We start from the raw sequence: 57,671 nt of genomic DNA, 5'->3' as shown, positions 1-57,671 counted from the left end.
GAACAGGTGCATCATTTAATTGTTGTGGATTATTTAAAGCTGTTTGAGCTAATTGATCTTGATTTACATTGTTATCTTCGGCTGCATGTGCGTTTGCGCCTACTCCTACTGCGAATAATGCTGCTGATGCTGATGAAGCTACTAATAATTTTTTCATTTCTGAAATTCCTCCTATAAGGTAATTGTTTTTTCGCGTGATTAATATCATCAATTTGCAGTTATAACTATATCATCTGAAATAGCAGTGTAGGTTACAGGCAAATAAAAAAAACCTTCTGTCTTTTACGCTTAAATTACGCTAATTCAATTTAATTAGGTGGCTAACGGTCTAATTATAAACCTTCATAATAGTCTCTATCGCAAGAAACAAGTTTGTAACTATGTAATATTCATGTAATTATTCAGATAATTTAATTGTGTTTTAGTTTATTTTTACACCAAAATTCACACTGAATTTCTTTGAAATTTAGTTGTTTTTCTAAAATCAATACCTAAAAAAGACCCCACATAATTAATATGCAGAGTCTGGATGAGTATTTTCATATAAATTGAGAATTAGAATGAATGAAATAATGTGAATTTACATCTTTGATTGAGATAAGTTAAGAATAGCTATGAATATGTGAATAATATTTAGAGTTTATGCTTTAAGAATTTGGGATGATTCATTTAGATAGGATATTATCTACTGATTTTGAGGATCAGTTGTAACTGAGAGCAACTGATGGTCTTGTAAGGCAGGGCTACCTTCAAAGTCATCAGTTATAGTAGGTTGATTTGAAGAGGAACTTTCATTAGAGTTTGGATTTGAAATAAATTTGATTGTTTCAACAACTAATTCAGTCATAAAATGTGTTTGTTTATCTTTTTCATACTTATAAGAACGCATGTGACCCGTAATACCCACAAGAGATCCTTTTTTAGTGTATTTAGCAATATTGATTGCTATCTTTCCATACGCTTTACAAAAAATATAATCAACAGCTTGCTGTGTTTGACCTTGATAATTATAATTTCTTTCTGTGGCTACACTAAAACTGGCAATTTCACTCCCCTCCTTTTCTGCTAACTGAGGGTTACGAGTTAATCGTCCTACAATTACGATTTTATTTAACAATTTTTCACCTCCTATGTATATATCATATTCACTTCATTATTTTTAGTCAAAACGTAAAAATGAACTTATTAAAGTACTTTTCTGGTCATTTTTTACTTATCAACTGAATTTTTTTCAGTTTTTGAGCTATACTAGTATTAGTATTTTAATATTTTGCAGAATTTCAAAAAGATTGGAGTGACTTCCTATTGAAAACATTTAAAGCAGTCAGATTCCAAATTGTCACTAAAAATGGCGGGGTTATTGAATACGAGCTATATGATGGTGTAATTATTAATAAGGAACAAAGTGGTACAGGTTGGTTATTAGAAATCGTTATTTCCAACAACCACTATGACATTATGAAAGAATATATGGACGATGAAGCTTTACTTGATATTCGTGTAGTCATCACTCGACCATCTAATGATCCTGCACTATTTGACGCCACGATTAAAAACATCTCATTATATGGAAATGAAAATATGTCTGTTATCTTTGATTGTCATGTCTATACACTTAGACAGGTCTATGCCGAAAATTTATTAGCTCAACTTGTAGATGAAGGTCTAGAAGGGGAAGAATTAAAAAAATCATTTAATAGAATGATGCAATCAAAACCACGACTAAAAGACGAACGACGAGAAGAATAAAAAAACGCGTTATACTTTATCATGTAGCCATGAAAGTATAACGCATTTTTTTATACATCTTGTATTGCAAAAGTCAGTTCGCAACTGCAAGCAAGTTGTCCATCAACTGTTGCTTTAGCTATACCTTTACCAATCGGTCCTCGCATTTTAGTGATTTCAACTTCTAAAGTTAATGTATCACCAGGTGTCACTTGTCTTTTAAAACGACACTTATCGATCCCCGCAAACAAAGCAATTTTACCTTTATTCTGTTCGCTATTCAGCAAAGCAACTGCACCTGTCTGTGCTAATGCTTCAGTAATTAATACGCCAGGCATTACTGCGTAATCAGGAAAATGTCCTTGGAAAAATGGTTCGTTTCCTGAAACTTGTTTAATTGCTACGCAACGTTGACCTTCTTCATACTCAACAACTCTATCAATCAATAAAAATGGTTGTCTGTGCGGGATAATTTCTTTTATTTGATTATAGTCAAAAACTGTTTCCATATGCTAACCTCCGAAAAGCTGTTTGAAATGTCGCCATGTCTGGTAATCAAAAAACGATATGGGATTCTCATGATTAAGCAGATAACCGATAATGATTCCGACAAAGAACATCAATATTATCAATGTAACGATAATTATTATACCAAATCCTATCGGAAGATGTGTCAGTTTTCTATATTTATACTTAATCATCAAGAATCTCCTATTCACTTACACGTTCGATATCTGCACCGAGTGATTTTAATTTACCATTGAAATTCACATAGCCTCTATCTAAATGTTTCAATTCAGAAACTTCTGTTGTACCTTCAGCCACTAAGCCAGCTAAAATCAATGCAGCACCTGCACGTAAATCTGTAGCTTTTACTTGAGCTCCTTGTAAATTACTCTTACCAGTAATTTTAGCATTTCTGCCTTCAACAGTAATTTGTGCATTCATACGTTTAAATTCACCAACATGCATAAAGCGATTTTCAAATACGGTTTCAGTTATTACTTTATGCCCTTCTGCAGTTAGTAATAAAGCCATAATTTGAGACTGCATATCGGTTGGGAAACCAGGATGCGGTAGTGTTTTAACGTCAACTGGTTGTAATTCACCTTCTGCTGAAACGCGAATACCATCTTCTTGATAATCCAAAGCAACTCCCATTTCTTCTAATTTATACAGAAGACTTGTCATATGTTCTCTAATTGCACCACGCACAAAAACATCTCCACGCGTAATAGCACCTGCAATAATAAGCGTTCCTGCTTCAATGCGATCAGGTATAATTGCATGTTCTACACCATGAAGTTCTTTAACACCGTTGATTGTAATCGTATCTGTTCCTGCTCCAGAAACATTACCGCCCATTTCATTAATATAATTAGCTAAATCTACAATTTCAGGTTCACGTGCTACATTTTCAATCACTGTTTTGCCATCAGCTAATGCTGCTGCCATAATAATATTTTGAGTAGCCCCTACACTTGGGAAATCCAAATGGATGTCTGTTCCTTTTAAGCCATCTTCAGTCTCTGCAAAAATAAAACCATTTTCTAAATGAATTTTTGCACCCAGTGCTTCAAAACCTTTTAAGTGTTGTTCAATCGGTCTGCTTCCAATCGCACATCCACCTGGTAAAGCTACTTTAGCATGACCAAGTCTTGCTAATAAAGGGCCCATTACTAATATACTAGCACGCATTTTACTAACATATTCATAAGGCGCTTCAAAATTAAGTTTTTTCGTTGCATCTACAGTAACACTATTATTTTTTTTATTGTACGTAATATCCGCATTTAATGTTGATAATACATTATTTATTGTTTCGACATCACTTAATTCCGGAACATTATGTAATGTACTAGCTCCTTTTGAAGCTAGCAATGATGCCGTTAAAACTGGCAATACTGCATTTTTTGCGCCTTCAACTTGAACTTCTCCTTCAAGACGATTACCGCCTTTGATTACAATTCTATCTCTAGTCATTATTACTCCTCCACTTTTTAACTCCTCTGAACATCTTCAATTCAGACATTCCTTCACTTCTACTATAACTTTATTATATATGGAATTACTATTGAATTACACTTTATCGCTTATTTCCCTAAGTATTTCAATTGAGTTGAGAATTGAAGCAAATCTATTATAAAATTGCTAACTCCTGTACCTATTACAATAGAAATAAAAATAAGTAAGACTTGTACTTGCACAGGATATCCTTTTTTAAAAAATTGATCTAATCTCAAAGCATTGAGTGCCCAAAAAGCAACACATATACAAACCACGTGTAATATTAAATGTGCAATTGCAAATTGACCTAAATAATCCATAAATGATGTCTTCTCCTCAAATGTTTACTGACTAACATTGTACATTATATTGACTAAAAATCATACAATCTTGTATATAATAACAAAAAATCCACAACTATTTTACAAACTGAAATTTAGATAAATCAAAAAAATAGGATATATCTCAAAATGAGATATATCCTATAATTTATGGTGCATTATTTTAGTAATTCCGAAACTTTAAGACGATTTTCAGCACGTTCTAAAGCTCGTTTTGCTCTGTTAATGTCAGTATCTTCGTCATTGTTATTCAAATGTGATTCTGCTCGTTCTTTAGCCGATTCAGCACGTCTGACATCAATATCTTCAGCTTTTTCTGCTGTTTGTACAATTATTGACGTTTTTTCTTGTCTGATTTCTACGAATCCATCACTAACAGCGATGTAATCAATTCCATCTGTATAATGTACTTTAACATAACCAGTTTGAATTGCTGTTACAGTCGGAATATGACCATACATCACACCCATGTCACCGCCAACTGTTTGTAAAACAGTAATTTCAACATTATCTTGGTTATAAACAGAACCATTAGGAGTAACAATATTAACGTTCATTGTGTTCATTAAACTTTACCTCCTAATTTTTAAACTTCAACACCCATGTCTTTAGCTTTCTCTAATACATCATCCATGCTGCCGACTAAACGGAATGCATCTTCAGGAATATGATCATATTTACCTTCTAAGATATCTTTGAAGTCTTCAACTGTACGTTTTACAGAAACATAAGAACCTTTTTGACCAGTAAATTGTTCTGCTACGTGGAAGTTTTGAGATAAGAAGAATTGAATACGTCTTGCACGTTCAACCGTACTCTTATCTTCATCAGATAATTCATCCATACCTAAGATAGCAATAATATCTTGTAATTCTCTGTATTTTTGTAATGTTGCTTGTACACGACGAGCAACATCATAGTGTTCTTGTCCAACAATTGTTGGTTCAAGTGCTCTTGAAGTAGATGCCAATGGATCCACAGCTGGGTAAATACCCATTTCTGTCAATTTACGTTCCAAGTTAGTTGTTGCATCTAAGTGAGCAAATGCTGTTGCTGGTGCAGGGTCAGTATAGTCATCGGCAGGTACGAATACTGCTTGGATAGACGTGATTGAACCTTTCATTGTTGATGTGATACGTTCTTGTAATTGACCCATTTCAGTAGCAAGTGTTGGTTGGTAACCAACGGCTGATGGCATACGACCAAGCAATGCAGATACTTCTGAACCTGCTTGAGTGAAACGGAAAATGTTATCGATGAATAAAAGAACGTCTTGTCCTTTAACATCACGGAAATATTCAGCCATTGTTAAACCTGATAATGCTACACGCATACGCGCACCAGGTGGCTCGTTCATTTGTCCGAATACCATTGCTGTTTTTTTGATAACACCACTATCGCTCATTTCAAAGTACAAGTCATTACCTTCACGTGTACGTTCACCGACACCAGCGAATACAGAAATACCGCCGTGTTCTTGAGCGATGTTATTAATCAATTCTTGGATTAATACTGTTTTACCAACTCCGGCACCACCGAATAGTCCAACTTTACCACCTTTAATATACGGTGCTAATAAGTCTACAACTTTGATACCAGTTTCTAAAATTTCAACTTTAGTTGATAATTCATCAAATGGTGGTGGTTGTCTATGAATTGGTTCACGTGGTACTGATTCAGGAACTGGACCTGCATTATCAATAGGATCACCCAATACATTAAATACTCTTCCTAATGTGTCTTCTCCGACAGGAACACTGATTGGACGACCTGTATCTTTAACATCGTCACCACGTTTGATTCCGTCAGTTGAGTCCATTGCGATAGTTCTAACAACATCATCGCCTAATTCAAGTGCTACTTCTAATGTAAGAGATTCTGTAGTGCCATCTTTTTTAGGTACATCTAGCACTAAAGCGTTATTAATCTTAGGAAGTTCGTCATGATTAAATCTTACATCGATTACTGGACCCATGATTTGTGTTACGCGGCCTACACCCATTCTTTTTTTCCTCCTTTAAATACTATTCAAGAGCAGTTGCGCCGCCGACAATCTCAGTAATTTGTTGAGTGATTGCAGCTTGACGTGCTCGGTTATATTGTAATGATAAATCGTCAATAAGGTCGCTCGCATTATCAGAAGCATTTTTCATAGCAGTCATACGCATTGCATGTTCACTTGCTTTTGCATTTAGAATCGTGCCATAAATTAAACCTTCTACATATTGCGGCAAAATAATATTCAAGATTGATTCTTTATCAGGTTCAAATTCATATGAAGACATTTGTCCATGACCTGAACTTGCATCTTCTTTACTTAATGGTAATACTCTTTTAGCAGTCGGTTTGCTTTCAAGAACATTGACGAATTTATTATAGTAAATATTTAATTCATCGATATCGCCGTTTTCATATAAATCAATTGCTTTCTTAGTGACAGGTTCGATTGATTTGAATGTTGGCTGATCTGGTACATCAGGCAACGCATATTCAACCTCAATACTTCTATTTTTGAAGAAGTCTATCCCTACTTTACCAAGAACTAACAATTTATAATCACCTGGATTTTCTCCACGTTCTTGAATATCATGTAAAACTTTACGTAAGATATTAGCGTTATACGCACCTGCTAATCCACGGTCACTTGAGATAACTAAGTATCCACGCTTTTTCACTGGACGTTCGACAAGCATTGGATGATTAGATGTTGTTTGACCCGCTACAGCAGTAATTGCATTTTGCAATTTATCCATATAAGGTTTGAACTGATTTGTATTTCGTTGTGCTCTGTTTAATTTAGAACTCGCAACCATGTTCATTGCCTTAGTGATTTGATTCATTTTCTTCGTCGATTTAATTCTTGAATCAATATCCTTTAGAGATCCCATTATTTCACCACCTTATTTAATACTTCGCTTCTGTATTACTCAGATACGCTGAAACTGCGTTTGAAATTTTCAATTGCGCTGTTCATTGCTTCTTTATCTGGTAATGTACCTTTGTCTTTGATTTCATCTAATAAATCTGTTGCATTATTTTTAGCCCAGTTAATTAATTCGTTTTCAAAACGAATAATATCTTCAACCGGAATATCATCTAAGAAACCATTTACTAATGCATAGATAATCAATACTTCATTTTGAACTGGAAGTGGTGCACCTTGAGGTTGTTTCAAGACTTCAACCGTACGTTTACCACGTTCTAATTTTTTAGCTGTGAATTCATCTAAATCAGAACCAAATTGAGCAAATGATTCTAATTCACGGTAAGAAGCTAAGTCTAAACGTAATGTACCTGCAACTTTTTTCATTGCTTTAATTTGAGCTGAACCACCAACACGTGATACAGAGAAACCGGCATTGATCGCTGGACGTACACCAGAGAAGAACAAGTCAGATTCTAAGAAAATTTGTCCGTCAGTGATTGAAATAACGTTTGTTGGTACATAAGCTGAAATGTCACCAGCTTGTGTTTCAATGATAGGCAATGCAGTGATTGAACCGCCGCCTAGTTCATCATTTAATTTTGCAGCACGTTCTAATAATCTACTATGTAGATAGAAAACGTCACCAGGATAAGCTTCACGACCTGGAGGTCTACGAAGTAATAATGAAAGTTCACGGTAAGCCGCAGCTTGTTTAGTTAAATCATCATAAACGATTAAAACTTGTTTACCATTGAACATAAATTCTTCACCCATTGTCACACCTGAGTATGGTGCAATATATAATAATGGAGCCGGGTCAGCTGCTGATGCTGTTACTACGATTGTATAGTCTAAAGCACCGCTTTGTCTTAATTTTTCAACAGTTGAACGAACTGTAGATTCTTTTTGTCCAATTGCAACATAGATACAAATCATATCTTGATCCGCTTGGTTCAAGATTGTATCAATAGCAATTGTAGTTTTACCTGTTTGACGGTCACCAATGATTAACTCACGTTGACCGCGTCCGATTGGAACTAAAGCATCGATTGCTTTAATACCAGTTTGTAATGGTTCATCTACTGATTTTCTCGCCATAACACCAGTTGCTTTTTCTTCAACTGGACGAGTTTTATCAGTTTTAATTGGACCTTGTCCGTCTAATGGTTGACCTAATGGGTTAACCACACGTCCGATAAGTTCTTCGCCTACAGGTACTTCCATGATACGTCCTGTACGTTTAACTTCATCGCCCTCTTTAATATCTGTATATGGTCCTAAAATAACGATACCAACGTTTGATTCTTCTAGGTTTTGAGCTAATCCAAGAACACCATTGTGGAACTCTACTAACTCACCAGCCATAACGTCGTTTAATCCGTGAACTAATGCGATACCGTCACCAATCTGAATTACAGTACCGACATCAGTAACAGACATCTCTGACTCATAATTTTCGATTTGTGAGCGAAGTAATGCACTAATTTCTTCAGCTTTTATGGCCATCTATGTCACTCCTCTTTAATAAATTATTTCGTTCTGATAAATTTTCTTTCAATTTGAGCAAGATCATTTTGAATGCTTCCATCAAAGACTTTTGTACCCACTTTGGCTCTTACACCGCCAATAAGTGATTTATTAATTACATTTGTAATAATTAGTTTTGACAACCCTGTACGTTGAATCAACGCTTCACCGACTTTATCTAACTCATCTTGAGATAGTTCGTGAACTGATTCAACAGTTGCAAAGTCTTGATTGTAATATTGATTGTATAGACCTTCAAATGCTTTGAATACTTCAGGTAAAATAGATAAATGACGATTTTCAGCCATAACAAACAACATATTTTTCAAGTATTCATTAACACCTTTAAATGCTGATTCTACGATATGTTTACGATCTTTAGCGATATTTTTAGGGTCTGAATCAAAAGCTTTCAATTTGTCTTGATTAGGAATTACTGCTTCATCAACTGCAGCAAATTCATCGTACATTAATTCTAAAACATCTTTGTCGAGTGACGTTTCATACAGCGCTTGGGCATATTTTTTAGCAATAATTGCCATTATTTATCCCCTACCTCTTTAATGTACTTTTCGATCAAATCTTTTTGATCTTTCTCTGAAATGTCTTTTTGTAAAATTTTAGACGCAATCAGAACTGACAACTTAGAAACTTCATCATTGATTTCAGAGATTGCACGTTCTTTTTGGCTATTGATTTCACTTTGAGCAGTTTCAATCATGCCATTTGCACGTTGATTAGCTTCATGGATGATTTGTTCGTGTTGATCACGTGCTTGCACTTTTGCTTCTTCTAAGATTTTTTGAACCTCGTTTTGAGTTTCTCTTAGAGTTTGTCTGTTTTCTTCTTCAAGTTTTTGAGCATTTATCTTAGCTTGTTCTGCATCATCAATATCTTTATTGATATCTTGTTCACGTTTATCCATCACTTGTTTCAATGGACCCCATGCGAACTTTTTAAGCAATGCTAACAGGATTAAGAAAGTAATTAATGTTACTAATATTGAACCCCATTCTACACCGCCGCCTGCAGCACCAAGAACTAAATTATTTGTAGTCGCAGTCACAGTACTTGGACACTCCTTTCATTCAAAGTCCTCTATTGGCATATAGTGTTAATCTATTACGAAAGAAATGGCGAAAGCCGATTTTTGACTTCGCCGCTTGCCTCGATTGTATTTATTACTGGAATAAAACAATGAATGAAATTACAAGACCAAGGATAGGTAATGCCTCAACCAAACCGATACCGATGAACATAATTGACATTAATTGTCCACGTGCTTCTGGTTGACGTGCTACACCTTCAACTGTTCTAGATACAATAAGACCGTTACCAATACCTGCACCAAGTGCTGATAAACCAATTGCGATTGCCGCTGCGATTAAATTCATATTAAAAAATCCTCCTAAATGTGTTTAAAATATTTAATTAAAACTAGTGATCGTCCGCAATTTTATGGGACATGTATACCATGGATAACATGATAAAGATATACGCTTGGATAGTACCAATGAAAATCGAGAATGCTTGCCAAGCTATTAAGCCTGGAACACCGATAATCCAACCCCAAGCCGCATGACCGATTATCAAGGATGATAATAAGCCGATTAAAATCTCACCTGCGTAAATGTTACCATACAAACGTAAGCCGAGTGTCAATGTATTTGTAAATTCTTCAAATATATTGACAGGTGTTAATGCAAGGAATGGCTGACCATAATTTTTAAAGTAGTTTTTCGCTCCTCGCATTTTAATACCATAGTAATGTGTTAATAAAATTACCATAGTTGCTAATGTTAGAGTAACAGTAGCGTCAGCAGTTGGAGATTTCCACCATAATGTATGGTCGATTACAATTGCAAAAGGTAATCCGAGCATATTTCCGACAAATATGAACAAAATCAACGTAACAGCTAAGAAATGGAATTGTCCTCCTTTTTTCCAAGCTAAGTTACTCTCGATAATGCCTCTTACAAAGTCAAAGACCCACTCGATAAAGTTTTGTTTGCCGGTTGGACGTTTTTGCAAGTTTCGAGTACAAGCTATAGCTATCACTAAAACAATAAGCGAAGTAATGATTACCATTAAAATACTTGCTAAGTTGAACTTAATATCCAAACCGAACAAATCCCAAGTAACTACAGGGCTTTTATGTTGCATATAATACTCACCTCTTTCATCCATTGATTTGTATTACATTTTGTGAAGAAATGGTCGCAAGATGATTAAAATATATGAAATCATCAAACCAATCATTACACCAATAATATTCACTTGGTTTTTAAAGAAAAGCCAGGTGCAGCAGGCAAGAAATGCAACGAGATACCGCCAAAAACCGCCTGTTGATACCTGAGACGTCTCCTCTTTCTGCGCCTTAGATAAATATAATTCAAAGATGTATGTATTGATCAAAGAACCAAATGAACCGATTATAAGGCCATAAATGAAAGGTTTTGGTATTATTAATGCAATAATCACCAACACTGACAACCAATAAATGTAATATTGAAGATACTTCTTGAAAATTATGTTGAATTGCTTCATTTATTGTGCCTCATTTCACATGGAAATACGAATCATCTGAAAACCATTTCATCCATACATTTTTAATGATAATATAGCACTCTTGCGCGTGTCAATTACATTCAAAATAAGCTATTCTTATGTTTAACAATTGTCACATTTTAGACACAAATTTTGATATTTATTCAAAATTGTCTTTATTTTCGCCAAAATCATATGGTTTTTCACAAGTTAGCCCAAAATAGTACTTTATATTGTCACAAATACGCTCAGCTGCATGACCATCGCCATATGGGTTATCCGTTTCACTCATTGCTTTATAAATTGATGCGTTTGTTAATAGCTCATCTGCAGCTTGATAGACACTTTTCTCATTTGTACCAACTAGTTTAAGCGTTCCTGCTTCTACGCCTTCAGGTCGTTCTGTTGTATCTCTTAAAACAAGTACTGGCTTACCAAGCGATGGTGCCTCTTCTTGTATACCACCTGAATCAGTCAAAATCAGATAAGATTGATGCGCAAAATTATGGAAATCAATGACCTCAAGCGGTTCTATTAATTCTATACGTTCATGATTATCCAAATATTTTTCAGCAATCTCTCTCACTTTCGGATTCTTATGCATCGGGTATACCGCTACAACATCATCATGTTGATCTACAATCTCTCTTACTGCTTTAAAAATATGTTCCATAGGTTTCCCTATATTTTCACGTCGATGTGCTGTCAATAAAATTATACGCTTATCTTGATGTTTGCCGATAATCTCAGACTGATAGTCATCTTTAATAGTAGTAGACATCGCGTCGATAGCTGTATTTCCTGTAATAACTATTGAGTCGGCCGAGTGATTTTCTTTCAATAAGTTTTCTGCAGCTTGTGCTGTTGGTGCGAAATGAATATCTGCAAGATTACTTACCATCTGTCTGTTCATTTCTTCAGGATATGGAGAATACTTATTCCAAGTTCGTAATCCAGCTTCTACATGACCAATTGCAACTTGGTTATAAAATGCAGCCAATGCACTTGCGAAAGTTGTCATCGTATCTCCATGAACTAATATCATATCTGGCTTTTCGGCTTTAATGACTGCTTCTAGTCCTTTCAACACCCTTGATGTAATATCAGAAAGTGTTTGTCCTGCCTGCATTACATTCAAATCATAATCGGGATGAATATCGAATGTTTCTAATACAGAGTCAAGCATTTCGCGATGTTGAGCCGTTACCGCTACGACAGCTTCCAATGAGGATTCTTTTTTTAGTTGCGCAACAAGAGGCGCCATTTTAATTGCTTCTGGTCTTGTTCCGAATACAGTCATAATTTTCTTCATAAAAAAATCTCCTTAAATACAAAAGAAAGTATGCATGGCTACTTAACATTTAAATGGGGCCGTTTTTAATGGTCACAATGCTAATCACCTGCATACTCTGTTACGTATTCAACATTTTATATTCAATAGACACTAGTTACACCGTTAATGATGATAAAAACGGAAGCGTCTTGCTGTGTCCAATTATTTTGTTCCGAATAAACGGTCTCCAGCATCACCTAATCCTGGTGTAATATACGCTTTATCATTCAGCTTTTCATCAAGTGCTGCAATAAAGATATCTACATCTGGATGAGCTTCTTGAAGTTTTTCGACACCTTCAGGCGCTGCAATCAAACACATGAAACGAATGTTTTTAGCACCACGGTTTTTTAATGAATTAATTGCTTCAATTGCTGAAGCCCCTGTTGCTAACATCGGATCTACAACTACAATTTCACGTTCTTCAATATCTTGCGGTAATTTCACAAAATATTCAACCGCTTCTAATGTTTCGGGATCACGATATAAACCAACATGTCCTACACGAGCTGCTGGTATCAAACTTAAAATACCTTGTGTCATTCCTAAACCTGCTCTTAAAATAGGTACGAATGCCAGTTTTTTTCCTGACAATCGTTTTGCCGTTGTTTTCGTTACTGGTGTTTCAATTTCAACATCTTGGAGCTCCAAATCTCTTGTTACTTCATAAGCCATCAACATGCCGACTTCATCAACAAGTTCTCTGAATTCTTTTGTTCCTGTGTTAGCATCACGGATATAGCTCATTTTATGTTGAATGAGTGGATGATCAAATACATGTACTTTACCCATAACGGTGTTGCCTCCTAGTTTATCTTATTTATATAATGGATGTTTTGAAGTCAATGCTGCTACACGTTCACTTGCTTCTTTCAACTTAGCTTCATCTTTAGGATTTTGAACAACCAAGCTAATGATTTTAGCCACTTCTTCAAAATCTTCCTCTTTGAAACCGCGTGTTGTAGCTGCTGGTGTACCTAAACGCAAACCGCTTGTTACAAATGGTTTTTCTTGATCAAATGGAATTGTATTTTTATTACAAGTAATTCCGACTTCATCTAATGCTTCTTCCGCTTCTTTACCTGTAATACCAAATGAACCTTTAACATCAACTGCTACTAAGTGGTTGTCAGTTCCACCAGACACTACTCTGAAACCTTCTTTGACTAATGTATCAGCTAATACTTTTGCATTTTTTATAACTTGCTCTTGATAATCCTTGAAGTCAGGATTTAAAGCCTCTCCAAATGCTACTGCCTTAGCAGCAATAACATGCTCTAACGGTCCGCCTTGAATACCAGGGAAGATTGTTTTATCAATTTGTTTTGCATACTCTTCCTTAGTAAGAATCATACCACCACGCGGTCCTCTTAAAGTTTTATGCGTTGTTGTTGTAACAAAATCAGCATAATCTACAGGATTTTGATGTAAACCTGCAGCTATAAGGCCAGCGATGTGTGCCATATCCACCATTAATTTAGCACCGACTTCATCAGCAATTTCTTTAAATTTCTTAAAGTCGATTTCACGAGGGTAAGCAGATGCGCCTGCAACAATTAACTTTGGTTTGTTTTCTTTTGCAAGACGACGTACTTCTTCATAGTCGATACGTTCAGTTTCTTTATCTACACCATATTCAACAAAGTTGTAAAATTTACCGCTAAAATTGACTGGAGCGCCGTGTGTTAAGTGACCTCCATGACTCAAATTCATACCTAATACAGTATCTCCATGATCTAAAGCTACTAAATAAACTGCCATATTTGCTTGTGAGCCTGAATGCGGCTGAACATTCACATGTTCTGCACCGAACAATTCCTTAGCACGTTCAATTGCTAATGTTTCAGTAACGTCTACATACTGACAGCCACCATAATAACGGCGACCTGGATAACCTTCGGCATACTTATTCGTTAATACCGAACCTTGTGCCTCCATAACTGCTTCAGATACAAAGTTTTCAGATGCGATTAATTCAATGTTGTTGTTCTGGCGGTTGTATTCATTTTGAATAGCTTCAAATACTGCTTTGTCTTCCTTTTCGATAAATGACATGACATCATTCCCCCAATTCGATTAGTTATAAAGTATAGTGAGCACGTTCGCCGCCAATCAATTTCGGTCTAGAAGAAGCAATCGTGACAATTGCATCTCCAACTGTTTTAACTGAAGTGCGAACCGGTATAGCAACATGTTTAATGTGCATACCAATCATAGTTTGTCCAATATCGATACCACGTGAAGCTGTAATCTCTTCAACTACCATCGGATCTTTCATATGACGATAAGCATATGTGGACATACTGCCACCAGCGTGAACAGCAGGTACAACTGTTACTTCTTCCATTGTAAGTGGATTGAAATGTTCACGTTCGATTGTAATTGCCCTATTAATGTGCTCACATCCTTGGAATGCGAAAATAACGCCAGTCTCATTACTTACTTTCATTAAAGCGTCAAAGATTTCTTGTGCAACATCAATTGAACCTACAGAACCGATTCTTTCTCCAATTACTTCAGATGTTGAGCAGCCGATTACGCAAATTTCATCAGCTTTAAAGAAATCTTGTTCTTTCAATTCTTCTAGCAATAACTCCAAATTTTCCATTTAATTCCACCCCTTTGTTTTTGATGACAAAGAAATAAGTTCTTAGAAAAATCAACTTTCCTCAATAACTTATTCCAAACATAAGCAAACGATGCTTTATGGAAATATTATAACGCATTTGAACCTTAACTTATACTAATTATTCACATAAACTCGATACGATGTTTCAATTCTGTGATTAAATAATACAATTCTTTATAAACATTTTGATAATCTGAGTAACTGCCGCCTATAGGATCTGATACCTCACCATTTTGTTTTGCATATTCATATAATGTATAAATAGGTAATGATTGCGGATACATCATTTCAAGCTGCTGTTTATGACTTGCAGTCATTGTTAAGATTAAATCTGCATTTGTATCTGAATCACGCCATTGCTCAGCCATAGTCGGGGCATCAAAATTTTCTTTTGCTAAAATTTCTTTTGTATACATAGAAGGTGCTTGTCCATCCATTGCAAATAAACCGCGCGATTCAATTGTATGCTCTGGTAAAAGTTTTTTTGCAATACTTTCTGCCATTGGACTGCGGCATGTATTGCCTGTACAGACAAAAATTATTTTCATAACTGTTCTGCTCCTACTATTTGATTTCCAGTTGCTTTTTCTAAACGATTAAGAAAAGCATTACTTTCATCAGTTTTATCAAATTTAAAAATATAACCTTGCTCGATATCTGTATCTGTATCTAATTCATGCAGTATTTGATACAAGTTATGATTCGCATTTTTTAAATCCGTTTCATCTACACTCAATTCACGATACAATGCTTTTTTGGGAAGATATTTTTTAAGTGTAGCCGGCACTGCAAACAAAGTGTTTTCCCAATTTTTCTGAGATGTGATAGCTGCATTTAAATCCGTCAGCATCGCTACTGGCGTGTCTGGAGAATAGTGCTTATATTTCATACCAGGCGCGATAGGTTTGTCTGTATTCAATACCGATGTCGTATCTATACTACCAGGTATCACCTGTTCTATCATTTCTACAGTGATGGCGCCTGGACGCGCTATTCTAAATGGATACTGTGTACAATCCAACACTGTACTTTCCAATCCTTCTTCACTCTGATCTCCATTAACAATTCCAGCTACTTTACCATTTAAATCATGATTGACATGTTCAAAAGTTGTAGGTGATGGACGGCCGCTTAAATTTGCACTCGGTGCTGCAATTGGTAATCTAACTGCTTTTAAAATAGCACGCCCTACTGGATGACTTGGCATTCTGACAGCAATAGAAGATAATCCTCCTGACACCCTTTTACATAAATAACCTTCTTTTAATGGCAAAATAAATGAAATAGGACCTGGCCAGAACACATCCATCAATTGTTGTGCCTTTTCTGGAATTTCAGTAATAAAGTCATTCATTTGTGTTTGGTCGTATATATGTACAATTAATGGATTATCAGATGGGCGGCCTTTGGCTTCATAGATTTTTTTTACGGCTGTATCATCTTTTGCATTAGCACCTAATCCATATACTGTTTCAGTTGGGATTGCGACTAACTCGCCTTTTCGGTATATTTCAGCAATTTCTTCTATTGCCGCTTTGGCTTTTGACGAATCAATCTCTTCACTTAAGTCCCATATTTTTGTCTGCATTATATGACACGTCCTTTCATTATTATTTTAAAACAAAAGAAAAAGTTATGCGAGAATCAGGAATTTAACGTCATTTCCCATTCTCCATAACTTTTTAAACAGAGTTCCATTGAAATGATACAATGCGATCATTACTATTAATATCTGCAATTACCTCAACCTCAATATGAGGATATTTTCTTTCTATCATTCTTTTTAATACTGCTCCTTGTTCAAAACCGATTTCAAATACCACTATGGCATTATCATTCATTACATATGGTAACTGTTCAATGATAGCAGCATAAATTGCTAAACCATGATTTTCTGCAAACAACGCTTGATGCGGCTCAAAATCCAAAACAGTTTCCGCCATTTCTGAAGCATCAGCAAAATCTATATATGGCGGATTTGAAATCAATCCATCTAAACGGATATTATTGTCAACTAATGGTTCTAATGCATTTCCTTTTAAGAAAGTGATTTCTGCATGATGTACATGTGCATTTTGTTTTGCAACTTCTAAAGGGCCATCATACAAATCTGTCGCATATACTTTTAAATCAGGGCGTAATTGTTTCAACATCACAGCAATAATACCGCTTCCTGTCCCAATATCGGCTACAACAGCACCTTGTTGACATCGTTCTTTAAAATGTAATAGTACCTCTTCTGTTTCAGGACGTGGAATCAAACAACGGTTATCTACTTTAAATTTCTCGCCTAAAAAAGTTTGAAATCCTGTAATGTATTGAATCGGTTCACCTGAAAGCATGCGTTCAGCAGCATCATTAAATCGTTCCAATTCATCATCTGAAATATTTTCTTCGCGCCGCATGACGTAATCTGTAAATGACCAATCAAATAAATCCATCATTAGCCATTCTGCTCGTTTAGGTTCGAAACCTTTTGCAATTGCTTGTTTTGAAGCTTTACTTACAGCTTCTTTATAAGTCAACGTTATTCAGTTCTTTCAGTTTCTCTGTCTGTTCTGACATTGTTAAAGCATCAATAATTTCATCTAATTTACCTTCAACAATTTGATCAAGTTTTTGAATTGTTAAACCAATACGATGATCCGTCACACGATTTTGAGGATAGTTATACGTACGAATACGTTCTGAACGATCTCCTGTACCTACTGCAGATTTACGTTCTGAATCATATTTTTCTTGTTCCTCTTGTAATTTCATATCATAAACACGTGCTTTCAATACTTTTAAAGCTTTTTCACGGTTTTGAATTTGGGATTTTTCAGAAGAAGTCGCAATAATACCAGTCGGCAAGTGAGTAATACGCACTGCTGAGTCAGTTGTATTAACGTGCTGTCCACCTGCACCGCTTGAACGGTATGTTTCAATTTTTAAATCTGCATCTTTAATATCCACTTCTACATCTTCTGCTTCAGGCAATACTGCAACGGTCGCAGTAGAAGTATGAATACGACCACCTGATTCAGTTTCTGGAACACGCTGCACACGGTGAGCTCCGTTTTCATATTTCAATTTAGAATAAGCACCTTGACCATTAATTGTGAAACTGATTTCTTTAAAACCGCCATGATCGCTATCATTCATTTCAATCACTTCTGTTTTATAACCAAGCCCTTCACTAAAGCGTGTGTACATACGATATAAATCCCCAGCAAAGATAGCTGCTTCATCACCGCCTGCAGCTGCTCTGATTTCAACTACAACGTTTTTGTCGTCATTAGGATCTTTAGGAATGAGCAGCATTTTCAACTCTTCCTCTAAACCTGGCAATGTATCTTTTAATTCATTCATGTCAGTTTTCAACATGTCTACTTCTTCTTTATCTGTTGTTTCAGACAGCATTTCTACGATTTCATCAATATCTTCCTTATTTTGTTTATACTGACGATAAACATCTACTGTCTTTTGTAAATCAGATTGTTCTTTAGAATATTCACGAAGTTTATTTGAATCACTTACCACATCTGGATCACTTAGTAATTCATTTAATTGTTCATAACGTTCTTCAACAATATCTAACTGGTCAAACATCACAATTCCTCCTTCTCAGATTCACTCGGCGCTACGATATGGTGCGCACGGCATCTTGGTTCATAACTCTCATCTGCTCCTACCATGATAACAGGGTCATCCGCTTTAGCTGGTCTGCCATTTATAAGACGTTGCGTTCTGCTGGCTGGTGCACCGCATACGGCACATACCGCTTGGAGCTTTGTTACAAGTTCACTCACTGCCAAAAGTTGCGGCATAGGTTCAAAAGGTCTGCCTTTAAAATCCATGTCTAGTCCTGCAACAATGACACGATGGCCTTGTTCTGCTAAATCTTGAGCAATTTCTACGATTTTATTTTCAAAAAATTGAACTTCATCAATTCCTATAACATCTACTTCAGATAAGTCATGCTCTAAAATTTCTTCAGCTCGTTGGATATTGATTGCTTCAATTGCATTGCCATTATGAGATACCACTTTTTCTTTATGGTAACGATCGTCTATTGCAGGTTTGAATACTACCACTTTTTGTTTCGCAAAAATGCCTCGTTTTAATCTGCGAATCAGTTCTTCAGATTTTCCACTGAACATACTGCCTGTGATACATTCAATCCATCCGGAATGATAAGTTTCGTACATTATGCTTTTCCTTCCTTTTCAAATCAAAATCATCTCATTATATCATATTTTTAATTTTGATAGCGTACCTAATTTCAACTTAAATAAGATGAAATAAAAAAACTCCCGACAAAGCGGGAGTTTCGAAATTCTAAATTATTCGTTATTATTTGATGATTTAAGACCAAATTTTTTGTTGAAACGTTCAACACGGCCATCCGCAGCAGCGAATTTTTGACGACCAGTGTAGAATGGATGTGAATCTGAAGAGATGTCTAAACGAATTACTGGATATTCGTTGCCATCTTCCCATTCCATAGTTTCTGATGATGTTTTAGTTGAACCACTTAAAAATTTAAAGTTAGTTGTTGTATCTAAGAAAATAACTTTGTGGTATTCAGGATGAATTCCTTGTCTCATTATTATTTCAGCTCCTTTGCCCTGAACCATCTGGAACAGAGTTATTTGTGAGTTTTTACCCAATACTTAGTAATTATAATTGGTAGAAGTATAAATTGCAACCCATTCTAAGATTCTTCTAAAAGAAATTATTAGATAATCGGTTTACCTGTTTTCTTACTTTCTATAGCTGCATCTTGTAATTGTTCGAAAAATTCCTTGTTCGTTTTTGATTTTTTCAATTTGCGAATAAAGCGCTCTGTAAAATCAGTGGTATCGCGGAACATATTACGTAATTGCCATAGACTATCTAATTCTTTTTTATCTACTAATAATTCTTCTTTACGTGTAGAACTTCTAGCGATATCAATTGCAGGGAAAATACGACGCTCTGAGAGTTTTCGGTCAAGGTGTAATTCCATGTTGCCTGTACCTTTAAACTCTTCATAAATAACATCGTCCATTCTAGAACCTGTATCTACTAAAGCTGTAGCAAGTATCGTCAAACTTCCGCCAGCTTCAATATTTCTAGCTGCACCAAAAAAGTTTTTAGGTTTGTATAACGATGCAGGATCTAAACCGCCTGATAATGTACGGCCGCTTGGTGGAATGACCAAGTTATAAGCACGTGCTAAACGTGTAATAGAATCCATTAAAATAATGACATCTTCACCAATTTCAACCAAACGTTTCGCACGTTCTAATAATAATTCGGCAACTTTAACATGATGTTGCGGCGGTTCATCAAATGTTGAGTGTACTACTTCAGCATCTTCGCTTGAGCGTTCAATATCTGTAACCTCTTCAGGACGTTCTCCTACTAAGAGGATAAATAATTTGGCATCCGGTTTATTTGTTGTAATAGCATTCGCAATTTCTTTTAATAATGATGTTTTACCTGCTTTTGGAGGTGCTACAATCAATCCACGTTGACCTAAACCGATGGGTGCAACTAAATCCATAATTCTTGTTGAATAATTAGTGGGCTCTGTTTCTAATTTGATTCTTTCTTCGGGATAAAGTGGAGTGAGAGCTTGGAAGTGGGGTCTTTTCTTTACTTCCTCAGCATTATGGTCGTTGACGAAATCAACTTGAAGCAAACCGTAGTACTTTTCGTTGTCCTTAGGCTTTCTGACTTTACCAGTAACTTTGTCACCAAGTTTAATTTCAAAGCGTCGAATTTGGCTGGCTGAAATATAGATATCTTTTTCACCTTTGGAATAGTTGACTGTTCTTAAAAAACCGTAACCATCTGGCTGAATATCATCTAAGATACCTTCCATATAATAATTGCCGTCTTTTTCCATTTGCGCTTCCATGATGGCCAGAACTAATTCTTTTTTATTTAATTTACTATAATTTGTTAATTTCAACGCTTTAGCCTTTTCAGTTAAAACTTTCGTTGTATTATTTTTGTACAACTCATGAAAAGACTCATATTGAGGAGATGTACGCACTCTTTCAGTCATGATTGACACTCATTTCATTATAGATTCGGATTAATTACTCGTGAGCAAGTAATTATACTAGACTTACTATAGCAAATTTTGATTTTAATTACAAAATCAATCTGTTCAAAAAATAATATTAACTGATAAATCGGTTGAATTTTACTTAAAATATTAAAAACCGGGGAAATAATCCCCGGTTTAGAACTTAAATCATCTATTAAATTGATATATTAATTATTCATAATATCCTGCAATTGATTTGATTTCTAGGAATTCTTCAATTCCGTAGTCGCCCCATTCGCGACCAATTCCTGATTGTTTGTAACCGCCGAATGGTAAGTCTGGTTTGCGACCAGCTTCATTGATTTCAATTGTTCCTGCTTCAATTTCACGTGCTACTTTTCTTAAAGTATTCAAGTCTTTACCGTAAACATATCCAGCAAGACCATATTTAGTTTCATTTGCGATTTTAATTGCTTCGTTTAAATCTTTGTAAGTGATAATTGACATTACAGGACCAAAGATTTCTTCTTGAGCAATTGTCATATCATTAGTCACATTTGCGAAGATAGTTGGTTTAGCGAAATAACCTTTTTCTAATCCTTCAGGTTTGCCGACACCGCCTAATACAAGCTCAGCGCCTTCATCGATACCTTTTTGGATATAATCTTCAACTTGATCGAATTGTTTTTTACTGATGATTGGACCCATTTGAACACCTTTTTCTCTAGGGTCTCCGACTTTAACTTGGCTCATTTTTTCTTTAGCAGCTTTAATGAAGTCATCTTTCATTGATTCTGGAACGATTGTACGTGTACCTGCAGTACAAACTTGACCAGTATTATTATAAACTTTGCCTACTGCAGCTTCAGCTGCGCCTTCAATATCTGAATCATCAAGAATAATATATGGTGATTTACCGCCTAATTCTAATGATACTTTCTTGAAGTCGTCTGCAGCTTTTTTCATAATTTTAGAACCAGTTGGACCAGAACCAGTAAATGACATCATACGTACTTTCGGATTTTCACTTAGTGGGTTGCCGACACCTTCGCCATCACCATTTACTAAGTTGAAGACACCTTTCGGTACGCCAACTTTGTCGAAGATTTCTGCTAAAATAATTGCAGCAAACGGTGTCATTTCAGAAGGTTTCAATACAACTGGAGAACCTGCTGCGAATGCAGCTGCTAATTTTAATGATGTTTGATTAGTTGGGAAGTTCCAAGGTGTGATTAATCCTGCTACACCAATTGCTTCTTTCACAACTAAATCATCACCGCGTTTTTCTTCAAATTCAAATTTATCTAATGCATCTCTTGCTTCAGTAAAGTGAGCAAGTCCCATTTCATAATGAACATTTTTAGAAATTTCAAGAGGTGAACCTAATTCATCAGTAATAGCCTCTATAATGTCATCTTTTCTATTTTTATACTCTTGTACAATTTTATCTAATAAATCTCTTCTAAATTCTGCACTACTGTGACGGAATTCAAGGTAAACATCGTTTGCAGCATCTACTGCTTTATCTACATCTTCTTTATTGCCTTTTGCAATTTGGCCTAATACTTCTTCATTGGCAGGGTTAATAACATCAAGTGTTTCACCGCTTGTACTATCTACCCATTCGCCATTGATATATTGTTTAGTTTGAATTCTCAATTATAGTCACTCCTTAGGAAATACGACTTATATTTATATTCTAACCGGAATTTATGAATTTTAAACGAATCTGCTCAAAACAAAAACAGTACATTCATATTATGAACATACTGTTTTTGATTTATACTTCCACTTGATTGTTTTCAAGTTCTACATATTTTTGAGCCCATTCTTCCATCGGTATTAAAGCTTTAGCCAAAGCCTCACCTTTATCAGTAAGCTGATAAACAATTGAGAGTGGTGCTTTTGAAATTATATTTTTTTCAACTAAATTCCAATCCATCAATTCAGTTAATTTCAAACTTAACGCACGAGGCGTAATAGGTTTTAAATCTTTTTTCATGTCACTGAAATGTGCTGAATTTTCGGGACATCTTGAGAGATAGTTAATAATTAATCCATTCCAACTTCTACCGATGATTTTAAATGTTTCTTCTAAATAAGGACATACTTCCATTTAAATCACCTCTCCATGATAAACAATCATGTTTCGTTTTAGTATACAAAGTATATCACATTTTTTAGAGTTTTTCACTCCAAATGTCTGCCCCAAGTGATTTTAAATTTTCTACAATATTTGTATAGCCTCTATAAATGTGGTTCACATTATAAATTGTAGTTTCGCCTTCAGCAATCAAACCTGCAACCATCAAACAAGCACCTGCGCGCAAGTCGCTTGCATAAACAGAAGCACCATGCAATTGAGAAGGTTTAATTGTAGCTGTACCTCGATCAACATGGATATTACCGCCCATTTTTTGAAGTTCATCGATGTGTTTAAAACGCTCTGGGTAAATTGTATCTGTCACAAATGAAGGCCCATCTGCTAAGAACAATAATGGTGTAATAGGTTGTTGCAAGTCTGTCGCAAATCCAGGATAAACTAATGTTTTGATATTTACGCTTTCATAAGGTTTTTTACTTCTTATCACTGCGCTATCATCGTTGATTTCAACATCTGCACCTAATTCACGAAGCTTCACAGTTAAAGGTTCGATATGTTTAGGGATAATATTTTCTAATTCAACTTCCGTACCGCAAGCTGCAGCCATACACATATAAGTACCCGCTTCAATACGATCTGGGATGATTTGATGTGAAACACCATGTAAATGCTGTACACCAGTAATTTTAATTGTGCTTGTACCGGCACCTTTAATTTTTGCACCCATTCCTGTTAAGAACGTAGCCACATCTACAACTTCAGGTTCTTTCGCAGCATTTTCAATTACAGTTTGACCTTCTGCTCTTACTGCAGCAAGCATGATATTAATTGTTGCACCGACACTTACCATATCAAGAAAGATATTTGCACCTTTTAGTTCGTCCGCTTCAATTTTCATAGAAGTTGGACTGGATTCATCGATTTTAGCACCAAGTGCTTTGAAACCTTTAATATGTTGATCGATAGGTCGCGGTCCTAATGGACAACCGCCTGGCAAACCGATAACACATTTCTTGAAACGTCCAAGCATTGCACCCATCATATAATACGATGCTCTCAATGACTCTACTTTATGATTCGGTAAGGAAGCATTCTGAATTTCAGTAGGATCTACTTTTAAATTTGTATGATCCAATTCAGTTTTAATATTTAAATCTCCTAATAAACTTACCAATGTTTCAACATCTGAGATTTGCGGCAGACCTTCCAATGTCACAACATCTTCTGCTAATAATGCTGCAGGAATAATTGCAACCGCACTATTTTTAGCACCGTTGATTTTAATTTTTCCATTTAATGGCTGCCCGCCTCTGATTTTTATTACTTCTTGAGCCATCCTTTGTTCTCCTTTTTCATTCAATCTTTAATCCTTCACTTTACAAGCAGTTATCAAAACGATAAACACTTGCCCCACCTTCAATGACTTATCTTATGGTCATCTTCCAATTTATTAATCCGATAGTTTCTATTTGTAATCGCTCTATTTGATTATAATATAAAAATATGAGTTATAGTATTATCACTTCGAAAAAATATTAGTTTCCTCGATGAAACTATCTCATATAATTTATATTAAAAGTTTTCTTCAATATAAGTTATGTACCTTATGATATTTAGGTTTGAACATACATATAAATTATCGTAGTTTATTGCTTAAATCACTTTAGACATTATAGCATAAAGCACATTAGAACTGTAAAATTATTTCACTAGAAAATAATTGTAATTTGGTTGCGAAATTACTCTAATTGCAATTTAAATTTTTATAACAGTACTTTAACCTTATTAATTTCCTTATCGCGACGCACGAAAAAAGAGCACCTTCTAAAGATGCTCTCTTGATTGAAATGCCTAAGTTGATTAAGCGCGGTTAGAAGTACCAAACTCTTTAATTTTGCCAGTTACAGTAGCTTTGATAGCTTCACGAGCTGGTCCTAAATATTTACGAGGATCGTAAACTTCTTTATCGTTGTTTAATACTTCACGAACTGCTTTAGCAGAAGCAATTTGGTTTTCAGTATTAACATTGATTTTAGCTGTTCCTAAAGAAATAGATTTTTGGATATCTTTAGTTGGGATACCAGTACCACCGTGTAATACTAATGGTAAGCCAGTTGATTCTCCGATTTCTTCCATTTCTTTGAAGCCTAAGTTTGGTTCACCTTTGTAAGGACCGTGAACAGAACCTAATGCTGGAGCTAATGTATCGATTCCAGTTTTTTCAACCAATTCTTGACACTCTTTAGGATCTGCATAGATAACACCGTCAGCTACAACGTCATCTTCTTGTCCACCTACAGTACCTAATTCAGCTTCTACAGAAACACCGCGTTCATGAGCATATTCAACTACTTTTTTAGTAGTTTCGATGTTTTCTTCAAATGGGCTGTGAGAAGCATCAATCATTACTGATGTGAAACCAGCATCAATTGCTTCTTTACATTTTTCGAAGCTTGAACCGTGATCTAAGTGAATTGCAACTGGTACTGTAATTTTAAGGTCGTGTAATAATCCTTCAACCATTTTTACTACAGTGTAGAAACCGCTCATATAACGAGCTGCACCTTCTGATACACCTAAGATAACTGGTGCATTTTGTTCTTGTGAAGCTTCTAGAATTGCTTGAGTGAATTCTAGGTTGTTCAGGTTATATTGACCAACAGCATAACCTTTTTCTTTCGCATCGATTAACATTTCTTTCATTGAAACTAAAGGCATGAAAGTTCCTCCTTGAGTGCGTCGCGCACGTGATTTTTACACTTTAAGTATATCAAAATAACCCCTTAAATGCATTGTAAAAAACAATGTAAGCGGTTTTAATTGATAAATTTGTGTGAATTTTCAAATGAAAACGTATTCAGTTTTTATATCGTTTTCATTTTCTAACCATTACTCTTATTAAAGCAATGTGTTGTAATACACTACCCGAATTTTATACCTCGTAATACATCATTCAGAAGATTGAATTACATTATTTTCTACTTTAAAATATATGGAGAGATTAAATAGTGGAGGAAATCATGGCAAATATACTACAAACCCAGCTGACAGGTATTTTTAATCGTATCAACAACCAATCTTTAGACATTCAAATGGCTGCTCAATGTTTGATTCAAGCAATCGGCGGTGAAGGAAATGTCTATGTTAAAGGATATGATGACTTAAAATTTTTCGAAAGCTATATAACACAAAGTCATGAAAAATTGGAATCAAGTCGTTTGTTAGCTGACTTAGACCATTTCAACGAATTAGATACTACAGATCGCGTATTGCTGTTTGCACCTTTTTATACAGAAGAAGTACAAAATGATACGCAAACTTTAATTGATTTAGATGCTGATTTCGTTCTGATTTGTAATAAAAACAAAGAAGTCGAAATTCCAGATCATTTATTGCATTATATTAACTTGAATACACCTCGGCCAATTGTTTATACAGAAGATTATGATAAAGTTGTTCAACCCCATCCAATGGCATTGAATTATATTTATTATGAGATTTACACTCAAATGGTCGAAATGATTCGTGATTTAGATTTAGATCCTGAAGCATAAATAAACGCATCTCCCGATTTGAAAAGGAGATGCGTTTTTATATGCATGATTATTTATTTTCTTTTGCTTCTTTATATTTATTCGCCGCTTCGATAAATGCTTTGAAAATAGGTTGCGGACGATTTGGACGTGATAAGAATTCTGGGTGGAATTGACACGCAAAGAAGAAATCATTTTTCGGCAATTCTACCATTTCAATTCGACGGCCGTCTGGGCTGACACCTGAGAATACCAAGCCATTTTCTTCCATTTGTTCACGGTAATCATTATTAAATTCATAACGGTGACGGTGTCTTTCTTCGATTTCTTTTTTACCGTAAATATCATATGCTAAAGTACCTTCTTTAACTTCACTTGGATATAATCCTAATCGTAAAGTACCGCCTAAATCTTCAATGTCTTTTTGTTCAGGAAGCAAGTCAATCACTGGATAAGGTGTTTCTGGATCAAGTTCTGCTGAATGTGCCCCTTCTAAGCCAAGTACATTACGTGCAAATTCTACTGTTGCTAACTGCATACCTAAACAAATACCGAAGTATGGCACATTGTTTTCACGTGCATATCGAATCGCGGAAATTTTACCTTCGCTTGCACGGAAACCAAATCCGCCTGGTACTAAAATACCATCAACATCTTTTAAGTACTCAGCTGCATTTTCATCAGTTACTTCACTTGAATCAATCCATTTAACATTGATGTCTTTGTGAAGCGGATAACCTGCATGTTTCAATGCTTCAACTACTGATAAGTAAGCATCTTGCAAGCTCACGTATTTACCAACTAGACCAATTGTAATTTTACCGTCAAGGTGATTTACAACATCCAATAAATGTTTCCATTCATCTAACTGCGTTTCATATTTAGCATTTAAATCTAATCGTTTAATAACTAAGTCATCCATATGTTGTTTGCTTAATTGTAATGGAATTTCATATAGAGATTCTGCATCACGGCATTCAATTACATTTTGTTCTGGGATATCACAGAATAAAGCAATTTTATCTTTTAAATCTTGTGTCATTTCATACTCTGTTCTAACTACGATTAAATCAGGTTGAATACCTAAGCCGCGTAATTCTTTAACACTGTGTTGTGTAGGTTTTGTTTTCATTTCGCCTGCAGCTTTAATGAATGGTAATAACGTACAATGGATATACATTACATTTTCTCGACCTAAGTCACTACGGATTTGACGGATTGCTTCAATAAATGGCAGCGATTCGATATCCCCAGTTGTACCGCCGATTTCAGTAATAACAACATCTGCTTTAGTACTTTCCCCTGCTAATAATAAACGTTCTTTGATTTCGTTTGTAATATGCGGAATTACTTGAACCGTACCGCCTAAGTAATCACCGCGTCGTTCTTTTTTCAAAACATGAGAATAAACTTTACCTGCTGTTACGTTTGAATATTTATTTAAGTTAATATCGATAAAACGCTCATAGTGGCCTAAGTCTAAATCTGTTTCCGCGCCATCGTCTGTTACAAAAACCTCACCGTGTTGATAAGGACTCATTGTACCTGGATCCACGTTCAAATACGGGTCGAATTTTTGAATAGTGACAGAAAGTCCTCTGTCTTTTAATAATCTACCTAAAGATGCTGCAGTAATCCCTTTACCTAATGAGGAAACAACCCCACCAGTTACAAAAATGAACTTAGTCATGTTTTATATCCTCCTACTATTAATCACAAATTAATTTACTTTTATACTTGTCTATGCTTCTTTTTAACTTAAGACAATACCTTAATACGATATTTCTGTCTTAAATGCTGATTCACCTGTTTAATAAAATAAAAAAACGCTCCCTCTCACATCACATGTAAAGGGGGAGCGTATAGTTTATACACGTTGTCCTAATTAAAGGAGCCCGAATAAAATTCTATCATTTTTACAGAAAAAGTCAATTAAATTTTATCGTCATCCGCATCATCGTTGAAGTCTTCTTCTTCTTCGAACAACTCTTCTGCTTCGTCTAATTCGTCTTTATCCTCTTCAATAACGATATCAGAACCGTTAATTTCTTCTTCGTCTTGAGGATCATCTAAATCTTCATCATCATCTTCAGCATCTGCTTCTGCTGTTTCTTGATCATCAATTTCTTCTTCTTCTTCACCAAGAAGTTTTAGATTTTTATCTTCTTCGTCATCTTCATCTAAGATATCGAATTTTTGGATTGTTGGTGCAATTTTTTCTTCAATGTCATCTACTGAGTACCAATCACGTAATCCCCAGTTGTTTTCTCCAACATTAAGGAAGCGGCCATCAGTATTTAAGTCAGTATAGAATTGAACAATACGGTTTTCTAAATGTTCATTGTCTTCATAATGACCTAACGCTTTAAATTCATCAATAATATCATACAAGTTCATTGTAGTGCCTTTTTCTTCTAATAACGTATGAGCCATATCGATAAATGATTTTTCGTCTACCATTTCTTTAGTGTAGTCTTGAATTTTCATTATTTAATAACTTCCTTTCAAAGGCTTTCTTTATCAGTCTATTCATAAAATTTCTTGATATCCATGTTAACAAAATTAAATTATAAATGACAATATCGCTTTTCGCAATGGCATTGCATTACTTTCTCTTAATAGACAATATATTTTTCATATTTCACATAGTCTTCGGTTTGGAGGGTTTCTACAAAATTACTATTCATACATAATGGTTTTAACTCATTATGTTCCCCAAATAAAATAATATCTAATGCATTAATCGAAGGATAATTTTTTCGTACATAAGTTGCAAGTTGTCGAAGTGCACTTTCAGCAATACCTTGATTGCGAAATTGTTCGTATACTTCTATTCCACGGATATGCATTCGACTGTTTGTTGCTTGTAAAGCAATAAAACCAACTTTTTCTCCATCAAGAATTAGATTCACAGTATCTATTTCCCTATCCGGTTGTTCTTCTGGCGCAATCAATTTCAAAGATGATACATACTTTGAGTCTAAATCTAAGTAATAAAGGCGTTCTTTTCCAATTGGGCCTTCTTCTTTTGTAGCAGCATGCATGAAACCTGCGCGTTCATACACATTCCAAGCCGCCTGATTTTCTGCATCTACCACTAAATACAAATGATTAAAATCACTATACAGAGATTGTACATAATCTGGAAGATTCATCATTATTTTAGTGCCATAACCATTTCCTTGGAACTTCTCATTAATTGATAACGAACGGATATACACTACATTTTCAGGTGTATCGTATCCCTCATGCTGATAATATTGATGCAAAACGAAAAAACCAATCACTTCTTTATCTTTATTAATTGCGATATTCGCAATACGATTCTCATCTTCTATAGCATCTTCCAACACTTGAATGGGAAGTGATGAGTATATTTGTTGGCGTTCTGATAGTTCAAATTCTAAAACATTGTGATAATACTTTTGTTCATATGGTTTGATTGTAATATCGTCATATTTTTTGCTGTGTTTCATTTATTTAACCCCTAGTCATTTCTATTATCCTTCACATTCGGTGACCTACTTGTGTTGAAAGTACCCTATTTTTTATTTAAAAAACAGTTCATCAACCAGTTAATACCATATTGGTCTCTAACTTGACCATGCATTGAATTAAAGAATGTTTCAGCAAGCGGCATATGCGGATCTCCATTTTTACTTAAATCATTATATACACGTTGCTCTTTTTCTAAATCATCAAAAGTAAGAATCAAATTTACATTCTCATTACTGAACGGCTTTCCATAATTGCTCGACAAATGCAAAACAGTACTTTCATCAATTTGAACTTCGGCATGCAAAATTTTATTTTTTTGCTGATTTAGTATGATTATCTCCCCGCCAAATACTGAATTGTAAAAGTCGGCTGCTTTTTTAACATCATTTACAATGATATACGGACTTAATTGCATCATTTATCCCCCTTAACTTTGTTTTTTCTTTTCTATTTGATTATACTATTAATGATTATGAGATATACATATTTATGAGGTGAAATCTATGAAAATTGGTATTGATGCTGGCGGAACTTTAATTAAAATTGTAGAAATCAGCAATGATGAACGTACATTCCGAACTGAACTTTCTTTCAATTTAGATAAAGTGGTAGATTGGTTGAACAATCAAACGTGTACTAATGTAACTTTAACAGGCGGTAAAGCTAAATTAATACAAAGCCAACTGAACTTTCCTTCCCAAGAATTTGTAGAATTTGATGCTTCTTCTAAAGGTCTAGAAGTTCTATTAGAAGAACAAGGCCATTTCTTAGACAATTATATTTTTGCAAATGTCGGAACTGGTACTTCTCTTCACTTTTCAGATGGCAAATCACAAAAACGTGTTGGCGGTATTGGTGCTGGCGGCGGCATGATACAAGGGTTAGGTTACTTATTATCTGGTCTTTCAGACTATACTGAACTTACTGATACAGCACAACAAGGTGATAGAGAATTTATAGACTTGAAAGTTAAACATATTTATAAAAACAGCGAACCACCTATCTCTGGAGATTTAACAGCTTCTAACTTCGGGCACGTTTTGCATAACTTGGATAAGGATCTATCTTCTGCTGATAAACTAGCTTCTGTAATGGGCGTTGTCGGTGAAGTTGTAACAACAATGGCAATTACGCTTGCACGTGAATTCGATACTGAAAACGTAGTATATATCGGTTCTTCATTTAATAATAATCCGCTTCTCCGCAAGGTCGTAGAAGACTATACTGTTTTACGTGGATTCAAACCTTTCTATATCGAATATGGTGCCTTTTCCGGCGCACTTGGCAGTGTTTACCTCGGTGATGAATAAGAAAAAACCCGCAGCCTTTATTAAGGTTGCGGATTTGTTTTTTAATATGAAAGTTCATTTTTTAAAGTTTGTGCTGAGACAATCGTTCCAACAACACCAGGTTTAAGATTAATACCTACCCCTTCGTCATTGTCTCTTAATTTTTCTAGCCAGTCGCTGAAAACTTCTCCTTCTACTTCGCGAACTTCACATTCTTCAAAGTCTTCATCGCGTACTTTTTCAGCGGATTTATAGTTGCTCCATACTGGCATAATATTAGGTTTGCTTTCTCCATTTTCACTGATAATAATAAAATGTTTGCTGCCTTTGTCAGTTAAACCAAATACTTCATCAGTACTTGCTGTAATACGTGAAAACTCAACTGTACGAATACGATCAAGTTCAGTCATTAATTGCTTAGTAAAATCATAAATATCGATAAAATGACCTTGAACTTTATCAGTAACATTAACAAGTACTTCATCACCTTTATCAAATAAATCATCCATTTCACTTGTTACAAATCGATCGATGTCTCGTGAAATAATTTTATCGTAGCTTTGATGATTATCTTTGAAAAACTCTTCTGCTAGGCTTTTTTCAGTCCAAAAGCAAGGATAATTTTTGCCATCTACTTCTTTTCTTACCATCTTCTTATTCTTTACAGCAATATAGTAAGTTTCATTGACAAGTAAATCCTTAAAAAATGCTTCATATTTATATTCCATAACAAACCCACTTTCTCTATTGATGTTTATCATCCCAAATATATGATAATATCGCATATCAGTCAATGGAACATCGTTGAAACCATAATATATAAACCAACAGACTTATCTGCTGGTTTATATTTTCACTATTCTAATTCTTTTAAGAAAGCACGTTCATTTTGTTCAACTTCTTCACGACTGCTACCGTGCCAGATACAAGCAAAACGTGAGTTCACTTTATTTTTACCATACCAATCTCCATCATAATATGACAACGGATAAATTTTACCTTGTCGTACATATTTCATAATAGTACGGAAAAATTTAGTGTTGTCGCCATTTGCAAAATAACTATAGAATTTATGGTTTGCTCCAGATAATTCGTCATCTAACAACAACATACTTGTTGAACCGTTTTGTCGGAAATTCAAATCAATTGCATACACATCTCCATATTTATCAAACAGTAAATCAAAACCGCCTACACCATAGAAACCTTTTTCAACACCGATTTCCATGATTTCTCGTCCTGCTTCAATCACCGCTTGCGGCACCTCATCTACCGGAACGCTTTGATTACCATTATAGAAGCCATATTTATTCGTTAACTGTTCAGTGGTACCTAAATATTTCAAACCTAACTGTTCAGAATAAGCAAACTGTACACAGTAGTTGGCAATTGCCTCAATTTTTTGTTCGATAATAATTGTATCTGTCTCTTCGACTGCATTATTAATTCTTTTGATAGCTTTGTCTAGATCTTCTTGATTATAACAAATCATCACACCATATCCGCCAGCTGTTGGTAAATCATCCCCCGGTTTCAACACAAGCGGGAAGTCCCAATCACGAACTGCTGCTTCAAATTCTTCAATTTCTACTATTTGGCGCTTAGGCAGATATTTACCGGCTGTCCACTCAGGAATACGAGCTTTGTTATTCAAAGCCACAAATACATCTTTATCTAATGCATAATCTTCTTTAGCCACTAAATCTTCACTATGCACATATTGGAAATAAATCTTCTTTTGATCTTCTTTTGTTAACGATTGCAATAAATGTTCATAACTCGCTTGGTTATGGAACTTATAAACATTATTCGGCACTTCTTTGCCTACTTCATCAAAAAGTTGTTTAAGCTTATTCGTAACACTTGCTTCATGAACAATGACTGGCATCTTATTTGCAATGAGCAATTCACGTCCAGTTAAGAAGTTAGATTGATGTTCATCTGGTTCTAACCAAGGGTTTGAAACATATGAAGGTCGGGATGTATAGACAATATCGTCCTCATATAAATCACTTAATGTTACTTTTGGTTGTTCAGAATGTTTACGGAACTCTTTCAAAGAAGCTTTCTTCACTTTACGGACATGCTGCTCTTTAATTTCTCTCAATAATTCATTATTAGAAATCAAATCAAGCGCCATGCGAGTTAAAATTGTTGCTCCTTTGATTAATGCACTGTCCCCGTGCTCACTTGCTGCAGCTTCTTTAAATTTATAAGTGTGTCCAACTAAGTTACTTGGTCCAATTTTAATATGCGCATGCAATGTCGGTACAACATGACTGACATTACCTGTATCTGTTGAACCATACCCAAAATCATCCTCACTGACTTCTTCTCCATACTTTTTAGCATAGTAAGCAAATAATTCATCTAATGTTGGCGTCAAAATAAATTCATTCACACCATTTTGAATAGGTTTACATTCATAATCACAGCCTGTTTGAACTGCTGCACCTTGTGCAATTTGACCCACGCGCTTTGTTAAAAAGTCTAAATCTTTGCGTGTTCGTGATCTAGTATAAAAACGTGCGTGAGTAAAATCAGGGATAATATTAGCTGCCTGGCCGCCATCTAAAATAACCCCGTGCACACGTTCACCTTTTTTAATTTGCTGTCTGAGTTGTGCAATACCATTAAAGAAACTAACCATTGCATCTAATGCATTAATTGCCTCATTAGCATTTTCTGATGCATGTGCACTGCGTCCGTAAAATTTTATATCCAACACATCTACTGCTAATGTATTAATTGTTTTATATGTCTCATTGCCTGGATGCAACATTAAAGCAACATCCAATTGATCAATAACGGCTGCTTTTACATAACTAGCTTTGGCACTCCCATTTTCGCCGCCTTCTTCAGCTGGACAACCGAGGACAACTACTTTGCCCCCTACCTCATCAATGACTTCTTTTAAAGCAATACCTGCTAACACACTTGTAGTACCAATAACATTATGACCACAAGCATGTCCAAGTCCTGGTAAGGCATCATATTCAGCAAGGAAGCCAATTGTGGGACCTGGTTTGTGACTATTGTATTCAGCAATAAAACCAGTTGGATGTCCTGCAATATCTTGTTCAATTTCAAATCCATATTTCGTAAGTTCTTGCATTAATAACCCAGAAGCAAATACTTCTTGGTTTCCTAGTTCTGGACGTTCATGAATTCTATGACTAATATCTATAAATTCTGACTCTTTATTTTTAATAAACTGTTCAACTTCTCTTTCAACTGACATTTCACATGGCTCCCTTTATTCAAAAGTTATAAATCTGTTGAGTATCGAAAGTTTATGGGAACTCTCGTTTTTAGCTTTCAACCTCATGATTATATCTTTATCTGTAAAATCGATTAATAAACATTTTAATGCTTTTTCTGGCCTTTGTCATTACTTTTTCGAAAATTTAATAAATTTATTCCGAGTAAACTTATCAACTTAAACTGTGAAATTGAGTCATACAAATTGTAAAAGCGCCTTTTGCTTGTTACAATTAACTTAAAGAACTAGAGGAGGATTTATGTTATGCCAAAAATGAACGTTGAAAGTTTCAATTTAGACCACACTAAAGTTGTTGCACCATTCGTACGTTTAGCTGGAACAGTAGAAGGCGCAAACGGTGATGTAATCAAAAAATATGATATTCGTTTCAAACAGCCTAATAAAGAACACATGAAAATGCCAGGATTGCATTCATTAGAACACTTAATGGCTGAAAATATTAGAAACCACACTGATAAAGTGGTTGATTTGAGCCCTATGGGTTGCCAAACAGGATTTTATGTTTCTTTAATCAATCATGATGATTATGAAGATGTTTTAAATATTATTGAAGCAACTTTAAAAGATGTTCTAGCAGCAGATGAAGTACCAGCATGCAACGAAGTTCAATGTGGTTGGGCAGCAAGTCACTCACTAGAAGGTGCGAAAGAAATTGCTCAAGATTTCTTAGATAAAAGAGATCAATGGGACAAAATTTTCAGTGAATAATGCTTAATTTTATGTTTAATAAATGAAGACTCAGGTAGTGAAAATATTTCATTACCTGAGTCTTTTTTATATTCAGAGGCATCTGTAACAATGGCCTTTTACTAAATCTATTATTACTGCATTCCACTTTGTTCTTCTTGCAACGCAACTTCTTTATATTTTTTAATTATGATTGGGTGTGTGAAAATCGAAATAATAAATATCGGATATAGTAGAAATGCTAGTATGAACTTACCTATAACGTTTCCTACTATAGAAACGAAAGTTCTTTTAACATACAACATATTATCTTCTCTAATTTTATTACCTTCTATTTTAAATGCTCTATTTTGTTTATTCGTTGCATGTGCATTTTTTACAATAGTACCAAAATCGCTTCTGAAAATGACACTTTTTGCAAATATATACCGTACAAAATTATTTTGACTAGTATATAGCATATAATCACTTAACCACGCATAAGTATAACTACCTAATAAGAAAGTAAAAATTGTCCAAAACCATCTTAAAAAGCCTGCATTATCAGCTAACAAATTAAATACCATAACCACATGGACAGCGACATACGGCGTATAGTAGAAAACTAGCGGCATTTTAGGCGTATTAAAGTATTGCTTCAACAAATTCATAAAAACCTCCATCCAAATAATAAACTCTAACAATGCACTTATTAGCATCACATATCATTTTTATGGTTTAAATTAACTGTCTTCATTTAACAGTTTTGACGATACCTCAAAGGTTTTCTTTTTTGTTGAAGCTCGTTAACCCATATAAGCAGCAATTTTCTTTATATTTGAGCTAACATATGTATCTCGTAATACTAAATGAAGCGAAATGTACATCATTTCATTTATCATTTTTATTAATGTAAGAAATCATTCCGCTATTCAATAGCAAAACAATGTTCTTCTTGCTTATTTTAGCATAACTCAGTATAAGTTAAAGTGTTTTCCAAAATAAAATTGAGATAAATTTAAAAAATCAGTTTCTTTTTAATTTTAAATTTTTAAAAGAAATGAGACAAAAAAGTCTACTTTTGTCTCATTTCAATACATATCTATTTATTACGTACTTTTTCAGTGAATCGATACAATTTATAAATTAACGGATGAACAGGTTTTACAAAGTCTCCTATGTATTCCTCGACATGCGCATTGAAACCTTCTTTAAATCTTTGTACCCCATAGTCTTCTGCGTTTTCAGAGAAATCTCCAGTAATTCCATAAAAATTATAACGATCTATCTTATTCTTTTTAGCAAATTTAATCATTTCCCATTGAAGTCTATAAGCACCCATAAATTGATTATATTCTGGGTTAGATCCACTTGATAAATAATAGACTTCATGTTCATTATACAAATATAAAGCAGCTGCTAAATTTAAAGTATTACCTTTTGTACTAATTAAATCTTTTGTTTCATTTATTTTCCGGTTATTACTTTCAGCTTGTTGTTTGAGTTGATTTAATTTGCTTTTTGTCTTTTTAGAATTAGGGTTTTCCATTAGCTTACTATTAATTTTATTCAACTCTAACACTAACTCAGTCTGTTTCTCATTTAATTTATTTAAGTAGTTGTGTAAATCAACGAAAGCCAATTTTAAGAAAGCATGATTTCCATATGTTTTTTGCATTTGTTTAAAATAATCTAATTCTCGGAATTTAAACCCGTGTTTTTCTTCTGCCATTCTGAACAATTCAAAAAATACAGGGGTTTCATCTATAGATAAGGTTCTGACTTGTACACCCATTTCGTATGTTTTTTTAATATTTCTACGTGTTTGATAGTCCATTTCATTTAAAATTTGTGTCTCTGTTTTGTCTTTTAAATCCAATACAGATAACCATCTGATTTGGCTCATTTGTGAGTATCCTACTGAATACCCTTGATGAATATATCCTAATTTAGCTAATTCCTTTATTAATAATTGATTATCATACTGCTCGATTATTTCTCCATCTGTCTCTCTGATACTTTCAAGCAAATACGGGTCTACCAATACATAAACGCATTTTTGCTTCTTCAAATATTTTGTAAGCGAAGCAAAAAAATATTTTACTAAACTTATATTGTTATAATCCATCACAGGGCCTCTGTGTGTATAAAAATATTTAAAAAACCTTAAACATCTTGCTTCAGTTAAAAGACAAGCTGCAATAACATTGTCACTACTGTCCTTTACCCCAACTAAATGACTATCTTTTTGATTTATATTTCTATATTGATGATGTCTTGAAGATTGCGTATAATGTGAAAAATTCTCTTTTGTAAACTGTTCAAACTCTTCTGTTGTTAATGTTGTAAAATACATGTTGTTACTCCTTTGGTGATTTAACATCGTTTTTAGGTTACCACTACTTTATAGAGTACACAATATAGTAATTACAAATATTTACGTGATTATATGTGAAGTCTAAAAAAGCATACCTTTTCCGAAAAAAAGTATGCTTTGTAATAAATTCTATTAATAGTCTGAATCAGATTCTAATCCTTGAATAATTTGGACACCTGCACTAGCGCCTACACGTGTTGCGCCTGCTTCTATCATTGCTTTAAAATCTTCTAAATTACGTACGCCGCCCGAAGCTTTTACTTCTAAATCATCGCCAACTACTTCTTTCATCAGCTTAACATCTTCAACAGTAGCACCACCACCTGCAAAACCAGTAGAAGTTTTTACAAAATCAGCGCCTGCCTCTTTACTAATTTCTGAAGCTTTTCTTTTTTCTTCGTCTGTTAATAATACTGTTTCAATAATAACTTTGACTGTATGGTCTCCTGAAGCTTCTACAACAGCTTCAATATCTTCTTTCACTTCATCATAACGTCCATCTTTTAAAGCACCGATATTAATAACCATATCTAATTCGTCTGCACCATTTTTTATGGCATCTTCAACTTCAAAGGCTTTAGTAGCAGAAGTATTCGCACCTAATGGGAACCCAATTACTGTGCACACCAATACATCAGAATCCTTTAAAGCTTCAGCTGCATGTTTAACATATGTTGGGTTAATGCATACAGATTTAAAATGATACTCTTTTGCTTCATCAATTAATTTATCGATTTGATTTAATGTAGCATCTGGTTTTAATAATGTATGATCAATATATTTTGCGAAATCCATGGATTATTTCCTCCAATTTTTCTATTTATCTTAATTTATTTTATCCTCTTGTCTTTCATTTTACCAAATATTTTAGTTAACTAAAATATAAGACATTCTCCTAAAAATGAACTTTCACAAATTGAACTCATATATATGTGCAAACACTATTATTCTCGCAAATTAGGCCCTCTCATGTTATCTTTAAATTAAATATTCTTTTTAATGAAGGAGCAGATTATTTATGACAAAAGGTACACCACATATTCAACCAAATGGTGCTAAAATTGCTAAAACTGTTTTAATGCCAGGAGATCCGCTACGTGCAAAATATATTGCTGATAACTATTTAGAAGATGTTGTACAGTTTAACGAAGTACGAAACATGTTCGGATACACTGGAACATACAAAGGTAAAGAAGTTTCTGTAATGGGTTCCGGAATGGGGATTCCAAGTATCGGAATCTATTCTTATGAACTTTACAACACTTTTGATGTAGATACAATTATCAGAGTAGGTTCTTGTGGTGCATTACAAGAAGATGTTAATTTATACGATATTATTATTGCTCAAGGTGCTTCTACAAACTCTAGTTATGTAGATCAATACAATATTCCTGGTCACTTTGCTCCTCTTGGAGATTTCGACTTAATGGTAAAAGCTAAAAAAGCTGCTGATGAATTAGGTGCAACTACACATGTTGGTAATGTGCTTTCATCTGATACCTTCTATAATGCTGATCCTACCTTTAATGATCAATGGCATCGAATGGGAATTTTAGGTATTGAAATGGAATCTGCTGGTCTATACTTAAATGCAACTTATGCTGGTAAAAAAGCTTTAGGTATTTTCACTGTAAGTGATCACATTTTACGTGATGAAGCAACAACTGCAGAAGAACGCCAAAACTCTTTTACTCAAATGATGGAAATTGCATTAGAAATTGCTTAATAACGATAAAAAACAGTGCGAACTTTTTTCGGTTCGCACTGTTTTTTAATTATTTACTTTTACTATATCCATAATTCAAATATTCTTCTAACGTAGTATTCTTGTCATGAATAGCTTTTGCATCTTTTTTGCCTACATATCTGAAATGCCACGGTTCATATTGATAACCTGTTATATTTTCTTTGCCTTTTGGATATCTTAAAATGAATCCATATTTATATGCATTTTTAGCTAACCATTTTCCTTCAGCCGTTTTTCCGAATGAAGTTTTGAAATCTGAGTTACTAGGATTCGTACCGACATCAAAAGCCAATCCAGTTTGATGTTCAGAAGTTCCAGGTGCTGCACTATATTTGTCAGCTGCTTTTTTACCGTCACGTTGAACATACCCATTATAAAGTTGGGTCTGTTCAGCGTAAGATCTGAAACCACTTCTGTAAATAATATTTAAACCTGCTTTTCTGCCATCATCAATCATTTTATTTAATTGAGCTTTAGCAACTGGATCTTCTCCTTTATTATAATCTTTTGAAATCGATACTGATTTATTAACAAAAATTATACCATCAACTTTTGTAACACCATTTTTATGTGTCACTTGATGTTTAGTATTTTTTTGTTGATTATGTTGAGCAGTTTTGACATCTTCTTTTTTATTTTTTTGTTGGCCATCATCATCATTTTGAGCGCATCCACTTAATAACATTGTAGCAGCTAAAATCCCACCAAAGTATTGCTTCATTTTGCTTAACCCCATTCTTTGTTTATTAATCAATGTCATGATTTATATGTATAACTGTTTTATAAAAAATAATCGTCTTCTCATATACATTTTTTCAATTTATTCCAAAATACTTTCTGCAATTTATTATACAAAACTTCTTATTTTCGTCAACTATACTTTACAAAACTTTAAATATTATCAAAATTAAAAACCCTCACTTAAATTTTAAAAGTGAGGGTTTGATATATGCCCATATTTCAACCGTTTTTGAACGATTATTTACCTAAGAAAGATTGGAACATCCAGTTATGTTTATCTACAGATGTTTGCAATGCGATTAACATATCTTGAGATACATCATCTTCAGCATCTCCAGCTACTTCAATTGCTTTTTCTAATTGGTCAGAAATATTACTGAAGTCTTTAGAAATTGCGTTTACCATATCTTCAGCAGAACCTTCTGATTCAGCTTCATCAACAATAGCAACATCTAAACTTTTTTTCATAGTAGCAATTGGTGCACCGCCAATAGCCAAAATACGTTCAGCTAATTCATCAATTGTTTCACTTGCTTCATTGTATAATTCTTCAAATTTAACATGTAATGAGAAGAAATGAGGTCCTTTAACGAACCAATGGAAATTATGAATTTTTGTGTATAACACTGTCCAGTTTGCTACTTGTTCATTTAACACATCTACTACATCTTGTTTGTTTGCCATAAAAATAATCGCTCCTTTAAGTTGTTGTCGTTTTTCTCTTTGTAATAACTATTATATGATAATAATTATAATCTGTAAAGAGAATTTAGCGCTTAGATTAAAATAATTCTAATTAAGAACTTACTGCTTATTAATATCCCCACGGTTTTTAAATACCCTCTTTTGATAAGTTTATTCAATTTGTGATCGGTATGGCATTGCACCTTGAGCGCCTAAACCTGTTACAGAGAAACTTGCTGCCTTATTAGCAAATAATATGGCATCTTTAAAGTTTCTATTCTCAATTAATCCGACTGCAAGTGCACCATTGAAAGTATCTCCTGCGCCAGTTGTATCAACTACTTTTCTTTCAATTCCGGGAACTAATATAAGTTTATTGTCATAATAAGTTGCACCTTTTGCGCCTTGTGTCACAATCAACTTATTCGGATAACTTATTAACCCTTTATCAATCTTTCCTTCAAACAATAATGCACTTTCTGTTTCGTTAGGCGTCAACCAATCAACTTTATCTACAAGATCGACATTGATTTTTCTGTATGGTGCTGGATTCAACATTACTTTAAGACCATTTTCTGAAGCAAAATTAATTACTGCTTCTACTGTTTTGGCTGGTATTTCTTGTTGCAGCAAAATAATATCTCCACTTGTAAATTCTTCTAGCTTTGGTAAAACTGTTTCAGGAAGTACGTGTTGATTGGCACTAGGTACTACAATAATACGATTATCCTCTTCAAACAATGTAATATGCGCTGTTCCGCTCACTTCATTTTGAATCACATCCATGTGTGACACATCTACACCATTTTTAATTAAATTATCCAGAATTTCACGACCATATACATCATCGCCAACAGCCCCAATCATATAAACTTCATCATATAAACGAGCAGCAGCAACAGCTTGGTTAGCACCCTTTCCACCTGGGGTTGTGAAAAAGGCTTCACCTAAAACTGTTTCACCTGTATCTGGAATTTTATTTGTTTGTACAACTAAATCTATTGAAGCGCTTCCTATTACAATTATTTTTTTCATGTTGATTTCCTCGTCTCTGTTTAATCTATGAAGAAAGATTGTTCATAAGCATTAGGCTTTTGCCATTCTGCATGCCACATTTTATCACGATTGTTTGCGAATAAATCGTAACCAAAATTACGAATAGGTTTTGGTACTAATGTGAGCAAGATACCCATCCATTTATCTTGAGTTAGTGACATTAACAGTTTTGCAATCGCTGTAGATTTGAAATATAAATGTTCACCTTCTTGCAATACAACAGTATTCATATCTAAAATACCTGGATGTTTACGCTCTAATTCTTGTCCTGCTGGCCCTTTTAATGTTGCAAATTGATAGCTTGGAGATAACCCATGTCTAATCAACCATATTGCATAGTTATAACAATAAACACAGTTAGCATCATAATAAATAATTGGCATAAATCGAATCTCTCCTTTATTTTTCTCTTATATTTAGTATAAATAATGCATACCCTCCAGAGCAATTTTTCAACACAAACAAAAAAGATTGACACCTTATGTCTTCATTAAAAAGACACAGTTGTCAATCTTTTATCTAGTCGTGATTTACTTTAACGATACGTGCATATTTCAAAAATTGCTCAGAGTATTTTTCTTTAATTTCTTCAAGAGAATCATACGTCACGCCAATAATATGCCAATTCGGATTAAAGTGATAAAATGAATCTTTTTTTCGTGACCATTTAATCATAGTACCATCACGGTTATAACGAGGTAATGTCATTTCATAACCTTCTAAAACATTGATATACGTTTGGAAAATGTCTGGATCAATACGATTAAAATTATCAATTACTAAGTAACTGCGATCTGTTTTCGGCATTAATTCAGTAATAAATCCTTCTCTGAAATACAATGCACCTGCTTCATTCGGCAAGTATTTACCATAAAGCATATCTTCAGTGAAATCAGGATGTCCACTTGTGATCACTGGATTAGCATTCGTTTTTTGCAATAAATTTTCAGCAGCTTTTAAACCTTCTGCTCGGTTTTTATCATTGATTACTAATAGTATAAACGGTTTTATATCATCATCGTTTTTATCGATTACATTATTTTTTCCAACCGCTTCAAATTGCGACTTCATGCCATTATTTTCGCTCATTTCTAATATAGCATCAAATTGTGCTTGTGACATACTAGCAATTGCTTGTTTTGCATTTTCTTGAAGATAATACAAGTTTTTTAAACGCGGATGCTTATTTAAAGTTGATAAGCTGACCGGATTAATATCTTCATTATATTTTACTTCAATGGCAGTACTATTAGTACGGCCAGGAATAGGAGGCAATTCGCGAAGATGTTGTGTCACTTCTCCTAAACCCACCACCGAATGATCTTGTTCTCGACTATAAAATACAATTTTATCCCCGATTTCTAATTGCGTATAATAATGATATCCATTTCGCTTTATACCGTTATAAGTATGTGTAAAAAGCGTATATGTTTCACCTGGTTCAAATTCTTTATTTTCAGCTAAAAAGAAATAACGTGGAATTTGTGCAGCACCTTTGCCTAATCTTTCAATCAAATCAAATTCTTCTGGTGAAATTTGATTAAATAATGTTTCTTTCATATTATTGATTCGGAATTCTAAAGCTTCACTACGTTTTAAATAGTCTGCTGTTAACGGCTTTAACGCTTCAGTTAAACGGAATTGAACACGTATCTTATGTTGTGCACCAGTTTGGACACTGATAATTTCTCCGCTTCCTAAAAGCCCTGCATCTGTTTGGACTTGATAAAAAATGACTTTATCGCCTGCTTTTGCCTTTTTAAATGCACGAAAACCTTGAGTAGGGTTGAATTGAGCACCAGATTCAAATAAAGTAGTTTGTCCTACAAGCGGTTCATTGTGATTCCAGCGATTGTAACCGCAATTCAGCCAGAAATAATTTGTTTCTTCAGTCATATCGATACTCCTTTAAAAAATTCTTTAAGTGCAATATTTTTTGTACAGGCTGATAATCCTTCTTCATATTGCAAACTACTATTCTAGATATTTATATCAAATGCTAAAAAGCATGACAAGCTATTATTATTTTGGCATCATAAATATGGTCAACAAAGGCATTAAATTAATGAGTACCCCTCCAAGCGTCAACATGCCACTTGTTTTCTTATCAGCAACTGTAATAAGTGCACAAATCATACCAAGTATAGAAAATGCTGCGGGAATGACAAGATTAGGGTATTTAGGAAAATTCAAAAAGATACCAGCGCCTGATAATATCCCGCATATTAATGCTAAATATAGAAATTTACGCATTCATCACACCTCTTTTCACTGATATGAATTAAACATAGGTAATCATAATCGTAAAATCACCTTTAAAGATATTATCTAAATCTTCAGATGTCAGAATAAAACTTTTGCCTTTTTCCAATTCATAGATATCACCATCAGTTACCAATGTGCCTTCACCATCCAAAATTGTGACGAGACAAAATTCTCTTGGTTTCATGTAATTTAAAGTTCCAGTAACTTCCCATTTCACCACAGTAAAACTGTTATTGGAAATATATTGTGTTCGCTTATGATTCTCTATGATTTCAGTATCAGGTATAACATTAGGACTTTCTTCTCTAACTTCAACGACATCTTTTGCTTTCTCAATATGCATTTCACGCTTATTACCCGCTTCATCTGTACGATCATAATCGTAAATACGATAAGTTACATCTGAAGATTGTGTTACTTCGTAAACCGTTATTCCTTTACCAATAGCATGTACCATACCATTAGGAATAAAAAAGAAATCCCCAGCTTTAACAGGAATATGCTTAAATAAATCTTGATGTGCTTCGTCATCCAATGCTTCAATAAACTTTTCTTTAGAATCCGTGTTCAGACCATAAATAATCTCTGCATTTTCTTCAGCTTCAATAATATACCAGCACTCTTGTTTACCGTAATCTCCATTTTCATGCTCATACGCATAAGCCGTATTAGGGTGCTCTTGAACAGATAGAGGCTCTTGAGCATCGATCATTTTTACCATTAGCGGGAATTGAGCAGTTGGAAAATCTCCAAACAATTCTTTATGTTCATCCCAAACACGACTCAATGGTTCATCCGAATATTGACCATTCGTGATGATACTATCTCCATGTTGATGTGCGGAAATCGCCCATACCTCTCCCACATCTCTTTCTGGCAGTTGATAGCCATATTTTTCTAAATTATCACTGCCCCAGATTCGTTCTTTAAAAATCGGTTCCAAAAACAATGGCATGGAATTTGTCCACCTCCACCTTTATTAGTTGGTTTATCTGTATTATGTAAAATCAAATTTTGAAAGAGTTTCCAAAAATTAAAACGCGCTATTTCTAACTTTCTATTTTATGTATGCGTTATCCTTAATATTATAACAAGATTTTTCAATAGAGGGTAGTATTCAATAAACATTTACAAATGAATAAAGAAATACACGTTGAATTCTAAATCTCTTTAACTAAAGAATTTCATCTCATATTGCTTTTTATTTTCTAGTAAAAAATTCCATAATTTTTTCTACAAAAAATAACTTTTATAGCTTGTATAAACCGCAATATACCAGTTATAATAGGAGTATGTTAATAATTTCTTAACATGTGTTACATATAAGGTAATGAATATGATTAATGTCAAATGAATAACTTGGTTATTCAGATCGATAAAAAATTTGCGCAAAGACCTAAACTACGGAAAAAGTTTAGGTCTTTTAAAATAGAAAAAACTTTCAAGTCTTCTTTAAAATTTAAAACTTGAAAGTTTTTTATCTGAAATATCCCTTTTTGATTTTGTCATTATTATATTATTAGTAATCCGTTTATTTTGATTTCATATTCTGCAAAATCGTATCTTGTACTTCTTCTAAATGATTTCTCATATTGTATTCTGCTGCTTCGGCATCCTTTTTTTGAATTGCTTCATATATTTTTAAATGCTCATCATATAATCGTTTCAATGTTCTTTGTTTATTAAATAAATACATCTTTCGCGTTTCTTTCATTGTTTCTTGAATCACATCAGATATATTGTTCATCAAATCAAATAACATTGAATTATGAGCAGCTTTTGCGATTGCTAAATGGAATTTTAAATCTGCAGCTTCTCCTGAAGTTCCATCTGTCACTGCGCTTTCCATCATTTCTAAAGCATTTTTCATTTCAAGTAAATTTTCTTTCGTTCCTAATGCTGCAGCTTTTTTTACAGTTGCTAACTCTACTATTTCTCTCAACTCCAGCAAATCTTCAACTTGTTTACGTGTTAATGAAGATTCCTCTAAATTGAAAAAAATAGGTTCTTTTTGGGTAACAAACGTACCATAGCCTTGTTTAATCTCAATAACTCCAATGGTACGTAAAGCATTAAAGGCTTCTCTGACTGAAGCGACACTTACACCATACTCTTTTGATAATGCTTGAATGGAAGGCAATTTATCGCCGACCGCATATTCACCCGATTTTATTTGCTCTAAAATAATGTCGGCAATTTTCTCATATATTTTTGTCTTTGAAATTTTCATTATTTACCCCCACGGCTTTATTATATTAAGTATAACAAATCCTATGTATCTCTTACTATAATTAAAAAAGAGAAGACCAAAAATGGCCTTCTCAAAATGTTCTTCTTCATTACTAAATATAAATTATTAAATCAATGATTTTTATAATAATCTTCTAAAGCTTTTTCAATGGGTTCAGACCCATTAATCATTTGAAATTCTCCGCCTTGGAATTTTTCATTTTCCAATACATCCACAATTACTGATGCCACATCTTCTCTTGATATAGAATCTACATTTGACAACTGTTCTGCAATATCTACTTTTCCTGTACCTTCTTTATCATCTAAATATCCTGGATGTACAATTGTGTGGAACAATCCTGAATCACGTAAATGAACATCGGCATAGTGTTTTGTAATAGTATATGTTTTCAAGTCTGGGATACTGTCAAAGGCTTCACGGCTTGAATCATAAGTGGATACCATTAAGAAATGTTTAACTCCAGCTTTTTTGCTGGCTTCGATAGCTTTGACTGCACCATCTAAATCAATGATAATTTCTTTACCATTGCCAGCTCCGCCAGCACCTACTGAGAATACGACTTGATCTACATCTTTAAAACTATTTGCTAAATCATCAATAGTATCTTTTTCAACGTCTACTTTTCGAGCATTGTAACCTTTTTGTTCAGCTTCACTTATTTGTTCATCTTTACGATAAGTTGCTATAACTTCTTCATTATCATCTTTTAATTTAGATACAATTTGTTTACCAATCTTACCATTTGCTCCTAGAACTAAAATACTCATTTAAACCAAATCCTTTCATTATAATGATTTAAATTAATGTTTTTGGTAATAATTATTTAAAGCATCTTCAATAGGTTCAGAACCGCTGATGACTTGGAACTCTCCGCCTTGGAATTTTTCGTTTCCTAAAACATCTACAATAACTGATGCTACATCTTCTCTTGGTACTGAACCACCGCCATCAAAATGTTCAGCGATGTCAACATTACCAGTACCAGGACCATTTTCTAATGTACCTGGGTGTACAATTGTATATTTTAATCCTGAATCTCGTAGGTGATTATCTGCATAATGTTTTGCAATGGTATATGGTTTCAAATCTTTTCTGCTGTCAAAAGCTTCACGATTTGAATCATAAGTAGATACCATTACAAAGTGCTTAACACCGGCTTTTTTACTTGCTTCGATTGCTTTAACTGCCCCATCTAAGTCAACGATAATAGTTTTATCGTCTCCTGTGCTGCCTCCTGAGCCGACAGAAAAAACAAGTTGATCAATATCTTTGAATTTATCGGCTAATTCATCAATTTCATGTTTCTCAACATCTACATTTCTTGCGTCATATCCTTCGCCGATTGCTTTATCAACTTGATCATCTTTTCGGTAAGCTGCTGACACTTCTTTGTTTTCTTCTTTTAATTTAGCAACAATTTGTTTACCTACGCCGCCGTTTGCACCTAATACTAAAATACTCAAATCAATCGCTCCTCAATTTAAGTTGTCATATATTTAATTAGTTCCCATAAGAGATTTTTGTTAAACTTCGCTTTAAATATGATTATATTGACTTTAAGTTCAAATAGGATTATCTTTATATATGAATAGTTATTCATATATTAATATTAAGGAGATCTAGTATGTCTAGTCATGAACTTAAAGCCAGTACATTAGCAAATGTAACCGATATTTTCAAAGCATTAAGTGAACCTAATCGCATTAGAATTATGCATTTATTAGAGCAAGGTCCTTCTAGTGTAGGTCATATTACACATGCTTTAGGACTTTCTCAATCAAATGTTTCTCATCAATTAAAAATATTAAAAAACGCTGAATTAGTAAAATCTCAACGACAAGGTCAGTCAAAAATTTATAGGTTGAACGATGAACATGTCGTTACACTTTTGAATCAAGCCATTCATCATGCAGAACACCCTGCTAATTAACGAAAAAGAAAGGAAGTAATAGTATGAGTCATTCAGAACATGAACACCATCACCACCACCATGTCCACACTGATAATAAGCGTGTATTAGCATTTTCTTTTGCAATTATCACTATTTTCATGATTGTTGAACTTATTGGCGGCTATTTTGCTAATAGTTTAGCCTTATTATCTGATGGTGTGCATATGTTAAGTGATGCTTTTTCATTAGGCTTAGCACTTTTCGCTTTTAAATATGGTGAACGCCACGCTACAACAGAAATGACATTCGGCTATAAACGTTTTGAAATATTAGCTGCTTTATTCAATGGCGTACTGCTTTTCGTAATTAGTATCGGTATCTTAATTGAAGCAATCCGCCGAATAGCCGAACCTCCCGAAGTGATGTCGACTGAAATGCTGATGATCAGTATAATTGGGCTTATAGTAAATGTTATAGTTGCATGGTTAATGATGCGCGGTGGTGATACACATCATAATATTAATATGCGCGGTGCTTTCTTGCATGTATTAGGTGATTTACTTGGTTCAGTAGGCGCAATTGCTGCAGCCATATTAATTTGGTTATTTAATTTTACACTTGCTGACCCTATCGCCAGTATGTTGGTATCAGTTCTTTTATTACGCAGCAGTTATGGATTAATAAAAGATTCCCTAACAATTTTGATGGAAGGTACTCCAAAAGACATCAACATTGATGAAGTTGTAAATTCAGTTCTTAAAGAAAAAGAAATTGAAAATGTTCATGATTGTCATGTTTGGACGATTTCTAATGATTTAAATGCATTCAGTTGTCATGCTGTCGTTCAAGATTCGATGACTATAGAAGAATGCGAGCAACTACTGCATCGCATAGAAATACGCTTAAATGATTTAAACATTAACCATATGACGATTCAATTAGAATCTAAAAATAATGACCATAGTAGTAAAACATTGTGCGAACATTTATCTATCGCACATTAAAAAATCCTTTGCATTCACTTTAATATATAGTGATGCAAAGGATTCTTTTTATTGTATAAACTTATCAAAAATAAGTGCTCTGCCTGGCACTTCTTTAGCTTCAAAACCGTCTATAAAACGTGTATTATCATAGGCTACCCGAACTTGTTCAATATTTGATTGTTCAGGCGTAATTGTAACAATACCATATACAGTATATGGTGCACGGTTCAACCCTACTGATCCTGGATTAAAATATACTGTATCTTCATTAACGAAATGATGCAATGTATGATTGTGTCCAAACAATATAACATCTGCATCTTTATCTGCGAATAGAGATTTCATATGTTCTGCAGTCGGTTCAACAATTGGACTGAAGGGTATCTTATCTATTGTATCTTCCAATTTTGCATTTTCAATTTCGTAATGAATACCTAATACAGATTGTCCTAACAAATCTAATGTAAATTCACGAGGCAAAGTATTTAGAAATTCATAATATTGAGGATTTAAATGCTCTGCTATCCAATGATGATGTTCATTAAATTTATCTTTTAAATCATTTGGATAAGGTGTGTTATTGATCACAGACATAATAGCCTCATCATGATTACCTGCAATGGAAGTGATATCGTCTCTAGCAGTTACCATGCCCAATACTTCATTTGTATTATGACCAATACCTATAACGTCTCCTAAATTATAAATATGGTCAATATCCCCTCTTCTATCAATATCTCTTAATACTGCTGATAATGCATCCATGTTTCCATGAATATCTGTAATTACTGCAAATTTCAATGCTATCACCCTTATATTAGTTTATAATTGCTTAAATAATAACAATTTTTACAATTACTTTGTTTTTTAATTTGAAAGCGCGCATTTTTTTGATATTGTGTTTATATCATATCAAAGGAGTGCGAGCCATTGTTTACATTTTACAAAGAAGCTTTTAAGAATGCAAAGCCTCAAAATGCTAAAACTGCTCTTTTCAGCATTTTAACATTCTTTGTATTTATTTTAATCGTTGCATTTACATTAATGCCCGTGCAACAGGCACTACAAATGTTTATGATGTCAATGATGTATCAAGGTCCAATGTTCCAAGCAGCATTACCACTTATCATTTCCTTGATTATACCATTGCTCATATTTATATTTGTGGGATTCCAATTAGTCGTTGGTGCAATTAATGTAGTATATAAAGCAATTCATAAAGAAGATGTACATTTAACAGATGTATTTACTGCTTTCAAAAAAGGTAGCTATCTAAAAAGCGTTAAACTTGCGTTATTTACTTTATTAGTATTACTAATCACAACAATAATTGTTTATTTTGTTAACCAATTATTCAGTGCATTATTACGATCTTTATTCTCTAGTCTTCAGGGCAGTACCGGTGGCAATATGGGGGCCATTATTACAATTCAATTAATTGGAATGACATTATCATCATTTATTTTGTCATTATTTATTTGGTTCTTTGCTTATATTGTTATCGCTTATGTTTCAGCTTATTTAAGAGACCGCAAAGCAGGTGCTTTCAAAGACGTAAAACAAAGTTTTAAATCACTTAAAAATGGACGTCATTCTTGGTTTAAATTATTCTTAGGCTTAATTTTATTAAACTTAATTGTAATTATCTTTTCTAATCCAATACCACAATTAGTAGTACTTGCAACACAACATATGTCTCAAAATTTAGCTCAAATTCTAGTTTATATTGTGATTGTAATCATGTATGTGATTCGAATTGTAGTTTATTACTTAAACTTAATGGCTATCGTTCAATTCTTTAGTAAAGTAACAGAACACTTTACTCCAGAGAAAAATAAAAAATCTAAAACAATTGGAGATAAAGTAGTTGAAGGTTCAGCTGCTGTAAAAGGTTCTAAAAAAACTAAAGATAAAAATAGCAAAAAAGATAAGAAAACTGACAATGTAACTAATAAAGCTTCAGAAGAAAAAGAAAAAGTTGAAGAAAAATTTAACAAAAACAACAAAGAAAAAGATTTAAAAGAAACAAAAGAAGAATATTCAGATTCAACATTTGATCATTTAAAAAATAAGAAAAAAGATGTTGATGAACGTTCTGATGACTTCAAAAAATAGTTGAATAAGCAGGCTAGGATTTAATTCTAGCCTTAAACAAAGAAGTCGGTGAAAACCTCAATAGTTTTTACCGACTTCTTTGTTTATTTTAAGAAATGCTCTTCTAAATAACGTGCTGCCCCATTTTCTTCATTATCATATGATGTAACATCTTTAGCTAATGCTTGAATTTCAGGACGTGCATTTTTCATTGCGACCGTATAGTGACCGAATGCAAACATTGAACGATCATTATCACTGTCGCCTATCACTAATGTCGCAGATTGTGGAATATTAAAATGCTCAATCATTTCTTTTATTCCTGTACCTTTATCAATACCAGCAGCCATTGTTTCCGCATTATAGCGAGATGAATTTGAAACTGAAATACTTAACGTTTCTTTTTCATCAATTAAATGTTCTCTGAAAGCAGTGATTTTTTCTAAATCCGGTGTAAACATATAAATCTTAGAAAATTTTGTTTCAGGGATTTCATCAACCCAATTGACATTACCGTCCAGCGCTGATTTACGTGAATTCCATTCACTGATCCCAACGTTATTAGGTGGTGTATCCCCTTCTACCATCTTAGTAATCCAATCATAATCTTCATTTAAAATCATACGCTTGCCGCTGAATGGAAACACTTCATAATAAATCTGTTTATCCTTTGCTTCTTTTATGATTTTTTGTACTGCATCATAAGTTAAACTATGTGCAAAAATCATTTCTCCTTCTGCATCGCCGCGTGTACCATTAGAAGAAATCACACCGTCCACTTCAAAACCTTCTGGTGTTAAATTTTTAATTTCATCAAAAGAACGACCTGTTGCGATAAATACTTTATATCCAACTTGACGTAATTTTTTAATTACCTCAGCCGTTTCATCTGATACTTTGTTATTTTCTTGCAGTATCGTACCATCCATATCTAAAAAAATCGCTTGTACGTTATCCATCTCTTGTCCTCCAAGTTCTAGTTATCGCCTTGATTATGGCATTTTCATAGTCTTTTAGCAACCTAATCATAATAAAAAAAACTGTCACCTCATTAGAAGTGACAGCTAATGTCAAAAATTATTCAACTGTTACTGATTTTGCTAAGTTACGTGGTTTATCAACATCTAATCCACGGTGCAATGCAGCATAGTATGAAATTAATTGTAATGGCACTACTGACACTAATGGTGTCAATAATTCATTAATTTGAGGAATAACATAAGTGTCTCCCGCTTTATTCAAGCCATCCATTGAAATGATGCAAGTATGCGCACCACGTGCAGCAACTTCTTTCACATTACCGCGGATAGATAGGTTTACATTTTCTTGTGTTGCAAGTGCGATAACTGGTGTATTATCTTCGATTAAAGCAATAGTACCATGTTTTAATTCGCCGCCAGCAAATCCTTCAGCTTGGATATATGAAATTTCTTTTAATTTCAATGCACCTTCAAGGCTGACGTTATAATCAATTGTACGACCGATAAAGAATGCATTACGTGTTGTTTCTAAATAATCAGTTGCAATTTGTTCCATAAATTCAGCATCGTCTACGACCGCTTCCATTGCATTAGCAGCTTTTGCAAGTTCTTGTAATAAATCAATTGTTGCTTCTTTACCATGACGTTCAGCTACGATTTGAGATAAAATTGAAAGCACTGCAATTTGGGCAGTATATGCTTTTGTAGACGCTACAGCAATCTCAGGACCTGCGTGTAATAGTAATGTATGATCTGCTTCACGTGATAATGTTGAACCAGGTACATTTGTAACTGTAAGTGATTTGTGGCCGCGTTTTTTCATTTCTACTAATACAGCACGGCTATCTGCTGTTTCACCTGATTGTGAAATGTAGATGAATAATGGTTTTTCAGATAAAAGCGGTGTATTGTAAACAAATTCAGAAGCAACGTGTACTTCAGTCGGAACACCAGCCCATTTTTCAATGAATTCTTTACCTACTAATCCTGCATGATAACTTGTACCTGCAGCAATAATATAAATACGATCAGCTTTTGCTACATCATCAATGATTTGATCGTCCATTTTCAAGTTGCCTTCATCATCTTGATACTCTTGGATAATACGACGCATTACAGCCGGTTGTTCATGAATTTCTTTGAGCATGTAATGATCATACACACCTTTTTCTGCATCAGATGCATCAATTTCAGCTGTATAAGTATCTCTATCTTGTACATTACCATCGATATCTTTAATAATCACTTCATCACGTTTAACAATTACAATCTCATGGTCATGAATTTCTTTATATTCATTTGTAACTTGTAACATTGCTAATGCATCAGAAGCTACAACATTAAAGTCTTCTCCAACACCAATCAATAATGGTGATTTGTTTTTAGCAACATAAATAGTATCACTGTCTTCTTCATCTAATAAAGCTAATGCATAAGAACCATGCAATAATTTAACAACTTTAGTAAATGCTTCTTCTGTTGCAAGACCTTTATTTGAAAAATGCTCAATCAATTGAACAATAACTTCAGTATCAGTTTCTGATAAGAATTTTACATCTGCTAAATATTGATCACGCAATTCTTCATAGTTTTCAATTACACCATTGTGTACCAATGTAAAACGTTTCGTTGCAGACTGATGAGGATGAGAGTTTTCATGATTAGGCACACCGTGTGTAGCCCAACGAGTATGGCCAATTCCTAGAGTGCCATCAACATCACTGTCATCAGCAATATTTCTTAAGTCAGCAATACGACCTTTTTCTTTAAAGACTGTTACGCCATCAGTATTTTCTAAAGCAATACCTGCTGAGTCATAACCTCTGTATTCTAATTTCTCTAAACCTTTTAATAAAATTTCTTTAGCATTATCTTTCCCGATATATCCTACGATTCCACACATAATAAAATTCCTCCGCATTTTAAAATTGCGGTAACCCTTTTGACAGGGGAATATTCTTTTTTCGCTTGTATCAAATCTTCTCACTTATTCAATAGCAAAACATCAAAATAAAGCCTTTTTAAAATGTTTCTTCTCACATAAACATTTTAAAAATGGCGTACTAATCCCCTTGTAATGAGTTCCGCTTCAAAAAAATATATACTTTGGTCTGTTTACAAACTTTGTGCACCAAGTTGCCTCAGTGTTTTGCTTTGCAAACTTACGAACGACCTCATCCGAGACAGCATCCGCCGATAATCCGATCACTGTCTTCCTCGTCTACAACATCAGCTTAAAAGCTATTAAAACTTCTGTTATAAGTTATAAATCAATGCTTTGCTCACCTTAGTTGTACGGGCGCTATAATTATTTATTCTACCTCTATCCTCCTTCACACGTAATATAATTTATTTTACAATGAGTTATTTCATAAATGCAAACATTTACTTAAAATGAATACGCTTTCAAGCATTTTTATTTAATTATTTTGTATTTTTCAATTTCAAATTATTAGCTTAAAACAAACTTCTTCTATAATATATATCCACTTTTACAAATGGCAACAATTCTGTGACAAACGTTGATTTACTTTAGATTGAGTTTCATTCTTTCTCCCCTCACAATAAATGTATATCAAATTTAAATTAAAGAGGTGGAAACAATGTCAAATTCACAAGAAAGTAAAGGTATTGGACGAAAAGTCCAAGCTTTCGGTTCTTTCTTAAGCAGTATGATTATGCCGAATATCGGTGCATTCATCGCTTGGGGGTTTATCGCTGCTATCTTTATCGATAATGGATGGTTCCCTAATAAAGATCTGGCACAACTTGCTGGTCCTATGATTACGTACCTTATTCCATTACTTATTGCATTTAGCGGGGGCCGATTAATTCATGACTTGCGCGGAGGTATCATTGCAGCAACGGCTACAATGGGGGTTATCGTTGCTTTGCCAGATACACCAATGTTATTAGGTGCGATGATTATGGGTCCTTTAGTCGGTTGGCTAATGAAAAAAACTGATGAATTCGTTCAACCTAGAACACCACAAGGATTCGAAATGTTATTCAATAACTTCTCTGCTGGTATTCTCGGATTTATTATGACAATCGTCGGTTTTGAAATTTTAGCACCAATCATGAAATTCATCATGCATATTTTATCAGTTGGTGTTGAAGCTTTAGTACATGCGCATTTATTACCACTAGTAAGTATTTTAGTAGAACCTGCTAAAATCGTGTTCTTAAATAATGCAATCAATCATGGCGTTTTCACACCACTCGGTGCTGATCAAGCTGCACATGCAGGTCAATCTATTCTTTATACGATTGAATCAAACCCTGGTCCAGGTATTGGTGTCTTGATTGCTTACATGATTTTCGGTAAAGGTACTGCTAAAGCAACATCTTATGGTGCTGGGATTATTCAATTCTTCGGTGGTATTCATGAAATTTACTTCCCATATGTATTGATGAGACCATTATTATTTGTAGCCGTAATTTTAGGTGGTATGACTGGTGTCGCTACTTATTCATTATTAGACTTCGGTTTCAAAACGCCTGCATCTCCTGGTTCGATTATTGTTTATGCAATCAACGCTCCTAAAGGTGAATTCTTGCACATGTTGACTGGTGTTGTATTAGCAGCACTTGTTTCATTTATCGTATCAGCACTTATCTTGAAATTCACAAAAGATCCTAAACAAGATTTAGCAGATGCAACAGCAAAAATGGAAGCCACTAAAGGTAAAAAATCAAGTGTGGCTTCAAAACTAAGTGCGAAAGACGACAATAAAACTACTGAAAGCAAAACAGCTGAAACAACAACTGCGACTGCTGCATCTGATAAAGCTGAAGATAAAGATAGTGATGAATTGCTAGATGATTACAACACTGAAGATGTTGATGCGCATAACTATCAAAATGTCGATCATGTTATCTTCGCATGTGATGCGGGTATGGGTTCAAGTGCAATGGGCGCAAGTATGTTACGAAATAAATTTAAAAAAGCTGGATTAGAAAATATCCAAGTAACAAACACAGCCATCAACCAATTGCCGAAAAATGCACAACTTGTTATCACTCAAAAAAAATTAACAGATCGTGCAATTAAACAGTCTCCTGATGCGATTCATATTTCTGTAGATAACTTCTTGAATTCTCCAAGATATGAAGAACTAATCAATAATTTAAAAGAAGATCAAGATTAATTAGGTGCCTTAAAAGACCAAAAGCAGGTGATGCCTATGTTTTTAAGCAACAGAGAAAAAGAAATCGTAACACTATTGATGAAATACCAAGGTCAATTCATTACGATATATGAAATTGCCCAACAACTTGCAGTTTCTTCAAGAACGATACATCGAGAACTGAAAACATTAGAGCAAGATTTAGAAGCATTGAACATTTCAATTGAACGTATTCCTAAAAAAGGCGTTCAATTGAAAGCTTCTTCAGAAAGTTTAAGCCAACTGCGTACTGAACTTAACCAAATGACTGCTGTTGATTTAACAACTGAAGAACAAAAAGCAATTATCCTATATGCATTAATACAAAGTAAATTACCAATAAAACAATATAGTTTAGCACATGAAATTGGTGTTGCTTCTACTACCCTTTCTAAAATACTAGATGAAATGGAAACAGAAGCAGCAGATTATCAACTCTCTATTGAACGTAAACGCGGTTCAGGTGTTTTATTAACAGGTTCTGAAGCTAAAAAACGTGAAATGCTGAGTCAGATGATGGTGACTAATTTAAACAGTACCAGTGTTTATTCTGTGATTGAAAATCATTTTGTCTATCAATCATTGAATGTTTCTCAACTTTCCATGGTCGAACTTGAAAATATCTTTCAAGTCGAACGTATTCTAATGGATTATTTGGATGCTTTGCCTTACACATTAACGGAAGCGAGTTATCTTACCTTAACTGTACACATTGTTTTAAGTATTGAACGTATTCAACATGGCGAAAATGTATCGATTGATCAAGATATTTATGATTCAGTGAAAGATACTTTAGAATATCAAGTTGCAGCATCGCTGGCAGAACAACTTTCAATCATTTATCAAGTGTCGTTCAATACAGCAGAGATAGCCTTTATTACAATTCACTTACGCGGAGCAAAAAGAAGAAAAGATGAAGAAAACTCTAATATTCAAGTTCGTGATGATAATAAGATTTCACAATTAATTGCTTATGTAGAACAGCATTCTCAAT

62 protein-coding genes and 1 pseudogene (2 of these 63 running past the window's edge) are annotated in these 57,671 nt (G+C 34.1%); 10 read left to right on the top strand and 53 right to left on the bottom strand.

Annotation, left to right across the window (positions count from 1 at the left end):
• Positions 1-157, bottom strand: the 5' end (the start) of a protein-coding gene (locus tag A4G25_RS12175; protein WP_047132357.1) for a transglycosylase family protein. The gene continues 479 nt to the left of window position 1, outside the view; only the first 157 of its 636 coding nucleotides appear in the window; its start codon is at positions 155-157; its stop codon lies beyond the left edge, outside the window.
• 528 nt (positions 158-685) lie between these two features.
• On the bottom strand, positions 686-1,117 hold the full coding sequence (locus A4G25_RS12170) for a single-stranded DNA-binding protein (protein ID WP_047132356.1): 432 nt from the start codon (positions 1,115-1,117) through the stop codon (positions 686-688).
• Between the two features lie 188 nt (positions 1,118-1,305).
• Between A4G25_RS12170 and A4G25_RS12165 the strand changes: the two genes are divergently transcribed.
• Positions 1,306-1,749 carry a YwpF family protein gene (locus A4G25_RS12165; RefSeq protein WP_047132355.1) on the top strand — a complete coding sequence of 148 codons (444 nt, stop codon included), beginning with the start codon at positions 1,306-1,308 and terminating at the stop codon, positions 1,747-1,749.
• A gap of 50 nt (positions 1,750-1,799) precedes the next feature.
• Here the strand turns inward: A4G25_RS12165 and fabZ are convergent, their stop codons facing one another.
• The 28 genes from fabZ to fdaB all read right to left on the bottom strand — a co-directional run bounded on the left by fabZ (position 1,800) and on the right by fdaB (position 25,882).
• Complete coding sequence (gene fabZ / locus A4G25_RS12160) at positions 1,800-2,237, bottom strand: 3-hydroxyacyl-ACP dehydratase FabZ (protein WP_047132354.1); 438 nt, start codon at positions 2,235-2,237, stop codon at positions 1,800-1,802.
• A 3-nt stretch (positions 2,238-2,240) separates the two neighbouring features.
• Positions 2,241-2,429, bottom strand: coding sequence for a DNA-directed RNA polymerase subunit beta (locus A4G25_RS12155; RefSeq protein ID WP_047132353.1), 189 nt, complete (start codon positions 2,427-2,429; stop codon positions 2,241-2,243).
• A gap of 10 nt (positions 2,430-2,439) precedes the next feature.
• Positions 2,440-3,711 (bottom strand): UDP-N-acetylglucosamine 1-carboxyvinyltransferase, encoded by a 1,272-nt coding sequence (murA, locus tag A4G25_RS12150; protein ID WP_047132352.1) that lies wholly within the window; start codon positions 3,709-3,711, stop codon positions 2,440-2,442.
• Positions 3,712-3,821: 110 nt separating this feature from the next.
• On the bottom strand, positions 3,822-4,055 hold the full coding sequence (locus A4G25_RS12145; protein ID WP_047132351.1) for a DUF1146 family protein: 234 nt from the start codon (positions 4,053-4,055) through the stop codon (positions 3,822-3,824).
• Positions 4,056-4,234: 179 nt separating this feature from the next.
• The gene (locus A4G25_RS12140) at positions 4,235-4,642 is read right to left on the bottom strand and encodes a F0F1 ATP synthase subunit epsilon (RefSeq protein ID WP_047132350.1); all 408 of its coding nucleotides are present in this window, start codon (positions 4,640-4,642) and stop codon (positions 4,235-4,237) included.
• 20 nt (positions 4,643-4,662) lie between these two features.
• On the bottom strand, positions 4,663-6,078 hold the full coding sequence (gene atpD / locus A4G25_RS12135; RefSeq protein WP_047132349.1) for a F0F1 ATP synthase subunit beta: 1,416 nt from the start codon (positions 6,076-6,078) through the stop codon (positions 4,663-4,665).
• Between the two features lie 22 nt (positions 6,079-6,100).
• On the bottom strand, positions 6,101-6,964 hold the full coding sequence (atpG, locus tag A4G25_RS12130; RefSeq protein ID WP_047132348.1) for an ATP synthase F1 subunit gamma: 864 nt from the start codon (positions 6,962-6,964) through the stop codon (positions 6,101-6,103).
• Between the two features lie 35 nt (positions 6,965-6,999).
• Positions 7,000-8,508, bottom strand: a complete 1,509-nt coding sequence (gene atpA / locus A4G25_RS12125; RefSeq protein ID WP_047132347.1) for a F0F1 ATP synthase subunit alpha — start codon at positions 8,506-8,508, stop codon at positions 7,000-7,002.
• A gap of 23 nt (positions 8,509-8,531) precedes the next feature.
• On the bottom strand, positions 8,532-9,071 hold the full coding sequence (locus A4G25_RS12120) for a F0F1 ATP synthase subunit delta (RefSeq protein ID WP_047132346.1): 540 nt from the start codon (positions 9,069-9,071) through the stop codon (positions 8,532-8,534).
• Positions 9,071-9,595, bottom strand: a complete 525-nt coding sequence (locus A4G25_RS12115) for a F0F1 ATP synthase subunit B (RefSeq protein ID WP_047132345.1) — start codon at positions 9,593-9,595, stop codon at positions 9,071-9,073. Before A4G25_RS12115 ends, A4G25_RS12120 begins: the two co-directional genes overlap by 1 nt.
• A gap of 115 nt (positions 9,596-9,710) precedes the next feature.
• Positions 9,711-9,923 carry a F0F1 ATP synthase subunit C gene (gene atpE, locus A4G25_RS12110; protein WP_015900858.1) on the bottom strand — a complete coding sequence of 71 codons (213 nt, stop codon included), beginning with the start codon at positions 9,921-9,923 and terminating at the stop codon, positions 9,711-9,713.
• A gap of 43 nt (positions 9,924-9,966) precedes the next feature.
• The gene (gene atpB / locus A4G25_RS12105; RefSeq protein WP_047132344.1) at positions 9,967-10,692 is read right to left on the bottom strand and encodes a F0F1 ATP synthase subunit A; all 726 of its coding nucleotides are present in this window, start codon (positions 10,690-10,692) and stop codon (positions 9,967-9,969) included.
• 33 nt (positions 10,693-10,725) lie between these two features.
• Positions 10,726-11,076, bottom strand: coding sequence for an ATP synthase subunit I (locus A4G25_RS12100; RefSeq protein WP_047132343.1), 351 nt, complete (start codon positions 11,074-11,076; stop codon positions 10,726-10,728).
• 160 nt (positions 11,077-11,236) lie between these two features.
• Positions 11,237-12,388, bottom strand: a complete 1,152-nt coding sequence (gene wecB, locus A4G25_RS12095; protein ID WP_047132342.1) for a non-hydrolyzing UDP-N-acetylglucosamine 2-epimerase — start codon at positions 12,386-12,388, stop codon at positions 11,237-11,239.
• A gap of 183 nt (positions 12,389-12,571) precedes the next feature.
• Positions 12,572-13,201 (bottom strand): uracil phosphoribosyltransferase, encoded by a 630-nt coding sequence (gene upp / locus A4G25_RS12090; RefSeq protein WP_047132341.1) that lies wholly within the window; start codon positions 13,199-13,201, stop codon positions 12,572-12,574.
• Between the two features lie 24 nt (positions 13,202-13,225).
• Positions 13,226-14,464 (bottom strand): serine hydroxymethyltransferase, encoded by a 1,239-nt coding sequence (gene glyA, locus A4G25_RS12085; protein WP_047132340.1) that lies wholly within the window; start codon positions 14,462-14,464, stop codon positions 13,226-13,228.
• 25 nt (positions 14,465-14,489) lie between these two features.
• Positions 14,490-15,017 carry a TIGR01440 family protein gene (locus tag A4G25_RS12080; RefSeq protein ID WP_047132339.1) on the bottom strand — a complete coding sequence of 176 codons (528 nt, stop codon included), beginning with the start codon at positions 15,015-15,017 and terminating at the stop codon, positions 14,490-14,492.
• Positions 15,018-15,160: 143 nt separating this feature from the next.
• Entirely contained in the window at positions 15,161-15,586 is a 426-nt protein-coding gene (locus A4G25_RS12075; protein ID WP_047132338.1) for a low molecular weight protein arginine phosphatase, read from the bottom strand.
• Positions 15,583-16,626 (bottom strand): L-threonylcarbamoyladenylate synthase, encoded by a 1,044-nt coding sequence (locus A4G25_RS12070; protein ID WP_047132337.1) that lies wholly within the window; start codon positions 16,624-16,626, stop codon positions 15,583-15,585. Before A4G25_RS12070 ends, A4G25_RS12075 begins: the two co-directional genes overlap by 4 nt.
• Before the next feature lie 94 nt (positions 16,627-16,720).
• Complete coding sequence (gene prmC, locus A4G25_RS12065) at positions 16,721-17,563, bottom strand: peptide chain release factor N(5)-glutamine methyltransferase (protein ID WP_047132336.1); 843 nt, start codon at positions 17,561-17,563, stop codon at positions 16,721-16,723.
• Positions 17,553-18,629: a peptide chain release factor 1 gene (prfA, locus tag A4G25_RS12060; RefSeq protein ID WP_047132335.1), complete on the bottom strand. Its 1,077-nt coding sequence runs from the start codon at positions 18,627-18,629 to the stop codon at positions 17,553-17,555. The genes prmC and prfA overlap by 11 nt, the downstream gene beginning before the upstream one ends.
• Positions 18,629-19,228: a thymidine kinase gene (locus A4G25_RS12055; RefSeq protein WP_047132334.1), complete on the bottom strand. Its 600-nt coding sequence runs from the start codon at positions 19,226-19,228 to the stop codon at positions 18,629-18,631. Before A4G25_RS12055 ends, prfA begins: the two co-directional genes overlap by 1 nt.
• Before the next feature lie 135 nt (positions 19,229-19,363).
• Positions 19,364-19,627, bottom strand: a complete 264-nt coding sequence (locus tag A4G25_RS12050) for a type B 50S ribosomal protein L31 (RefSeq protein WP_047132333.1) — start codon at positions 19,625-19,627, stop codon at positions 19,364-19,366.
• Between the two features lie 131 nt (positions 19,628-19,758).
• Complete coding sequence (gene rho, locus A4G25_RS12045; RefSeq protein ID WP_015900870.1) at positions 19,759-21,075, bottom strand: transcription termination factor Rho; 1,317 nt, start codon at positions 21,073-21,075, stop codon at positions 19,759-19,761.
• A gap of 216 nt (positions 21,076-21,291) precedes the next feature.
• On the bottom strand, positions 21,292-22,719 hold the full coding sequence (locus tag A4G25_RS12040; RefSeq protein ID WP_047132332.1) for an aldehyde dehydrogenase family protein: 1,428 nt from the start codon (positions 22,717-22,719) through the stop codon (positions 21,292-21,294).
• 121 nt (positions 22,720-22,840) lie between these two features.
• A complete protein-coding gene (locus A4G25_RS12035; RefSeq protein ID WP_047132331.1) occupies positions 22,841-23,176 on the bottom strand; it encodes a winged helix-turn-helix transcriptional regulator in 336 nt (111 codons plus the stop codon).
• A gap of 64 nt (positions 23,177-23,240) precedes the next feature.
• Positions 23,241-24,500, bottom strand: a complete 1,260-nt coding sequence (locus A4G25_RS12030; protein ID WP_047132330.1) for a UDP-N-acetylglucosamine 1-carboxyvinyltransferase — start codon at positions 24,498-24,500, stop codon at positions 23,241-23,243.
• Positions 24,501-25,024: 524 nt separating this feature from the next.
• Positions 25,025-25,882, bottom strand: a complete 858-nt coding sequence (gene fdaB / locus A4G25_RS12025; RefSeq protein WP_015900874.1) for a class IIb fructose-bisphosphate aldolase FdaB — start codon at positions 25,880-25,882, stop codon at positions 25,025-25,027.
• A 302-nt stretch (positions 25,883-26,184) separates the two neighbouring features.
• Here fdaB and A4G25_RS12020 point away from each other — a divergent pair, with 302 nt between their 5' ends.
• Positions 26,185-26,718, top strand: coding sequence for a DUF2529 family protein (locus tag A4G25_RS12020; protein ID WP_047132329.1), 534 nt, complete (start codon positions 26,185-26,187; stop codon positions 26,716-26,718).
• A gap of 49 nt (positions 26,719-26,767) precedes the next feature.
• On the opposite strand, the gene A4G25_RS12015 is transcribed toward A4G25_RS12020, so the two are convergent.
• The 4 genes from A4G25_RS12015 to A4G25_RS12000 form a co-directional block, all read right to left on the bottom strand.
• Positions 26,768-28,387 (bottom strand): CTP synthase, encoded by a 1,620-nt coding sequence (locus A4G25_RS12015; RefSeq protein WP_047132328.1) that lies wholly within the window; start codon positions 28,385-28,387, stop codon positions 26,768-26,770.
• A 242-nt stretch (positions 28,388-28,629) separates the two neighbouring features.
• A complete protein-coding gene (rpoE, locus tag A4G25_RS12010) occupies positions 28,630-29,184 on the bottom strand; it encodes a DNA-directed RNA polymerase subunit delta (protein ID WP_047132327.1) in 555 nt (184 codons plus the stop codon).
• A gap of 128 nt (positions 29,185-29,312) precedes the next feature.
• Positions 29,313-30,173, bottom strand: coding sequence for a GNAT family N-acetyltransferase (locus A4G25_RS12005; RefSeq protein ID WP_047132326.1), 861 nt, complete (start codon positions 30,171-30,173; stop codon positions 29,313-29,315).
• A gap of 65 nt (positions 30,174-30,238) precedes the next feature.
• Positions 30,239-30,613, bottom strand: coding sequence for a VOC family protein (locus A4G25_RS12000; RefSeq protein WP_047132325.1), 375 nt, complete (start codon positions 30,611-30,613; stop codon positions 30,239-30,241).
• An 85-nt stretch (positions 30,614-30,698) separates the two neighbouring features.
• On the opposite strand from A4G25_RS12000, the gene coaW reads away from it, so the two are divergent.
• On the top strand, positions 30,699-31,505 hold the full coding sequence (gene coaW / locus A4G25_RS11995) for a type II pantothenate kinase (protein ID WP_047132324.1): 807 nt from the start codon (positions 30,699-30,701) through the stop codon (positions 31,503-31,505).
• Between the two features lie 41 nt (positions 31,506-31,546).
• Here the strand turns inward: coaW and A4G25_RS11990 are convergent, their stop codons facing one another.
• From A4G25_RS11990 to A4G25_RS13285, 3 genes and pseudogenes are all read right to left on the bottom strand, one after another.
• On the bottom strand, positions 31,547-32,212 hold the full coding sequence (locus A4G25_RS11990) for a DUF2750 domain-containing protein (protein ID WP_047132323.1): 666 nt from the start codon (positions 32,210-32,212) through the stop codon (positions 31,547-31,549).
• Between the two features lie 128 nt (positions 32,213-32,340).
• Positions 32,341-33,543: an L-aspartate--L-methionine ligase LdmS gene (gene ldmS, locus A4G25_RS13290; protein ID WP_232011964.1), complete on the bottom strand. Its 1,203-nt coding sequence runs from the start codon at positions 33,541-33,543 to the stop codon at positions 32,341-32,343.
• A gap of 24 nt (positions 33,544-33,567) precedes the next feature.
• Positions 33,568-34,725 (bottom strand): annotated as a pseudogene (locus tag A4G25_RS13285) (M20 family metallopeptidase); the annotation flags it as partial.
• Between the two features lie 285 nt (positions 34,726-35,010).
• Between A4G25_RS13285 and A4G25_RS11980 the strand changes: the two are divergent.
• On the top strand, positions 35,011-35,475 hold the full coding sequence (locus A4G25_RS11980) for an S-ribosylhomocysteine lyase (RefSeq protein WP_015900883.1): 465 nt from the start codon (positions 35,011-35,013) through the stop codon (positions 35,473-35,475).
• A 113-nt stretch (positions 35,476-35,588) separates the two neighbouring features.
• Here A4G25_RS11980 and A4G25_RS11975 read toward each other — a convergent pair whose 3' ends face one another.
• From A4G25_RS11975 to deoC, 3 genes are all read right to left on the bottom strand, one after another.
• Positions 35,589-36,104 (bottom strand): hypothetical protein, encoded by a 516-nt coding sequence (locus tag A4G25_RS11975; protein ID WP_232011952.1) that lies wholly within the window; start codon positions 36,102-36,104, stop codon positions 35,589-35,591.
• A 431-nt stretch (positions 36,105-36,535) separates the two neighbouring features.
• Positions 36,536-37,789, bottom strand: coding sequence for an aminoacyltransferase (locus A4G25_RS11970; RefSeq protein WP_047132321.1), 1,254 nt, complete (start codon positions 37,787-37,789; stop codon positions 36,536-36,538).
• A 153-nt stretch (positions 37,790-37,942) separates the two neighbouring features.
• The gene (deoC, locus tag A4G25_RS11965) at positions 37,943-38,605 is read right to left on the bottom strand and encodes a deoxyribose-phosphate aldolase (protein WP_047132320.1); all 663 of its coding nucleotides are present in this window, start codon (positions 38,603-38,605) and stop codon (positions 37,943-37,945) included.
• A gap of 223 nt (positions 38,606-38,828) precedes the next feature.
• On the opposite strand from deoC, the gene deoD reads away from it, so the two are divergent.
• Positions 38,829-39,536: a purine-nucleoside phosphorylase gene (gene deoD, locus A4G25_RS11960; RefSeq protein ID WP_047132319.1), complete on the top strand. Its 708-nt coding sequence runs from the start codon at positions 38,829-38,831 to the stop codon at positions 39,534-39,536.
• A gap of 49 nt (positions 39,537-39,585) precedes the next feature.
• Here the strand turns inward: deoD and A4G25_RS11955 are convergent, their stop codons facing one another.
• The 10 genes from A4G25_RS11955 to A4G25_RS11910 all read right to left on the bottom strand — a co-directional run bounded on the left by A4G25_RS11955 (position 39,586) and on the right by A4G25_RS11910 (position 48,020).
• Entirely contained in the window at positions 39,586-40,278 is a 693-nt protein-coding gene (locus A4G25_RS11955; protein ID WP_047132318.1) for a M15 family metallopeptidase, read from the bottom strand.
• Positions 40,279-40,535: 257 nt separating this feature from the next.
• Positions 40,536-40,982 carry a Dps family protein gene (locus A4G25_RS11950; RefSeq protein WP_015900890.1) on the bottom strand — a complete coding sequence of 149 codons (447 nt, stop codon included), beginning with the start codon at positions 40,980-40,982 and terminating at the stop codon, positions 40,536-40,538.
• Positions 40,983-41,153: 171 nt separating this feature from the next.
• Positions 41,154-42,017 (bottom strand): ribokinase, encoded by an 864-nt coding sequence (gene rbsK / locus A4G25_RS11945; protein ID WP_047132317.1) that lies wholly within the window; start codon positions 42,015-42,017, stop codon positions 41,154-41,156.
• Positions 42,018-42,037: 20 nt separating this feature from the next.
• Complete coding sequence (locus A4G25_RS11940; protein WP_015900891.1) at positions 42,038-42,421, bottom strand: thiol-disulfide oxidoreductase DCC family protein; 384 nt, start codon at positions 42,419-42,421, stop codon at positions 42,038-42,040.
• Between the two features lie 136 nt (positions 42,422-42,557).
• Positions 42,558-43,934 (bottom strand): EVE domain-containing protein, encoded by a 1,377-nt coding sequence (locus A4G25_RS11935; RefSeq protein ID WP_047132316.1) that lies wholly within the window; start codon positions 43,932-43,934, stop codon positions 42,558-42,560.
• Positions 43,935-44,060: 126 nt separating this feature from the next.
• Positions 44,061-44,291, bottom strand: a complete 231-nt coding sequence (locus A4G25_RS11930; RefSeq protein ID WP_047132315.1) for a hypothetical protein — start codon at positions 44,289-44,291, stop codon at positions 44,061-44,063.
• A 28-nt stretch (positions 44,292-44,319) separates the two neighbouring features.
• Complete coding sequence (locus A4G25_RS11925; RefSeq protein ID WP_047132314.1) at positions 44,320-45,258, bottom strand: type I phosphomannose isomerase catalytic subunit; 939 nt, start codon at positions 45,256-45,258, stop codon at positions 44,320-44,322.
• Between the two features lie 576 nt (positions 45,259-45,834).
• Positions 45,835-46,533: a FadR/GntR family transcriptional regulator gene (locus A4G25_RS11920; protein ID WP_047132313.1), complete on the bottom strand. Its 699-nt coding sequence runs from the start codon at positions 46,531-46,533 to the stop codon at positions 45,835-45,837.
• Positions 46,534-46,664: 131 nt separating this feature from the next.
• Entirely contained in the window at positions 46,665-47,324 is a 660-nt protein-coding gene (locus A4G25_RS11915; protein ID WP_047132312.1) for an SDR family oxidoreductase, read from the bottom strand.
• 33 nt (positions 47,325-47,357) lie between these two features.
• Positions 47,358-48,020: an SDR family oxidoreductase gene (locus tag A4G25_RS11910; protein ID WP_047132311.1), complete on the bottom strand. Its 663-nt coding sequence runs from the start codon at positions 48,018-48,020 to the stop codon at positions 47,358-47,360.
• A gap of 161 nt (positions 48,021-48,181) precedes the next feature.
• On the opposite strand from A4G25_RS11910, the gene A4G25_RS11905 reads away from it, so the two are divergent.
• Entirely contained in the window at positions 48,182-48,487 is a 306-nt protein-coding gene (locus A4G25_RS11905) for an ArsR/SmtB family transcription factor (protein ID WP_047132310.1), read from the top strand.
• Positions 48,488-48,510: 23 nt separating this feature from the next.
• A complete protein-coding gene (locus tag A4G25_RS11900) occupies positions 48,511-49,452 on the top strand; it encodes a cation diffusion facilitator family transporter (protein WP_047132309.1) in 942 nt (313 codons plus the stop codon).
• Positions 49,453-49,500: 48 nt separating this feature from the next.
• On the opposite strand, the gene A4G25_RS11895 is transcribed toward A4G25_RS11900, so the two are convergent.
• Positions 49,501-50,235: a metallophosphoesterase family protein gene (locus tag A4G25_RS11895; RefSeq protein ID WP_047132308.1), complete on the bottom strand. Its 735-nt coding sequence runs from the start codon at positions 50,233-50,235 to the stop codon at positions 49,501-49,503.
• Between the two features lie 129 nt (positions 50,236-50,364).
• Here A4G25_RS11895 and A4G25_RS11890 point away from each other — a divergent pair, with 129 nt between their 5' ends.
• A complete protein-coding gene (locus A4G25_RS11890) occupies positions 50,365-51,549 on the top strand; it encodes an EscU/YscU/HrcU family type III secretion system export apparatus switch protein (RefSeq protein ID WP_047132307.1) in 1,185 nt (394 codons plus the stop codon).
• 83 nt (positions 51,550-51,632) lie between these two features.
• On the opposite strand, the gene A4G25_RS11885 is transcribed toward A4G25_RS11890, so the two are convergent.
• Together A4G25_RS11885 and glmS are read right to left on the bottom strand one after the other, a co-directional pair.
• Positions 51,633-52,487, bottom strand: coding sequence for a Cof-type HAD-IIB family hydrolase (locus tag A4G25_RS11885; RefSeq protein ID WP_047132306.1), 855 nt, complete (start codon positions 52,485-52,487; stop codon positions 51,633-51,635).
• A 118-nt stretch (positions 52,488-52,605) separates the two neighbouring features.
• Positions 52,606-54,411 carry a glutamine--fructose-6-phosphate transaminase (isomerizing) gene (glmS, locus tag A4G25_RS11880; RefSeq protein ID WP_047132305.1) on the bottom strand — a complete coding sequence of 602 codons (1,806 nt, stop codon included), beginning with the start codon at positions 54,409-54,411 and terminating at the stop codon, positions 52,606-52,608.
• Between the two features lie 700 nt (positions 54,412-55,111).
• On the opposite strand from glmS, the gene A4G25_RS11875 reads away from it, so the two are divergent.
• Together A4G25_RS11875 and A4G25_RS11870 are read left to right on the top strand one after the other, a co-directional pair.
• The gene (locus A4G25_RS11875; RefSeq protein ID WP_047132304.1) at positions 55,112-56,659 is read left to right on the top strand and encodes a PTS mannitol transporter subunit IIBC; all 1,548 of its coding nucleotides are present in this window, start codon (positions 55,112-55,114) and stop codon (positions 56,657-56,659) included.
• Between the two features lie 36 nt (positions 56,660-56,695).
• On the top strand, positions 56,696-57,671 hold the 5' end (the start) of the coding sequence (locus tag A4G25_RS11870) for a BglG family transcription antiterminator (RefSeq protein ID WP_047132303.1). The gene runs 1,058 nt beyond the window's last position; the window shows 976 of its 2,034 coding nt (coding positions 1-976); the start codon lies at positions 56,696-56,698; its stop codon lies off the right edge, out of view.

Origin of the sequence: Staphylococcus condimenti, assembly GCF_001618885.1 — a bacterium.
Classification (GTDB): Bacteria; Bacillota; Bacilli; order Staphylococcales; family Staphylococcaceae; genus Staphylococcus; species Staphylococcus condimenti.
Note: the sequence above shows the minus strand (reverse complement) of the source record. Positions and strands in the feature narration are given on the sequence as shown.

Coding starts and splice junctions, on each gene's coding strand:
- fabZ (WP_047132354.1), bottom strand. CDS start 2,237: ATGGAAACAGTTTTTGACTATAATCAAATAAAAGAAATTATCCCGCAC.
- A4G25_RS12155 (WP_047132353.1), bottom strand. CDS start 2,429: ATGATTAAGTATAAATATAGAAAACTGACACATCTTCCGATAGGATTT.
- murA (WP_047132352.1), bottom strand. CDS start 3,711: ATGACTAGAGATAGAATTGTAATCAAAGGCGGTAATCGTCTTGAAGGA.
- A4G25_RS12145 (WP_047132351.1), bottom strand. CDS start 4,055: ATGGATTATTTAGGTCAATTTGCAATTGCACATTTAATATTACACGTG.
- A4G25_RS12140 (WP_047132350.1), bottom strand. CDS start 4,642: ATGAACACAATGAACGTTAATATTGTTACTCCTAATGGTTCTGTTTAT.
- atpD (WP_047132349.1), bottom strand. CDS start 6,078: ATGGGTGTAGGCCGCGTAACACAAATCATGGGTCCAGTAATCGATGTA.
- atpG (WP_047132348.1), bottom strand. CDS start 6,964: ATGGGATCTCTAAAGGATATTGATTCAAGAATTAAATCGACGAAGAAA.
- atpA (WP_047132347.1), bottom strand. CDS start 8,508: ATGGCCATAAAAGCTGAAGAAATTAGTGCATTACTTCGCTCACAAATC.
- A4G25_RS12120 (WP_047132346.1), bottom strand. CDS start 9,071: ATGGCAATTATTGCTAAAAAATATGCCCAAGCGCTGTATGAAACGTCA.
- atpE (WP_015900858.1), bottom strand. CDS start 9,923: ATGAATTTAATCGCAGCGGCAATCGCAATTGGTTTATCAGCACTTGGT.
- atpB (WP_047132344.1), bottom strand. CDS start 10,692: ATGCAACATAAAAGCCCTGTAGTTACTTGGGATTTGTTCGGTTTGGAT.
- A4G25_RS12100 (WP_047132343.1), bottom strand. CDS start 11,076: ATGAAGCAATTCAACATAATTTTCAAGAAGTATCTTCAATATTACATT.
- wecB (WP_047132342.1), bottom strand. CDS start 12,388: ATGAAGAAAATTATGACTGTATTCGGAACAAGACCAGAAGCAATTAAA.
- upp (WP_047132341.1), bottom strand. CDS start 13,201: ATGGGTAAAGTACATGTATTTGATCATCCACTCATTCAACATAAAATG.
- glyA (WP_047132340.1), bottom strand. CDS start 14,464: ATGTCATTTATCGAAAAGGAAGACAAAGCAGTATTTGAAGCTATTCAA.
- A4G25_RS12080 (WP_047132339.1), bottom strand. CDS start 15,017: ATGGAAAATTTGGAGTTATTGCTAGAAGAATTGAAAGAACAAGATTTC.
- A4G25_RS12075 (WP_047132338.1), bottom strand. CDS start 15,586: ATGAAAATAATTTTTGTCTGTACAGGCAATACATGCCGCAGTCCAATG.
- A4G25_RS12070 (WP_047132337.1), bottom strand. CDS start 16,626: ATGCAGACAAAAATATGGGACTTAAGTGAAGAGATTGATTCGTCAAAA.
- prfA (WP_047132335.1), bottom strand. CDS start 18,629: ATGTTTGACCAGTTAGATATTGTTGAAGAACGTTATGAACAATTAAAT.
- A4G25_RS12055 (WP_047132334.1), bottom strand. CDS start 19,228: ATGTACGAAACTTATCATTCCGGATGGATTGAATGTATCACAGGCAGT.
- A4G25_RS12050 (WP_047132333.1), bottom strand. CDS start 19,627: ATGAGACAAGGAATTCATCCTGAATACCACAAAGTTATTTTCTTAGAT.
- rho (WP_015900870.1), bottom strand. CDS start 21,075: ATGACTGAAAGAGTGCGTACATCTCCTCAATATGAGTCTTTTCATGAG.
- A4G25_RS12035 (WP_047132331.1), bottom strand. CDS start 23,176: ATGGAAGTATGTCCTTATTTAGAAGAAACATTTAAAATCATCGGTAGA.
- A4G25_RS12030 (WP_047132330.1), bottom strand. CDS start 24,500: ATGGCTCAAGAAGTAATAAAAATCAGAGGCGGGCAGCCATTAAATGGA.
- fdaB (WP_015900874.1), bottom strand. CDS start 25,882: ATGCCTTTAGTTTCAATGAAAGAAATGTTAATCGATGCGAAAGAAAAA.
- A4G25_RS12020 (WP_047132329.1), top strand. CDS start 26,185: ATGGCAAATATACTACAAACCCAGCTGACAGGTATTTTTAATCGTATC.
- A4G25_RS12015 (WP_047132328.1), bottom strand. CDS start 28,387: ATGACTAAGTTCATTTTTGTAACTGGTGGGGTTGTTTCCTCATTAGGT.
- rpoE (WP_047132327.1), bottom strand. CDS start 29,184: ATGAAAATTCAAGACTACACTAAAGAAATGGTAGACGAAAAATCATTT.
- A4G25_RS12005 (WP_047132326.1), bottom strand. CDS start 30,173: ATGAAACACAGCAAAAAATATGACGATATTACAATCAAACCATATGAA.
- A4G25_RS12000 (WP_047132325.1), bottom strand. CDS start 30,613: ATGATGCAATTAAGTCCGTATATCATTGTAAATGATGTTAAAAAAGCA.
- coaW (WP_047132324.1), top strand. CDS start 30,699: ATGAAAATTGGTATTGATGCTGGCGGAACTTTAATTAAAATTGTAGAA.
- A4G25_RS11990 (WP_047132323.1), bottom strand. CDS start 32,212: ATGGAATATAAATATGAAGCATTTTTTAAGGATTTACTTGTCAATGAA.
- A4G25_RS11980 (WP_015900883.1), top strand. CDS start 35,011: ATGCCAAAAATGAACGTTGAAAGTTTCAATTTAGACCACACTAAAGTT.
- A4G25_RS11975 (WP_232011952.1), bottom strand. CDS start 36,104: ATGAATTTGTTGAAGCAATACTTTAATACGCCTAAAATGCCGCTAGTT.
- A4G25_RS11970 (WP_047132321.1), bottom strand. CDS start 37,789: ATGTATTTTACAACATTAACAACAGAAGAGTTTGAACAGTTTACAAAA.
- deoC (WP_047132320.1), bottom strand. CDS start 38,605: ATGGATTTCGCAAAATATATTGATCATACATTATTAAAACCAGATGCT.
- deoD (WP_047132319.1), top strand. CDS start 38,829: ATGACAAAAGGTACACCACATATTCAACCAAATGGTGCTAAAATTGCT.
- A4G25_RS11955 (WP_047132318.1), bottom strand. CDS start 40,278: ATGAAGCAATACTTTGGTGGGATTTTAGCTGCTACAATGTTATTAAGT.
- A4G25_RS11950 (WP_015900890.1), bottom strand. CDS start 40,982: ATGGCAAACAAACAAGATGTAGTAGATGTGTTAAATGAACAAGTAGCA.
- rbsK (WP_047132317.1), bottom strand. CDS start 42,017: ATGAAAAAAATAATTGTAATAGGAAGCGCTTCAATAGATTTAGTTGTA.
- A4G25_RS11940 (WP_015900891.1), bottom strand. CDS start 42,421: ATGCCAATTATTTATTATGATGCTAACTGTGTTTATTGTTATAACTAT.
- A4G25_RS11935 (WP_047132316.1), bottom strand. CDS start 43,934: ATGACTGAAGAAACAAATTATTTCTGGCTGAATTGCGGTTACAATCGC.
- A4G25_RS11930 (WP_047132315.1), bottom strand. CDS start 44,291: ATGCGTAAATTTCTATATTTAGCATTAATATGCGGGATATTATCAGGC.
- A4G25_RS11925 (WP_047132314.1), bottom strand. CDS start 45,258: ATGCCATTGTTTTTGGAACCGATTTTTAAAGAACGAATCTGGGGCAGT.
- A4G25_RS11920 (WP_047132313.1), bottom strand. CDS start 46,533: ATGAAAATTTCAAAGACAAAAATATATGAGAAAATTGCCGACATTATT.
- A4G25_RS11915 (WP_047132312.1), bottom strand. CDS start 47,324: ATGAGTATTTTAGTTCTAGGAGCAAATGGTAAGATTGGTAAACAAATT.
- A4G25_RS11905 (WP_047132310.1), top strand. CDS start 48,182: ATGTCTAGTCATGAACTTAAAGCCAGTACATTAGCAAATGTAACCGAT.
- A4G25_RS11900 (WP_047132309.1), top strand. CDS start 48,511: ATGAGTCATTCAGAACATGAACACCATCACCACCACCATGTCCACACT.
- A4G25_RS11885 (WP_047132306.1), bottom strand. CDS start 52,487: ATGGATAACGTACAAGCGATTTTTTTAGATATGGATGGTACGATACTG.
- glmS (WP_047132305.1), bottom strand. CDS start 54,411: ATGTGTGGAATCGTAGGATATATCGGGAAAGATAATGCTAAAGAAATT.
- A4G25_RS11875 (WP_047132304.1), top strand. CDS start 55,112: ATGTCAAATTCACAAGAAAGTAAAGGTATTGGACGAAAAGTCCAAGCT.